The organism is Pseudomonas sp. G1002 (assembly GCF_013385455.1).
Lineage (GTDB): Bacteria > Pseudomonadota > Gammaproteobacteria > Pseudomonadales > Pseudomonadaceae > Aquipseudomonas.
The window spans coordinates 113,000-167,702 of the sequence record NZ_JACAPY010000019.1 but is presented as its reverse complement, the minus strand read 5'-3'; the positions used below and the strand labels follow the sequence as shown (position 1 = coordinate 167,702).

Here is a 54,703-nt window from a genome sequence, read left to right as displayed (position 1 = left end):
AGAGCTCAAGGTGACGGTCTCGCCGTCGGTGTTCTTGAGCTTGAAGGTACGGCCCATGATCTTGTCGCTCAGATCCTTGCCGTACTTGAAGTTCAGTTTCGGGCTGTTGTCACAGCCGGCCAGCAGGCCCAGGCCCAGCAATCCCATGCCGGAGAGGACTTTGCGGCGGGTGAATAACGTACTCATCAACTGTGCATCCTGTGAAGCGCCTGGGTACCACGAAGCGTTAAATCAGGCGAGGAGAGCGTGGCATTCTAACAACCCGGGCCTCTGGGCGTAATCTGCGACGTTCTGTCACAGGCCCTGCCGGGCAAGACCAAATGTGGGAGCTGTCGAGCTTGAGCGAGGCTGCGAAGGGATCGGCTCGGTATTCCTGCAAGACCGTGGCGCCTGCATCGCAGCCTCGCTAAAGCTCGACAGCTCCTACAGGGGGAATGGTAAAGTCGCCGCCATGAAACTCTCCCGCCCGGACCGTTCACTCATTGCCTGGACCCTGTATTTTTGCGTCCTGTTCAATGTGTTCGTCTGCGGTTTGGGCCATGGGCAGATGATGGGGCTTGAGCTCAATGGCCTGGGCAGTCAGTTCTGCTCAAGCCTGGGCACCAAGGCGCCGGCCTCGGATGCCGGCCTGGGCAATCCGACGGCCAGCAGTTGGTCGAACTTCTTCGCCTGCCCGGTGTGCTCCGCCGTGACCCTGGGCATCGTCTTCCTGTTTTGCCTGGCCTGGCTGTTGGGCCTCGGGCAAAAGCCGCGCCCGGCCCATGAGCGGCGCAACAAGGCCCCTCCACGGTATTCCTGGCCCTCGGCCAACCCTCGCGCTTCCCCTGCATTCTGACGTGTGCCCCGGGCTTCCTGATACCAGGAGGCGTTCTATCGTCACGAGTGTGAGTGCGTTCCATGAGCTCTATCCTGCCTTCCGGCGCTGCCCGCCTGGTCAGCAAGGCGTCGCGCCGTCCGTCCCGCGGCGACGTGTTGCTACCGTCTGTCGAATACCCGAGTAACGCCCGCTGTTTCGTCCACCTGGATGCACGGTTACTGCCGTACTGGCACACCTTGTTCGACATCTGCCCCGGTTTGCTCAAGCTTGACCCGCCGGAGGGCTTGAACCTGTTTCGCAGTTTCATGACTTGGGCTTACCGCAACCGTCCCTCCCTGGACTGGACCTACCATGTAAACGTGTGCCGTTGGCTGCTCGGTTCGGTGTATCGCACGCAGATCGATGAAGAGCCCATCGAAGCGTTCATGACAGCGGCCGCGGCCCGTTGGGTCAGCGATGACACCAGCCAGGTCCGGGGCGTGGTTGTGGCCTGGCAAGGCGCGCCGCTTCAGGTGGTGGACTGGAAGCCGGGCAGTGGCGTGGCGCTGCAAAGGCTGCCGCCGCTGCCCTGGGATTTCGCCTGGTGCACGTTGGACAGCCAGGGGCAGTTCAGCGGGTGGTTGCCGGTGCCTTGAGGTTCTGCTCAATCCATTGGGCAACGCTGGTCACGGCGATCTGTTGTTGCCCATTGAAGGTAATGGCAGGGTCCCAGGCCACGCCGTTGCCTTGGGCGAAGGCCACCCGGTATTTCATCAGGTTGTCCTCGGGTGCAGCGGCCAGTTCCGCTTCCAGGTAGCGCACCGACCAGCGTTCGCGTTTGAGGGTGAGCCCCAGTTGCGCATCCACGGTATCGGCCAGCTCGCCGTAGGTCAGGGTGTCGCCGGCGGTGTACACCACCTGATTGGTGATCGGCGGCGTGCTGAACAGGATGCGTGCCGTCAGCAGGCCGATGTCCTCAGGCGTGGTGACGGTGACAGCGGTGTCCCAATCTCCCAATGCATGCACGGTATTCTGCGCCAGGTCGACGACGCCGAAGGACGGTTCAAACAGGAAGCTGGTGAACATCCCGGTGGAGACAATCACCCATTGCGTGCCTTGCTGGGAGCGCAGCAAGTCGCGCACGTCAAGCTGTTCATCCCAGAGGTCCTGGGCCGAACCGCGGCCGATCACGTCGTAGTCCACACCGAACTGCCACGGTACATAACGTTTCACGCCGCCTGCGATGACCGCGCGGGTCAGCTTGCGCTGAGTGGCGGGGCCTGCGGCAAAGCCGATGCAACTGATCACGGTGTGATAGTCGGCGAACACCGTTGCCAGCTCGGCCTCGGAGCCATTGGCCAGGTCACCCGCCAGCAGCTCAATGCCCAAGGCGCGCAGTTCGATGATTTCCTGCTGTTTGGCCGGGTCGGGGGAGTTCAGTGTGGCGGGGCGCAGCAACACCGTCACAGACACATTTTGCGGTGCAGCCAGGCGGGACAGTTGGCGCAGTACCGCCAGGCCCAGTTCGCCGGCGCCCAGTACAAGGATCGAAGCAGTCATAGGGGTCTCGGTTCAGGTGAAAGTCATGCCATGCTTGCAGAGTTGCCGACCGCGCATAAGAAGGCACACCAGTGATACCGGGAGTAGAAGGTGGATAACGACGAGATCATCAGGCGCTCACAAGCCGCCTGTGAAGCCCTTAGCGCCGATGAAGACGGGCTCAAACGGCAGGTGCTGACCCATGCGGGAAACCGCTGGTCGTTGGGCATCGTGCACCTGTTGGGCGTGAACGGCCGGCTGCGCCACGCCGAGATCGGCCGACGCATGGAGGGCGTCACCCAGCGCATGCTCACGCGGACCTTGCGCCAGCTGGAGCGCGATGGCCTGGTGCTGCGCCATGACTTCCAGGAGGTGCCGCCCAAGGTCGAATACCAGCTATCGGAGTTGGGCAAACAGCTGCTGGTGCACATGATTCCGTTGTGGACGTGGGTGGTGGAAAATGCCGACGGATTCAGGCGATCCCGGGAGCAGTTCGACGCTGATCAGGCGCTGTGATCAAGACGTGGGCCGGCAGTCTGCACGTTTGCTCGCAGGCCCATCCTCGGGAAACAGGTGCGCATGCAGGTAGTCGATAAACACCCGCAGCTTGGGCGTTGGATGGCGGCCCGAAGGCCACATGATCCGGAAGTTCTCTGCTTCCGAACACGCCTCCAGCACCGGCACCAATTGTCCGCTGTCGAGCCATTCACGAATGGCGAAATCCGCCAGGTAGGCGATGCCGATACCTTGCACGGCAAAGCAGATGCGCGCTTCCAGGTTGTTGCAGACCATCGCGGCGGGCAGTGGGAAATCAGCTTCCACCCCGTCCTGGCGCAGGGGCCAGCGCTGCATTTTGCCGGTGTTGGGGTAGCGGAACTTGATGCATGCATGCTGAGCCAGGTCTTCCGGCCGTTGCGGCGTGCCGCGCTCGGCGAGGTAAGCCGGTGATGCTACCAGCAGCATCCGGTAGCCGCCGATCAGGCGCGATGTGAGGCGCGAGTCGGGCGCTTCACCGCTGCGCAGCACGGCGTCGTAACCTTCTTCCACCACGTCCACGCGGCGGTCGGTAAAGCTCAGGTCCAGCTGCACCTCGGGGTAGGCTTTCTTGAATTGCGCGAGCACCTGCAAGAACGGATGGCCCACCAGCGGCAGGCTGACCTTGAGCCGGCCACGAGGCGCCGACACGGTTTGCGAAAGCTCGGCTTCGGCTTCGTCGATCTCCATCAGGATGCGCCGGCTGCGCTCCAGAAACAGCTCGCCCTCGGCAGTCAGCGTGACGCTGCGGGTGCTGCGGTTGAACAGGCGCACACCCAGGCGTTCCTCCAGGCGTACCACGCTCTTGCCGACTGCCGAGGCCGTTACGCCCAGCACGCGCCCGGCGGCGACAAAGCTGCGGGTTTCGGCGACCTGCACAAAAACATTCAGGGTGTTGAGGCTGTCCATCGAGGCTCCGGTTTGGCTGAGGCGAGGCCTGGCTACCTTATCCCGATTGCGGAACAAAAGCTCCGTAGACAGTGGAGCCGGCGCCCCCTTAATCCCGTGAGGACAGGCCCATATCCTTGTGGCATTGCCCATTCACGAGGAATACCAAGATGACCGACACCATGAAACGCTGGGAAACACCTGCATTGGGACTGCACACACTGCGCCTTGCCGACGTGCCACGCCCCATCGCGAAGGCCGGGGAGGTATTGGTGCGCGTCGAGGCCGTCTCGCTCAATTACCGCGACGGTGAAGTGGTCGAAAACAGCATGGGTGCCGACCTCACATTCCCATTCACGCCGGCCTCCGACATGGCGGGCACGGTGGTCGCCGTGGGCGAGGGCGTTACGCGTTTCAAGGTGGGCGACAAGCTGCTGTCGACGTTTTTTGCCGGATGGGTCGATGGCGCTCCGCTGTCCTGGAGTGAAGCGCCGCCTCAGGGTGGCCCGCTCCCCGGCATGCTCGCCGAGTACGTGGCAACACCTGCCGAATGGTGCGTGCATGCGCCCCTCAGCCTCACCGCAGGGCAGGCCAGCACCTTGCCAGTGGCCGCCTTGACGGCGTGGATGGCGCTGTTCGAACTGGGCCACCTGCACGCCGGCCATACCGTGGTGGTGCAGGGCACCGGTGGCGTCTCGTTGTTTGCGGTGCAACTGGCTGCGGCCAATGGTGCCCGCGTTATCATCACCAGTAGCAGCGATGAAAAGATCGCGCGTGCCATAGAGCTGGGTGCCACCCATGGCATCAACCGCAGCCGGGTACCGGAATGGCACACGGCGGTGCAAGCGCTGACCGATGGGCGTGGCGCCGAACATATCCTGGAAATGGCCGGCGGTGACAACCTCACGCGTTCCCTGCACGCGGTAGCCAACGGTGGGCGCATCTCGGTGATCGGCCTGCTGGAGAGTGACCAATTGAATGCTCCGGTCATGGCCTTGCTGGGCAAGCGGGCCTCCATCATCGGCATCTCCGTGGGGCCGCGCCGCGCATTGGAAGATCTGATTGCCATGATCGACCGCCACGGCATCGAGCCGGTAATCGATCACACCTACGGCTTCGAGCAAGTGCCCGAAGCCTTCGCTCATCTCGGGCGCGGTGCCTTTGGCAAGATCGTGATCGAGGTCGGCCGGTGATCTACATCATTCTGGGTCTTTTCGGCCTGTACACCCTGGAGTTTGGTGTGGTCGGTATTTTACCGATGATCGTCGAACGTTTCGGCATCAGCGTGTCTCAGGCCGGGTTATTGATGGGCTTGTTTGCGCTGATCGTGGCGGTGCTGGGGCCTTTCCTGGTGCTGATGGCGTCGCGCCTGGCGCGCAAGAAAATCCTGGTGGGCGCGCTCTTTGGTTTTTCCGTGTGCAGCGTGCTGTCGGCGTTTGCGCCGAACTTCGAAACCTTGATGGCGTTGCGGGTAATTCCGGCGATGCTGCACCCGGTGTTTTTTGCCGCTGCGTTTTCCACCGCGGTGTCCTTGTACCCCAAGGACCGCGCGGCGCATGCCACGGCCCTGGCCGTGGTGGGCACAACCTTGGGCCTGGTGCTTGGGGTGCCGCTGACCACATGGGTGGGCGCGAGTATTTCCTATGAGGCATCGTTCTTCTTCTGCGCTTTGGCAACGGGGTTGGCAGGTGTCGGACTGCTGTTGAAACTGCCCCATCATGAACGCCCGATGCCGCTGAGTTTCGGCAAGCAACTGGCGGTGCTGCGCAGCCTGTCGGTGTGGCTGGCGATCATCGCGACGGTGCTGGTGTTCACCACGATGTTTTCGGTCTACAGCTATGCCGCCGAGTACCTCAGGACCCAGACCGGCATGGATGGCCAGGCCATCAGCATCATGCTGGTGATCTTCGGCGTGGGCGGTGTCACGGGCAACCTGTTGGTGGGCCGGTTATTGGGCAAAAGCATGGTGGCGACGGTGGTGCTGTACCCCATTGTGCTGGCGGCGGCGTACGTGGTCTTGTACGCGTTCGGCAGCCCGTCGTGGTGGTCGATGAGCTTGATTGTGCTGCTGTGGGGCGCTGCGCATACCTGCGGGCTGGTGGTCACGCAAGTCTGGCTGACCTCGTCGGCGCCCGAGGCGCATGAGTTCGCAACCAGCCTGTATGTGTCCTCGGCGAATGCCGGCGTGGTGATCGGGGCGTCCGTGGGCGGGCTGTTTATCAATGCATTCGGCACCACCGGAGTGATCGGCTGCGGCTTGATATTTGCCGCACTGTCATTGCTTGTGATTGGGTGGAAGGCCTTGGCGTTCGGAGGCGCCAAGGCATTGCCCGCAGACCTGTGCGCTGCGCATTAGGCCTGCGGGGCCATGGTCAACGCAGGGTGTAGCCGCCGTCGACCACCCAGTCTTGGCCAAACACACTGCGTGCGCCCTGGCTCAACTGGAACAGGATCACATCGGCAATAGCGCCCGGCTCTAGGAATTGCCCATTGAGCAGGCGCTGATTGACTGTGGTGGCAACGCCGCCCAACGCTTCGTCACTGAGCCCCAAGGTGCTCCAGATCGGCGTGGCGGTGGGGCCGGGCGATACCATGTTCAGACGAATGCCATGGGGCGCCAGCTCCACCGCCAGGGTGCGCATTTGCGCCCGCAAGGCGGCCTTCGAAGCAATATACGCGGCGAGCCCAGGGAAGGTCGCCAGCTCCAGGAATGTACCGATAAATACCACCGACGCCTGGGCGGCCATTTGCTCGCGTAGGCTGCCGAGGGTGTTGAGAGCCGCGGCTCCATTGACGGCCCATTGCCGGTCAAAGGCGGCCAGGTCCAGGCCATCGGCCAGTTGTGCGATCCCGGCATTGGGCACGAGGTAATCCACCGGTCCGATGGACGCCGTCAACTGCGCCAGGCGTGCCTGGTCGGCAGCCTGGGTGACATCCCCCGCCAGCCAGTAGAGCTGCTCGCCAAAACGCTCCGCCAATGCGCCCAATTCGCCAATCTGTCGCGACATGGCGACCACTTGCGCACCTTGTTCAAGCAGCTTGCAGGTGACAGCCAGGCCGATGCCTGAACTGGCACCGGTCACTACGGCAAGGCGGTGGTTGAAGTCATTGTTCATGGGGTTCTCTTTATAGATTGCCAAAGGGGCGCGCAGCACTGATCAGGATTCATGCCATATGAAAAGTTCCTATAAATCAGTTGGATATATTTTTTGTAGTCGATATGACACGAGTGTTATGTAGTCCTTATGACGTGCTGTAGTCGTTATGACCAAGGCCCGTTTTCGAGCTGATCGAAGGCTTGGCTTTTTTGCGATAGTTGTTGGCGTTATCGCGATGACGGCGCTGGCACTTTCCTTGGTTAATGGCGGCTGTTTTCTCTACGTCAGGCTCATTACGTCATGTCGCTTATTCCGCGCAAAAAAGTCATTCGCCAGCTGATCGCCACCCGTCAACGCTTGCAAGCCATCAGCGTGCTGGGCGCTACCGGTTCGGTGGGCGTCAACGTATTGGACGTTATCGCGCGTCACCCCGAGCGCTATAAAGTCTTCGCCCTCAGCGGGTTCACCCAACTGGAGCTGTTGAAAAAACAATGCTTGTTGCACCGTCCGGACTACGCCGTGGTGCCCACGCCGCAAGCCGTGGCGACGCTGCAGAAGCAACTGTTGGAGGAGGGCTCTCAGACTCAGGTAGTGGGCGGCGAAAGCGGTCTGAAATTCGTCGCCGGTCACCGGGATGTGGACACGGTGGTGGCCGCTATCGTCGGTGCGGCGGGCTTGAATGCAACGATGGCCGCCGTCGAGGCCGGCAAGAAAATCCTCCTGGCCAACAAAGAGGCACTGGTGATGTCCGGTGCGTTGTTCATGCAGGCGGTGCGCAGCAGTGGGGCGGTGCTGTTACCGCTGGACAGCGAGCACAACGCAATCTTTCAGTGCCTGCCGTCCCATGCTCAACACGGCCTGGCCCACGCGGGCGTGCGGCGCATTCTGTTGACTGGCTCCGGCGGGCCGTTTCGCCAAACGCCGATGGCGCAACTGCACAACGTAACGCCGGACCAAGCCTGCGCTCACCCGAAATGGTCCATGGGCCGCAAGATTTCGGTGGACTCGGCAACCCTGATGAACAAGGGACTCGAACTGATCGAGGCCTGTTGGTTATTCGGCGCCAGGCCGTCCCAGGTCGAGGTAGTGATCCATCCGCAAAGCGTCGTCCATTCGCTGGTGGATTACGTCGACGGCTCAATGCTCGCGCAGTTGGGGAACCCGGACATGCGCACGCCCATCAGCCATGCCCTGGCCTGGCCGCAACGGATCGATTCAGGGGTTGAACCACTGGATTTGTTCAAGGTGGCCCGGCTGGATTTCGAAGTACCGGACGAGAAGCGCTTTCCTTGCCTGGCCCTGGCGCGCGAGGTGGCGGATGTGGGCGGCACGGCACCGGCGTCGCTCAATGCGGCCAATGAAGTCGCGGTGCAGGCCTTTCTGGACGGACGCATCGGCTTCATGCAGATCGCCGAGTGCATCCGGCATGTGCTGGACAAGGAGCCGGTGGTGGCGGTGACGGACCTGTATGGCGTCATGGAGGCCGACGCCAGTGCCCGCCGGTGGGCACTCGGATGGCTGAATCAGCACTATCAGCGATGATCAGCCGTAGCTGACCCGGTCGCGAATCTTCAGCACAGCCTTATGGTCGGCCAGCACTTCCGGGAGTGAACTGCGCAGGTACTCCACCCAGGTTTTGATTTTTGCATCCAGGTAGTGCCGGGAAGGGTAGATGGCGTACAGGCTCAGTTCTTCCAGGCGGTACTCGGGCAGGACTCGCACCAGAGTGCCGCTGCGCAGCCCCTTGATTGCCGCATGCACCGGCAGGATGCCCACGCCCATGTCGTTGCTGATGGCGGTCTTCATGGCGTCGACCGAGTCCACCAGGAACGGCGAGCTGCTGATGGTGACGCTCTCCTGGCCACGGGGGCCGTCGAACGTCCAGTCTTCCAGCGGGATCACCGGGCTGACCAGCCGCAGGCAGGCGTGGCTGAGCAGGTCTTGCGGCGTTTGCGCGGCACCATGGTTTTTTATGTAGGACGGTGAGGCGCAGACGATGCTGTAGGTCGTGCCCAGTTTCTGTGAAACGTGGCTAGAATCGGGCAGGTCAATGGCCAACACAATCGACACGTCGAACCCTTCGTTGACCAGGTTCGGCGTGCGGTTGCTCATGCTCAGGTTGAACGTCACGTCGGGGTAGTTCTTGCGGTAGCGTGCGATGGCGTCCACCACGTAGTGCTGGCCGATGCCTGTCATCGAGTGCACTTTCAACTGGCCGGTAGGGCGTGTGTGGGCGTCGCCGGCTTCCAGCTCCGCTTCCTCGACGGAGCGCAGGATTTGCTCGCAACGCAACAGGTAGCGTTTGCCGGATTCGGTCAGTGCGGTACGGCGTGTGGTGCGGTTGAACAGGCGGGTTCGCAGGTGGGTTTCAAGGTTGGAAATGGAACGCGAAATATGGGTGGTGTTGCTATTCAACTGCACTGCCGCGCCAGTAAAACTGCCGACTTCGGCAACGCAGCGGAAGATGCGCATGTTCTGCAGGATGTCCATCGATGCTCTCCAGGTGGAACGTTTTTTAGTGTGGCATGAACTCATCCACGGCTGTAAACGCTATTTATTGTGGATTTTTACGTAACAGTCATTCACGTTTCTGATGACTTACCGGGGCGCATGGAAGCCCCTAGAGTCGCCGCCCCATTTCCCGTCAGCCGGAAGGTCGCGTGCCTCGACTCACTGTTCGTCGTTTCAATATCGCCGGTAGAGCGGGCCGCTGGCTGGTGTCGCTGCCCTGGCGCCGGGGCTTCATGGAGTGGGCCCGCAGCGATGGGGTGATGTGGATCTACCTGGGCAAGGTATTGATCGCCTCGTACCTGACCCTGTGGCTGGCGATGCGCCTGGAACTGCCACAACCGAGCACCGCGATCACCACTGTGTTTATCGTGATGCAGCCCCACAGCGGGCACGTCCTCGCCAAGAGTATCTATCGCTTCATCGGCACGTTGGTGGGCTCATCGTTCATGGTGCTGTTGATGGCCCTGTTTGCCCAGAGCACCGAGCTGTTTCTCGCGGGCCTGGCATTGTGGGTGGGGTTGTGTTCCGGTGGTGCCGCGCGCAATCGCAACTTCCGCGCCTATGGATTTGTGCTCGCCGGCTACACGGCGGTGATGGTCGGGCTTCCCGTGGTGGGCCATCCGCAGCAGGTATTCATGGCGGCCGTCTGGCGAGTGCTGGAGATCACCTTGGGGATCGTCTGCGCGACGCTGATCAGCGCCACCGTATTGCCTAAAACCTCCAGCGTGGCGATGCGCAACACGTTGTACCAACGCTTTGGCCGCTTTGCCGGATTTGTGCGGCAGCGCCTGCGTGATACCGGTGACCAGGCGGCCTTCGAGAGCGCCAACCTGGGGTTTATCGCCGAGGCCGTTGGCCTGGAAGTAATGCGCAGCGTCAGCGTGTTCGAAGACCCTTACATGCGCCAGCGCAATGGGCGAATCAACCGCCTCAACAGCGAGTTCATGGCGATCACCACGCGTTTCAACGCGCTGCATCAACTGCTTGAACGGGTTCGCCTGCGCGGTGGCGTGGAGGTGGTCCAGGCCGTCGATCCGGGGTTGATCGCGTTGGCCGAGCTGCTCAAACCCTTCGCCGGGCACCCATTGACGGACCGTGACGCGGCCGTGCTGTCCACCGAACTGAAAGTCTACAAAGCCGGCTTGCCAGACCGGGTCCGGCGCCTGCGTGCGGCGTTGCAACATACCGCTCCCGTAGCCGATGACCTGCTGGACTTTCACACCGCGTATGAACTGCTCTACCGCTTTGTCGACGAGCTGCACAGCTACGCCCAGACGCATGCGTCCCTCGCCGATCACAACCATGTGCGAGAGCAATGGAACGAACCGTTTCAACCTCGGACCAACTGGCTGGCGACCCTTGCGGCCGGGTTGCGCGCCGCGGTGGTGTTACTGGTGCTCAGTACGTTGTGGATTGCCACCAGTTGGCCCAGCGGCGCGGCCATGACCCTGGTGTCGGCGCTGACCGTAGGCCTGTCGGCGTTCTCTGCCAACCCCAGGCGCATGTCGTTTCAAATCGCCTGCGGTACGCTACTGGCAGCGGTGATTGGCATTTTCGAAGTGTTTTTCGTGTACCCGATGATCGACGGTTTTCCGTTGCTGTGCGTGGTCATGGCGCCGGTGATCGTACTGGGTTCGTTCTGGCTGGCGAGGCCGCAATTGGCCGGCTATGGCCTGGGCATGCTGGTGTTTTTCGGCACCAGCTCAGTGCCTGCCAACCTGACGCTGTACAACCCCTACGGGCTGATCAATGACTATCTCGCCATGGTGTTTGGCATGTTGGTGTGCGCCGCGGCGGGGGCGATTATCCTGCCACCCAACAGCCCTTGGCTGTGGCGCCGGCTGGAACAGGATCTGCGCCGCCAGGTGGTGGTTGCCATCAGCGCGCCGTTGCCGGCGCTGGGCTCCGGTTTCGAAAGCGGCACCCGCGACCTGCTCAACCAGGCCTACAACTTTGCGGCGGGCAGGGCATCGGTGCAGCATCGCCTGCTGCGCTGGACGTTCGTGGTACTGGACGTGGGGCACGCGATCATCGAGTTGCGCCGCGAGCAGGCCCGGTTGCCGGCGCAGGCCTGTTGCGCCGAGAGCATGCCCTGGCGCCTCGCCATCCGGGCAATGGGTCGCGCACTGGTGCGGTTGTTCGTCAAGCCTGGGCCCGGTTATTTGCAGCGCGCGCTGGAGGCTGTCGAGCACGCCATTGAGTGCGTGCAACAGACCGATGAGCCATTCGCCGGGAACTTTGAGACTTCAGCCCTGAGACGGGTGGAAAGCTACCTGCACTTCATCCGCACCTCGCTGCTCGACCCGCAATCGCCGCTGGTCCACTACAACCAGCCGGGAGAAAAAGTGGCGCAATCGAGCGACTAGTTGGCGGGCCGGAAGGAGTCTGGGTGAGCATAAATCTCCATACTCGAGGGGCATGATCTTTCAGGAGTGGCCCATGTACGCCGGTCTTTGCAATCACGCCTGGGTCGCCTCGATCATCGATGGCATTCGTGAACAACGTAGCGCGATCCGCGACCACCTGGAGGCCCAGTACCTGCTGGAAGTCGAAACCGCCCGACTCGCTGCGCGCCGTCGCACCCTGGAGGATATCCGCCGGTTGTGGCACGCCCTGGCGCGGCGTGGCGAATATAACCTCGGGGATCAACTCGACGATTTCGTCGACCGCGACCAGGCCTTGCACGGTGCGGTGGCCGTGGCTTCCCACAACGTGGTCTTGCAGTCGATGTACCGCGCATTCAGCTCTTCGTTCCACAGCCAGTATCTGGCGATTTTTGCCGACAACGAGTTGTATGAGCCGGGGCTTGAAGCCCATGCGCAAGTCGTCCAGGCGATTATCTTTGGCGATGAAGACGCGGCAGTCGAGGCGGTACGCGCGATGTTCGATCCCATGCTGGAAAAGCTCCGCTGGCTGTCGGAGCGAGACGGCACTGCAGCGTGAGTCGTTGTACTCGCAGTTGACTTAAGACCCTCGAGGAAAGCCCGTTCCAGACGCCTGCGCGTCGTCCTCATTGTTACAAAAACTGGAAAAGTGAATGCCCGTTTTGGCGGCTGTTTTCACAACCGCCAGGCCTATATCGTGCGCGCCTCCCGTCGAATGAAAACACTGCAACACACAATAAAAAACGGCTGCCATCACTGGGTCGACGGGACAGTCGTGTTCACTGTTCGGAGCCTTCATGAACCACAAGACTTACCTGGCCCTGGCCGTTTCTTTCGGCGTTGTACAGCAGGCGGCTGCATCGGGTTTTATCGACGACAGTAAAGCGACCCTGGACCTGCGCAACTTCTATCTCAACCAGGACACGCGCAATGCCAAGGGGGCCTCGGACCGGGAATGGGGCCAGGCCTTCATGTTCAATTATCAGTCCGGTTTCACCGAGGGGGTGGTGGGCCTGGGGTTGGATCTGCAAGAGCTGTACGGCGTACGGCTGGATGCGTCAGGGCGTGCCGGCAAGGTGGGGGAGGACAACACACCCGGTAGCGTCTTCCCGCTGTCTGATGGCAAGGCTGCCAATGATTTCAGCAAGACCGGGGTCACCGGCAAAGTGCGCATCTCCCAGACCCAACTGAAAGTGGGCACGCTGATGCCCCGGGTGCCGGTACTGATGTATGAAGACGGCCGGTTGTTGCCCCAGACTTTTCGTGGCTACCAGGTGGACTCCAAGGACCTGAAAGACTTCAACCTCGTCGCCGGCAAAATCGAGCAGGTGCTTGACCGTAACTCCAGCAACGGCCAGGGCTTGTCCATCGCTGGCGCAAACGATCCGGTCAAGGGCACGTCCAGCAATCAGTTTTACTACGGTGGTGTGGATTACGCCGTAAGCAAGCAGATGCAGTTGCAGTATTACTACGCGAATCTTGAAAACTTTTACCAGCAACACTTCTTCGGCCTGGTGCACAACTGGCGGTTGCCGGTGGGCCAGTTCAAGAGTGACCTGCGCTACTTCCACAGTACCTCGGACGGTAAGAACTCCAGTGCGGCGGGGCGTGCCGAGGGCTACGTCAGCTCGGGTTACTACGGGCCGGGCGTCAACAATGGCAAGGTCGACAATAACCTGTGGAGTGCCTTGTTTACTTATTCGCTGCAAGGCCATTCGGTGAGCCTGGGGTATCAGAAAACCACGGGCGAAAGTGACTTCCCCCATATCAACCAGGGGCAGGGCCGCTCGGTGTATTTGATCACCAACTCCCAGTCGTTGAAGTTCGTCAACGCCGGGGAACAGGCCACGGTGGCCAGCTATGCCTATGATTTTGCGAACCTGGGCGTGGCGGGGCTGAAGACCAGCGTCACCTACATACATGGCAGCCACATCCGCACGGCAGGTCGTGACAATACCGAGTGGGAGCGGGACGTGCGGGTTGACTATGTGATTCCTGCCGGCACCTTCAAGGGGCTTGGGTTCATGTGGCGTGGTGCGGTGCTGCGGGGTAATGACAGCGCTGACAAAGACGAAGCCCGGTTGATGGTCAGCTACAGCATTCCCTTGCTGTAGGCCGGCTCAACGCTGGGCGAAATACCTGGCCGGGCTGCAACCGAACACCGAGCGGAACACGGCGATAAAGCTGCTGGAGCTTTCGTAGCCAATCGCGGCGGCGGTGCTGCTGACGCTTTCCCCCGCCGCGAGGTTTTCCAGGGCCACCATCATCCGCAAGCGTTGGCGCCAGGCGCCGAAGCCCATGCGGGTCTGGGCAGCAAACAGCCGCTCCAGGGTGCGTGCACTGGCGCCTACCTCGAAGGCGATTTCCTTGAGCGGCCGAGTGTCGTTGGGGTTTTGCTTGATCAGGTTGGCGGCGCGCACCGCGCGTTTATCCGAGGGTTCAGGCAGGTAAAAGGCGTCTTGCTCAAGCAATGCCAGGTGGTCCAGCAGCACGGTGCCCAGGCGGCTTTCGCGGCTGTGCTCGGGGTACTCGCCTGGCAGTTGCGCGCAGGCCAGGATCAGCTCGCGCACCAGCGTCCCGACATTTAACACTGCGCAGCGGGCCCACGGTGGAATGCTGGCCGCGCCCTGACGCACATATACGGTACGCATCGACACCTGACGCGAATGCTTGAAGGTGTGGCTGACACCTGGCGGAATCCAGAGCGCCCGCTGCGGTGGCAGAACCCAGATGCCTTCGGCCGTCAGTACCGTCATCGAACCTTTGATGGCGTACATGATTTGCGCGTGTTCCGGGTGAACGTGAGGTTCACGCAAGCCGGGCAAATACTCCCGGACCAAACCTTGCACGGGGGCCGCGCCAAACTTAATCGATGGGTGTTCAAGCATGGCGCGATCCCGATATTTTCTAGATAAGGAGGGATTTTGTGCCAGATCAAAAGGGCTGTAAAGCCGCAGTTTGGCCTACCGAAAAACCGTCGGATTGGCTAGGGCGCTTGGGTTTGCGGTTGGGTACCGTCGATGCTTTTGGCGTGCGCCCTTCAAGGAAACCTCACCGATGTCCATCGGAAAAAACTTCGCCGGCGTCATCGCCTTCATGAAAGTCGCGGCCAGCGAAAGCTTCAGCGAGGCAGCACGCGACCTGGGCATTTCAGTGCCTTCGGTGAGTCGCAGCATTACCCGCCTGGAAACCCAACTGGCGATCAAGCTGCTGGAACGCACGACCCACAGCGTAGCGGTCACGCAGGAAGGGCGCCGGTTTTTTCAAGAGTGCCTGCCCAGTGTCGAGCATCTGTTGCGCACGACCGAAGCGCTGAAACACGCTACCCAGTCGCCGTCCGGCGTAGTGCGCGTAAGCTCTACCGTGGGTTTTGGGCGCAAGTGCATTGCGCCGCTGTTGCCTGGGTTCTGTAAGTCCCACCCGGACATCACCCTCGAATTTGATCTGAATGATCGCCATGTGGATTTCGCCGAAGGTCGCGTGGATGTCGCGATTCGCAACGGGCGGCTGGAGGACGCCGATGTGATCGCCAGGCAACTGGCGCCGATGAGTTTCGTCACCTGCGCCGCGCCTGAGTACCTGCACTCAGCCGGCTACCCGCAGACCCTGGAAGACCTTGCGGCGCACAAGACTATCGCCTTTCGCCTGGCGCAGTCGGGCAAGCCGCATGTGTGGGAGTTTGAAGTCGACGGGCAGTTCATACGGCTGCCGTTGCCTTACAGCCAGTTGTTCAATGACCCGGAGCTAGTGGCGCTCGCGGCCGTAGCCGGCGGTGGTGTGGCACAGCTGGCCGGCTATCAGGCGCAGCACTGGATCGCGCAACAGCGTTTGATCGTTTTGCTGCCGGGTTATGCGGCGCAGGCGCGGGGCAGGGGGCATTACATCTGCTATCGGCAGCGCGACAAGATACCGCTGCGAGTCAAGCTGTTCGTCGACTACATGGTGCAAGCCTTCCAGGCATGACCATTGGGTAAAAGGCTTTTGCCTGGGTGCCTAATTGTCGCGGGTGGCGATGGCTGGGCACTATCCGGGTGATATTTATCACCGGGAAATCAATATGTTAAGCAAAGCTATCAAACCCTGGCTGGAATGGCTGTGGCTGCTGCCTTTCGCCGCGGCGCTGTATTATCCGTGGGCGCTGGCGTGGAGTAACCAGGCGCATGTGGCAGGCGCCGGCACCCCGGTCGTCCTGGCGCTGATCCTGAGTGCCTATGCGGTGCCGCTGTTGGCGTTTGCCTGTGTGTATGTCACCGGTGTTCAACCGGTCATGAGCGCACGCCTGGTCCTGGCGCGACGCTTGTCGTGCCTGGCGGTGGCTGCGCCTCCTGCGTACACGCTTATGGGCGTCTTGCTGTACCTGATGAAAATCGAGGGCCACGACATCGCGGTATGGAGCGGGCTGTGGCTGGCGCTGGCGGGCTTTTTTGCGATGGTGTCGTCAACGGGCCCGAGCATCAGCTTGGTGACCTTGGACAAGACCTATATCAAGCTGCGTGTCGCCCACGGCATCGCCTCGGTGGCGATCCTGTTGGTGTTTCTCGCGCCGCACCTGTTCAACCACCTCCTGGGTGTACTGGGTACCGATGTGCATAAGTCGGTGATGGACGTGCTGCGACGGGTGTATCGCAATGGCTGGCTGGAGCCGGTGATCATTGTCACGTTTTTCTTTCAGATTCTCAGCGGGCTGGTGTTGATTCGCCCGAAGACCGTCACGCGTGCCGACCTGCTGGACGCGTTACAAACCGCCTCCGGCGCCTATCTCTCGCTGTTTATCGCGTCCCATATCAACTCGGTGTTTACCCTGGCGCGTTACTTCGGCACCGACACCGATTACGCCTGGGCCGTGGCCGAGCCCGTAGGGTTATTGGCGGATCCATGGAGCATCCGGCTGCTGCCGCATTACTCGCTGGCGGTGTTCCTGCTGATTGGGCATCTGGGTTGTGGTTTGCGAGGTGTATTGCGTAATCACAATGTCAGCGAGTCACGCAGTTCGCTGTTGACCTGGCTGGTGATCGGCATGGGCGCCATAGTCACGATCATCATTACCAGCGGCATGCTGGGGGTCAGGGTTTAGGCTGTTTACGGCACCGTAAAAAGTATTGGCTTGTGTAATTCAAAGCGCTCAACGTATTATCCAAGAACTCTCTTGGTTATATGATTGGTGGGCATTGCGCCACTACACCGGAATCTGTCCTTCCTGCAATGGGCTTGAGTACGGCGTGAGGCTTAGGCTGCGATGGACTGCGCAGCGGTCGTGAATCCTGAACCGTTGGTGTATCCGGGACACTGCGGCGCTGGAATTGCGGTTGCTGCGCAGCCCATCGCAGCCTCTTTCTTACAGGCGGCGGGGCTGGATGCTGTAGGCGCAGCGCCGGTCCCCGGAAATCAAATGCTCGCGCCGCTCCACCACATTCTCATCGCCCAGGGCTGCCTGGAAGATCTGCAGTTCCGAGCGGCAGAACCCCTGGCATTTACGGGCGGCGACGCAGATCGGGCAGTGGTTCTCCACCAGCAGCCAGCCATCGTCCAGCGGCTCCATCTGCGCCATGTACCCGGCGCGTTCGCGAATCTGTACCAGGATCTCGACTTTCTCCCGCAAGGTCGACGCGGCGGAGCAGGCCTGGGTGTATTCGTGCCTGGCCGTCGCTTCCATGCTGGCGATGACTTTTTCCACGCCTTCGCTGCCAAAAATTCCTTCAATGGACTCGATCAGGTGCAACGTCAGTACGCTGTGGGAATCGGGGAATTTGCTTTGGGCGGTTTCGGTCAATGTCCACTTCAACGAGGGCCGGCCGGCACCCGAGATGGGGGCCGATACACCGACGATCAACTGCGCGACCTGCAACTTCTGGATTTGCTGGCGGGCGGCTTCGGAGGTGATTTCCAGCAGTGCAGCCAGGTCCGTGGTTTTCAGCGGGCCACGGGTCTTGAGCAGGAACAGAATGCGGTCCCCGGTGGATGCCTGGCTGTCGTCGGTGGGTGTGGCGTTCATAGATCGGGAATAACCATGGAAGTGACCGGCTCATTTGACCACAGCACGCATGTTGAGGCACCCCTTGATGCGCCTGAAGGTACGGTTCCAGTTGATTTGTATCGAAAGCATTCTGCTGGCCCATTACGCATTTTTCCCTCGCTACTATCGGCCGCCTGCCCAACCCACGAGGGAAAAGGAATGAGTGAGACCCCCGATAGCCTGAACACACCACCCGAGGGATACAGCGACTGGCTGACTGATCTCAAGAGTCGAATCCACTGCGCCCAGCAACGCGCCACCCTGGCGGTAAACCGCGAGCTGGTGTTGCTGTACTGGCAAATCGGCCAGGATATTCTGACCCGGCAAGCGCGGCAGGGCTGGGGGAGCAAGGTGATTGAGCGGCTGGCGCAGGATTTGCGTTCGGCGTTTCCGGAAATGAAGGGTTTCTCGCCGCGTAACCTGAAGTACATGCGCGCATTTGCGGAGGCGTGGCCGGACTCCGAATTTGTGCAACAGGCTGCTGCACAATTGCCCTGGGGCCATAACCTGGTGTTGCTGGACAGGCTGCCCGGGCCCGAAACCCGTCGCTGGTACATTGCCCAGGCCATCGAGCACAACTGGTCGCGCAACATCCTGGTGATGCAAATCGAAGGTCGCCTGCTGGAACGCAGCGGCAACGCGGTCAGCAACTTTGACGGACTGCTGCCCAAGGCGCAATCCGACCTGGCTCGCGAATCACTTAAAGATCCTTACCGTTTCGACTTCCTGGGCCTGTCCCTTGACGCGCAGGAGCGTGAAATCGAAAACGCCCTGGTCAAACATGTCACCGATTTTCTGCTGGAGCTGGGCGCCGGTTTTGCCTTCGTGGGACGGCAAGTATTGCTGGACGTAGGGGGCGAGGAGTTTTTCGTCGACCTGCTGTTTTATCACCTCAAGCTGAGGTGCTACGTGGTGATCGAACTCAAGGCCGGTAAATTCAAACCCGACCATCTGGGGCAGTTGGGCTTTTACCTCGCTGCGGTAGACGCCCAGCTCAAGCACCCGCAGGACAGCCCCACCATCGGCCTGCTGCTGTGCAAGAGCAAGAACGAAGTAGTGGCCGAATACGCTCTGCGTGACAGCTCCCGTCCTATTGGGGTTGCCGAGTATCAGCTGGTGGAATCCCTGCCGGCAGAGCTGCAAACCAGCCTGCCCAGCATCGAACAGATTGAACGTGAACTGGCAAGTGATCGCCCCTCCATGGCCAGTGCTTCGTAGTACTGTGCCGACAGGCTGGACATTGGCAATCGCGTCGGCACAATGAGCGCCTTGAAAGGAACTCACCCAAGGAAAGCCATGGCCCGCCGTATTCATTCTGCCTACCCAATGTTGTTGCTCACTGGCGTGCTGATGGGCGCGGGGATGCCTGCCAGTGGCGCGTCCTTTGATTGTAAAAAGGCCTCCACCACGGTGGAAAAGGCTATTTGCGCCAGCCCTGAATTAAGCGAACTCGACACTACGCTGGGCCTGTACTACAGCCAGGCAATGGCCAAACTGGCACCCGACCAGCGCGACGAATTGCGCCGTGGCCAGCGCACGTGGTTGCAGATTCGCAACGCATGTGCCGGTACCCCCGAACAATTGCCCGGCTGCCTGCAATCCCAACTGAGCCAGAGAGTGGTCGAGGTGGGAACCATCACCCACAAAGACACCGCAGCCCTTGACGCAATCATTGCCAGTATTCCGTACCATCCGGCCCAGGCAGCTGACGGGCTTCGGCGCTACCCGATGAACGATCTGGCCGCCGCCTGGCTGGTCTACCTGCAGCGTTTTGAACCTGACAGTGGCGTTACGGAGAATGAGGCCGAGGAGAATCGCAAGCAGGTTCTCATAGCACTCAAGGAAGACAGTTTTCCCTGGTCGATCTGGCAGGACCTGCAGAATGATCCTGCTGTCAGCCGTGACCGGGTGATGTTGACCTTGCTGCGCATGATGATCGAGCGCCAACAGTATGAGATGTACGCCGACCAACGCCCGTATGTGCACTGTTTCGTTTTCAGCCGGCAGGGTGAGGTCGCGTATGAGTCGTTCGGGTCGTTGTACGGCTCCACCCGCGACAGCTTTGCGCCGATTTGTGCCCCTCAGGGTGATCTGTTTGCACAGCCGGCTTGGAAGCGGCTGGACGATTCGTTTACCGAGCCTTTGTCCACTGCATCGCAGAACGAAGGCACCATCCGCTTTGCCAGCTACGCCGACTGGAACACGCTTTCCCTCAAGGCCACCGCGTCGCCTCGGCTGTTTCTCCAGCCAGGCACCGCAGCGCAGGCGCAGGACCCGGAATCAACCCTGCGCAACTGGGGGGCGGATAAACAGTGGCCTGCCAGGCAACGCCAGCAAGCGCTGGCCGCCATTGAGCCCGCACGGCAAGCGACGAGTGACTGGCTGCAACGCGAGCGCGGCTTCTCTGCTGCTGATGCCAGGCAAGCAGCCCGGGAAATCGTTCGGCAGTGGATGAACCTGCGCCTGGACTTTATCGGCGGCCCCAGCGAGAACTAATCGGTCAACTGCCCGATTCAGGCACGGCCTTTTTGCCGGTCTTGGTACCGGGATGCTGGGTCGAGGTGCCTTTATGGCGCGTGCTCTTCACGGTTTTAGACGGTGCAGGTGCTTTCGTTTCAGCGTCCTTGTTGCCACTGCTGTCAGCCCCGGACGGGCTGCTGGGATAGGTGCCGGGCGGCAGTGCCGAGCCAGGAGCGCTGTTGCCGCTCAGGGCGGGCGCCTCGGGGGCAGTGTTGTCGCCGAAGGCCGCGTAGGCGGGTGCATACAGTACGAGCGCCAGGCTGACGACAAGTACGATCCTTTGGGAAATGCTGGTCTTCATGACTCAATCCCTCTTGGCGATGGGGACCGAAGCCCGGAGCACATCCAGGCTTCGGCGACGCCTCAATCAAGACTTCCTGGAGCCTGGGGCGTGGCTATGAGCCCCGCCTTTTTTGCCCGCTTCAGAAGCCTTCTCGCGGTCATTGGCGAAGTTGCCGCCTGAACCCTGGCCGCCGCTTTTACGGTTTGTGTCTTTCTGGTCTTTGTGACCAGCACCTGGGGTAGTTTTTCCACTATTAGCCATTTTGAAAACCCTCAATGATGAGCGAATCAATGGTGTTGCCTAATTGGGAATCCTCCAGCCAATTCAAAGTTTGAAATAGTTTCCAGGCATGCGACGAATGGACATCAAGCCGCCATTGGCTTCGCGCCGGGTGCTTTCTTGTGCGCGGCTTTCATCGCTTCCATCTCCGCGCCCAGCTCTTCCAGCAAGGCCTTGCCCAGCAGCTTCCTGGCCTGCGGGAACATCTCGCTTTCTTCTTCCTCGATGTGGTGTTCCAACAGTTCCTTGACGACTTTCACCCGGCCGGAAAACTCGGTGGTGGAGGGCGAAGTCTGCTTCAGGTCCGGAAGGACGAGGGAGTCGACAGTGCGATGTTCTTCCTTGGCCTCGTGGTACATGATTTCCTGATCCTTGCCGCCGGCCTTGCGAAAAGCCGGGTAGAGGATTTCTTCCTCAAGGCGGGTGTGGAGGCTGATTTCCATTTCCAGCTTGGCCAGGAGCTCAGTGCGCTTCTTTACGCCGCGCTCGGTTGATTCACTGAGTTGATTCAGGATGGCTTTGACGCGTTCGTGGTCGGCCTTGAGAAGATCAATGGCATTCATGGGTGACACCTCACGGGTAGCGAAAGGGCGGGTCGAATTGCCCGCCTGTGCAGACCTCTACAGCATGAGTTGTACCAAGTTGAACAAAATATTTATCTGCTTATAAAACAATAGGTTATGTTTGATAAAAAGCGGCTCTGGTCGTGCAGGTTGCACGGTCGAGTGGTGGCTTGCATGCATTAAACAATGCCTAGCCGCCGCTGACTTTCCAGTGCTTGATGTCGTCGGCAAACACGATCTGCTCGACCTCATGGGCAATCCCGTAGGCCAGCGACTCGTGGGCGGCGATGACTTTTTCCTCGGCCGAGAGGCACTTGAAAATATCCAGGTGGGTTTCGGCGCTGGCGGTTTCCAGTTCGTAGATTTTCACGTAGCGCGCCAGGTCGTTGTCCAGGCTCGACAGGTATTCCCGCAGGCGCTGGTGGTCTACCGAGTTCTGGTTGAAATACCAGTTCATCGGATGGATCAGGAAGCGCGAGTGTGGCGTGGTGATCCGGCGGTTTGCCGCCAGGAACATGATGATGCCCATGGACTCGATATTGCCCGCATTGATCGCACACAGCGGCACCGGCAGGGACTTGAGGAAGGTGTAGAGGGTAAAACCGAAATTGGTGCTGCCGCCGGTGGTCGACAGGTTCAACAGCAACGAACTGGCGCCTTGATCGATCGCGTCCAGGCAGCAATCACGAAAGCGCTCGGTGGTGCCCTGATCGATCTGGCAGTGAAAGTGGATGATGTGCTCGGTCATCCCGGGCCTCCGAGGGGTAAAAGGTAGTGTCCATTTGAGTCTAGAAGGTTACGGCCCGTGTGCCGCAACCGTTGGGCGAGAGCCATCCGTTGCAATTTTAATGAACCCTCGGGCGCGTTGCTTGACCTAACGCATACGACCTCAGGAGGATGAATCATGCAAATCGAATATGTCTGGATTGGCTTGGCGGTGATTCTGGTGCTGCTGGAACTGTGGGCGATCAACAGCGTTCTGCGCAGTGGCAGTGGCTGGGAGACCAAGGGTTTATGGCTGGTGGTACTGATCTTCATGCCGCTGTTGGGGCTGATCCTCTGGGCGCTGTTTGGACCCAAGGGTGTGAACCGGGCGACACATGCCACTGAGCATGGCAAAGGCTAAGACAGAATCGAAAAAAAACAGGCGCCCGAGGGCGCCTGTTTGCATTGGCGGGCGTCAGGCCGCCAGTGTCTTGGCAATGGCCTCGTTGAACGCCGGCAAATCGTCGGGCGTGCGCGAGGTTATCAGGGTCCAGCCATTGGCCGGGCATTCCTTCACCTGCGTATCCACCCAGTTTGCTGCGCCGGCATTGACCAGGTCAGTGCGCACGCTTTTGTAGGAGGTGAGGGTCTTGCCGCCGATCACGCCGGCATCAATCAGGGCCCAAGGGCCATGGCAGATGGCGGCTACGGTTTTCCCGGCCTTGACGAAGTCGTTGATCAGCCGCAGTGCATCGGCGTCCTGGCGCAAGGTGTCGGCATTGACGGTGCCCCCGGGGATGACCAGTGCATCGAAGTCACTGCCGTGCAAGTCCGAGAGCTTGGCGTCGGACTCTACCGTCCTGTCTTTCTCGGTGTCCTGGAGAAAGGTCTGGGTGCTGCCACCTTTGCTGGAGCCGTGGGTGACCGTGGCGCCAAAGCCACGCAGGGCTTCCAGCGGCTTGAGCAACTCGTCGCGCTCGATGCCAGTGTTGGAGGTGATGATCAGAATCTTCTTGCCGTGCAGTTGCGAACTCATGGTCGAGTGTCTCCTGAGTGGGTCAATGATTAATTGGCGTGCTGGGACTGCAACTCCTTGGCCATCTTCAGATGGGTTTCGAGAGTCGGCAGGGTCTTCTCGGCAAAAGCCTTCAGTTCGGCGTTATCCGAGGAGACGGCTTCTTTTTTGAACAGGGCCACGGTGTCTTCGTGGGCCTTTACCTGGTTGTCGGCGTAAGCCTTGTCAAAGGACTCTTCACGGATTTCCAGGATCATTTTCTTGGCCTTGTCGGTGAGGCTGGCATCGTCGGGCACCTTGATGTCGAGCTTCGTCGCCAGGGCCGTCAGCTCCTGGTTGGCCTTGGTGTGGTCGGTGATCATGTGCTGGGCAAACGCCTTGATATCAGCGGCACCGCTCTTTTCCAGCGCCAGTTTGCCGGCTTCTACTTCGGTGATGCCGCCCTGGGCTGCGGCGTCAACGAAGTCATTGGAAGTGGCGGCCATGGCCACACCCATCGAGCCCGCGGCCAGCGCGAAGGTCAGTCCCATTTGTTTCATCAGCAAGTGCTTCATGATGCTTCTCCTGAAGAGTGGCGCGATGCCGTTACCTGACTGTTGAGGGGGGGCCAGCGCAAAAGGTTTAAATTAATTTGCCCTATTTTTCGGTGCATGCACCCGAGGCAATTTCCTTGAACTATCGAAAAACCTTGGGCTCTGCTGCATAACGGCTCCGCGCTGGAGCCTGACCTTTTAACCGCAGGAGAATCCCCATGGGCACTGAAAAAACCGCCGACAAAACCCCTGATGCGATCAGCTCTGAACAGGCGCAAAAAGGTCGCCAGGCTGCCGATCAGGGCAGTTCTTTACAGCGTCCCAATCCCAAGACAGAAACCGTCGATAAGGTGATCACGCCGACGTCCATCAAGGACACACAACGGCAAACCGACCAGATCAACGAGCAAGCCGCCAAGGCCGAGCGCAAGCTGGGTCAGTGAAGAACGGAGGCAGTCATGGGGCGATCCATCAGCGCCGGGGAACTGGGTATTGAGCTCAAGCCCGGTGATGACAACGCACTGTTCAAGTGGTTTGTCGCCAGCTTCCTGATGGGCAAGCGCATTCAGGCGCAGATCGCGGCGCAGGCCTATCAGGTGATTGTGGTGAAGCATGGCCGGGACACCCCGCGCAAACTGCAACACTGCACCTCTCGCGAACTGGTGGCCATGCTCGGTGAGGCGCATTACGTGCGTTACGACGAAAGCACCGCGCAACGCCTGCTCGACCTCAGCAGCAAGTTGAATGCGGAGTACGCGGGCAGGATCAGCCATATCCACGATGCCAGTGCCGACCGTGGGGAGTTTGAAAAACGCTTGAATGCGTTCGAGGGCGTCGGGCCGAAGACGGTGGAGATTTTCATGAGGGATGCGGCGTCGGTGTTGTTCTGATGCCGATTTTTCTCGGTTGTGCCGGTTGGAGCCTGCCTCGTGAGCAATGGCCAAGATTTCCCCGGCAGGGCACTCATCTGCAACGTTATGCCGCGTGCTTGAATGCGGTTGAAATCAACAGCTCCTTCTACCGCCCCCATCGCCCGCAGACCTACGCACGATGGGCGCAGTCAGTGCCGTCGGGCTTTGGTTTTTCGGTCAAGGTGCCACGGCACATCACCCATGAATTACGTCTGCGTGACTGCGATACGGCATTGGATGAGTTCCTTGCACAGTGCCTGCAATTGGGCGACCGCCTGGGCTGCCTGCTGGTGCAATTGCCGCCTTCTTTAAGCTACGACCCGATCATTGCCGGCGGCTTTTTCACAGCCTTGCGTCAACGCTTCCCTGGGCCTGTGGTGCTTGAGCCACGGCACGCCAGCTGGGTGCAGGCCGACGGGCTTTTGCGGGATTACCAGATAGGACGGGTCGCCGCCGACCCGCCGGTGATCGCTGATGGGGATGCACCGAAAGGCTGGCAAGGTGTGCGTTATTGGCGCCTGCATGGTTCGCCGCGTATTTATCACAGCGCTTACGAAACCGAGCGTTTGTGCGCGCTGGCCGAGGTATTGAGAGCCTCCCTGGAGGAGGGCATTCCGACCTGGTGTATTTTCGATAATACGGCCAGCGGTCATGCGCTGGTCGATGCGCTTGCCCTTCAAGCGATGCTTGCCCCTCAGGCATCCACTTGCATCACCTCCAGCCCCAGGCATTCATAAGCCTCGACGCTGCCCGGCGGCACGTGCCACTCGGTAATCAGGGTATGAATGCGGCTGCACGGCGCCACCACAAATGGCTCCACGGCGCCCAGCTTGTCGGCCAGGGTGACGGCCACCACGTGGGAGGCGCTGTCGAGCATAGCCTGTTTTACCGCCACTTCCTCGAAGTGCAACGAGCTGATACCGACCTGTGGATGCAGTGCGCACACACCCGTGAACAGCAGGTCGGCCTTGATGCCCTGGATCAGCCGCAATGCTTCATGCCCGCTGGCGGCCATGGTCACCGGGTTGAGTTGGCCACCGGCAAGGATCACCGTCACATTGGGATGTTCGGACAACGCGATGGCAATCATCGGTGAGTGCGTGACGGCGGTCAGCTTGATGGAATGCGGTAGTGACTGGGCGATTTGCAGGGTGGTGGTACCGGAGTCGAACAGCACGATCTGGCCGTCCTCCACGCGATCGGCGGCGAGTTGCGCCAGGTGGCGTTTGGTCGCGGTGGTTTCGCCAAACCGGGTGAAGAAATCCTTGCCGGTGTCCTTGGGCCGTGGCAGCGCACCTCCATGCACGCGTTGCAGCAGACCGGCGGAGGCCAGTTCGCCAAGGTCGCGGCGAATGGTGTCCTGGGAAACGGCGAAATGCTCCACCAACTCCGAGGCAGTGACTTTACCGTCGCGCTCCAGCAGCAACAGGATTTTCTGTTTGCGCAGGGAGGGCAGGTCGATGGCAGCATGGGTGTTATGCATGTTTTTGCTCGTTGATGCGTGTTTATGCGAGATTAATCAGCATTAGGCGCAAACGCAATGGGTTGGGGTGTCGGTGATGCCCTGCCGAGTGAGCTGAGCACCATGGAAAAACCACACCCGGTCCGGTACCGAACCCCATGTTTCGATTCGCGAAGTGATGCAGGAGATTTTGCTGCCGCCAAGCTTTCCAGCAGGGCATTACCGAGCAAAATAATCGTAAAAAAGTAAAAAGAGTTGTCCACGAAAACCGTGGGTATCTCTGTGGATAACTTCGCTTGAGCCCGGCGGGTATGGCGATTTAACCTGCGGTTAATATTTGATCAGTCACTGTTTATGGCCAGTATGGGCAGGCTTTGCGCCTTGACAGGCACCGGCGAAACCGGTGCCGAAATGCAGATTTACGAGTCGTTTGGGCGCCCGGTGGAGGGCCCGGCAACCTGAGTGGCGCGCTTCGATTGCATCAGGCTGTCCAACGCCTGGCGATAACTGCTGCCGGCCAGTCGCATGCTGTCGTTATGAGTGGCACCGGGTACCAGCAACAGGTGTTTCGGCTGTTGGGCGGCGTCAAACAGTTGCTGGCTGAAGCGCGGTGGCACGAAGGCATCGGCGAGCCCGTGAACCACCAGCAGCGGCATGTGGATATCAGCGATCTTGTCAATGGAATCGAACTTCTGCGACAGCAGCCAGCGCACCGGCAATGACGTATTGGCTACTGCCGTGGCCACATCTGCCAGGGAGGTAAAGGTGGACTCGATGACCAGTCCGCGCACTGGCGGCGGCACCTGATTGTCCGCTGCCTGCTTGCCCAGTTCCACCGCGAGGTCGATGGCCACCGCGCCACCCAGGGAGTGCCCGTAGATGAGGCGCTTGGCAGGATCGGGTTGCAGCACCTGGAAGCGTTCCCAGGCAATGCGCGCGTCTTCGTACACGCTGGTTTCCGACGGCAGGTCGCCTCGACTCTGGCCGAAGCCGCGGTAGTCGATGGCCAGTACGGAAAAGCCCAGGGCCCGCAGCTGTTCGATGCGAAACAGTTGGCCAGTGAGGTTCCAGCGCACGCCGTGCAGGTAGAGAATTGCCGGCGCGTCCTTCTGTGCCGCTGGCCACCACCAGCCATGAATATTCTGCCCTGCCTTGAAACTCGCGGGTTTCAGGTCGAATTCCTGCACATCACGCGGCAACCCGCTGTACCAGCTGGCAGTGCCTGGCTCCACGCGAAACAGCAACTCGCGTTCCTTGTGTTGCAGCACGGCGCAACCCACGGGCAGGCCGATGATCAGGGCGGCCATGCACAGCAGGGGAAACCAGCGCAGGCCGAGACGGGACAGAAAACGTGAAGACATGAAGGTTCCAGGACACAGGCGAAGCACGGGTTTTAACAGATGCCCTGGCCGCGCAGGAAATATTCAGACGGTCGTTACCGGACATTGCTTGCAAAGTATTACATCGCCTCGTCCAGCAGAGAAAAGAAGTGCCCGGCCAAGGGGGAAGAATGGCTGGTGTTCCAGTTGAGGTAGAGCCCGATGCTGGAGGACGCGGCGGTGAGGGGCACAAACGCCACCTTGTCACGGGGCATCGAATGGGCAATGGACTGCGGCACCAGCGCCACACCAAACCCGCACGCCACCAGGCCAATCAGGGTGGGTAATTGATCGGCTTCCTGGACCACCCTTGGAGAGAAGCCCGCAGCCTCGCATAAAGCGATCAACTGGTGGTGATAGCCACTGCCCAATGCCTGGGGCGTGAACACAAAATCGGCGCCGGCAAAGTCCTTCAGCTCGATAGCGGCGTCATCCGCATTCGGATGGTCTGCGGGCAGCGCCAGCAGGATCGGTTCATCCAGCAGCAGCCGGGATTCGATGTTATCTGCCTGGCCTGGCAGGTAGCGCAAAAAAGCGATATCGGTATCACCACTCAACAAGGCCTTGGCCTGGTTGGCAGAGGGCATTTCCTTGATCACCAACTGAACCCTGGGGAACGCCAGGCGAAACTGCCTGAGGGTATCCAGCAACCACGGATAGCCGGTGATCGACACCGAGGTGATGGTGAGCGTGCCGGCGGTTCCCTGGGACACCTGACGGGCTTGCTCAATGCCTTGCTGCAATTGCCCGAGGACGGTGTAGGCCGTTTGAAGAAACGCCGCCCCGGCTGGCAGCAGCTTCACGCCACGGCGGTCACGCTGCAGCAGGGCAAACCCCAGCTTTGCCTCCAGGCGATTGATCGCCTGGCTCAACGCTGGCTGCGCCATATGCAGGCGCTCCGCGGCCTGGTGAAAGTGCAGCGCTTCGGCAACGGCAACGAACTGGCGCAACAGGCGGGTTTCGATCATCTGGGCTGTTCCTTCAGGTAGATGGCGGTGTGGGGCTTGATACGGCGCAGGTATCAATATCGCTGTTTTTCAGTATTAAACAGGACGGCCACGGGTTGTTAGGGTGGAGTGCCTATCAGGAGAACGCGACGATGGACTTTACAGGTAAAACCGCAATCGTGACCGGTGCCGCTCGTGGCTTGGGGTTCAGCTATGCGCGCGAGTTGGCGCGACTCGGCGCGCAGGTGGTAATCAGTGATATCGGTGCCGACACCCTCGGCGATGGGGCTGATCCCCAGGTGGTACAGGCGGCCGCGCTGGCGCTGCAGGGTGAAGGCCTGCGGGTGGTTGGCCACGCGGGTGACCTGTCCGGCGAAGCGGGGTGTCGAGCGCTGATCGAGTGCGCCATCACGCATTTCGGGCAGCTCGATATCCTGATCCACAATGCTGGCTGGGTCGGCTATCAGCCCATCGAGGCCGCCGACGAGGCTTTCATCCGGCGGGCCATGGGCGTCAATGTCTATGCACCGATCTGGCTGTGCAAACACGCGTGGCAGCACCTCACGCGATCTGCCGCACCCCGCATTGTGCTGACCACCTCCGACCGTGCGATGTATACGCGCTACGTCCAGCCGGGCCTGGCGGCCTACAGCGCGGGGAAGATGGCGCAACTGGGGATCATGAATGCCTTGAGCGGGGAAGGGGCGGAGGCCGGGATCCTGGTCAATGCCATCTCACCCGTGGCCAAGACCCGCATGTGGGGCGTGACCGGCGAGCCGCACAACCTCAAGCCGGAATGGGTCACGCCTGGGGTGATCTTCCTGGCTTCGGCAGCGTGCCAGGACAGCGGCTATATCCTGCGTGCCAGCAACGGCCAGTTCACCGCCACGCGGTTCGCGGAAAATCCGGGGGTCGAGTATCCGGTTGACCTGGCGCGGGTCAACGCCTCGGACGCTGTGCAAGTCGCCGCGTCATGGCAAGCCATCAAGGACTGTTGACGGTCACGCCAGGTAAAGCGTCAGGCCCTGAGCTTCATAGGGTTGCAGCAGGGCACGCGGCGTACTGGCCAATGCGACGATCGCGCTGACGTGTGCCAGCTCCACCACCTGGTAGGGCGATGCGGTGTTGAGCTTTTCCGAGGTGGCCAGCACGATGGTTTCTGCGGCCGCGTGACACAACGCGCGCTTGACCACTGCCTCTTCATAATCGCCGGTAGACAGGCCGGCATTCGGGTGCACGCTGCACACCCCCATGAAATACAGGTCGGCATTGACCCGGCCGATGGCCTCCAGCGTAGCCGCCCCCACCCCCACCAGTGAGTGGCGAAACAGCCGCCCGCCGAGCATGATCACTTCAATCTGCGGATGATCCACCAGGGCCATGGCAATCGACGGGCTGTGGGTGACCACGGTGGCATTCAGTTCCGCCGGCAAGTGATGGGCCAGTTGCAGGCACGTGGTACCGCCATCGATAAACACCACCTGGCCGGGCTGCACAAGTTGCGCAGCCGTCCGGCCAATGGCGATTTTTTCCTCCGGTACCAAGTGTTCCCGAACCGAAAAATCAGCCATCGCTGGGGATGCCGGCAAGGCGCCGCCGTGCACCCGCAGCAGCAAACCTTCCTTGGCCATTTCCCGCAGGTCACGCCGAATCGTGTCCTCGGAAACCTCCAGTGCCTGGCTCAACTCCTTGGCAATCAGCCGGCCGTCGCGGTGCAGCGTATCCAGCAGGTGTTGTTTACGTTGTTGGGTCAGCATCGGAAGCTTCCTGCACGTTTTTTCTTGACTGTGCACGATTTTGCACGACATGCTGAATAACACAAGACAAAAAGGTCCTGCCATGGAAAACAGTCCCGTCCGCATCCACGCCGAAGAACTGCTCTCGGATAATTGGTATGTGCTGAAAAAGTACACCTTTGACCTGCGCCGCCGCGACGGCAGTTGGCAGTCCCAGACCCGGGAGATCTATGACCGGGGCAATGGCGCGACGATCCTGCTGTACAACCGCGAGCGGCGCACGGTGTTGCTGATTCGCCAGTTCCGCATGCCTACCTACGTTAACGGCTACCACGGTTACCTGATCGAGTCTGCCGCCGGCCTGCTGGACAACGCCAGCCCCGAGGAACGCATTCGCCTGGAGGCGGAAGAAGAGACGGGTTACCGTGTGGGTCATGTAGAAAAGATCTATTCGGCCTTCATGAGCCCGGGCTCGGTGACCGAGCGCATTCACTTTTTCATCGGCGAATATCAGCCTGGCGACCGAGTCAGTGATGGCGGTGGGCTGGAGGATGAAGGTGAGGATATCGAAGTGCTGGAGTTGGGATTCGAGGAGGCCCTGGGTATGGTGGACAGTGCCGAGATCGTCGACGGCAAGACCATCATGTTGTTGCAGTACCTTGAATTGCGGATGTTGAAAGAGGGCTGGTGATGTCGCGTCGGTTATCGCTTGCGCTGGCGGTGTTGCTGGCGGGATGCAGTGGTGTGAGTGCTGCGCAAACGCCCGTCGGTGATGGTGGTGTTCCCGCGTTCTATACCTGGGCGGACAAGGTGCCCGCGTCACCCGGGCGGATGCTGCGCAGCGAGCCGTTGACCGAACAGCAAAGCCTGGCCGAGGCGGGGCAGAATATTCGCATCCTGTACACGTCCACCGACGGTCTCGATACCCATAAACGGATTGTCGTTTCCGGTGCGCTGTTCCTGCCCAAGGGCACACCGCCGCCGGGTGGCTGGCCGCTGATGGCGTGGGCCCACGGCACGGTGGGGAGTGCCGATATCTGCGCGCCGTCGTTCGCCGGTCGCAGCCCGCGGGATACGCGCTATCTCAATTATTGGCTGGCTCAGGGCTACGCGATTGTCGCTACCGATTACCAGGGGCTTGGGACGCCTGGCCTGCATCCGTATGGGCTGACCAGTCCGCTGGCCTATGGGGTGCTCGACAGCATTCGCGCGGTAGGGGCGGGTGGTTTCGAACTCTCCAAACGTGTGGTGGTGTTTGGGCAGTCACAGGGTGGCCGTGCTGCGTTTGCCACGGCGGTCTATGCGAAAGACTATGCGCCCGAGTTGGATATCGTGGGGGTGGTGGCGACCGGTACGCCTTACGCGGCCACCCATAAAACGGGAGACAGTGCAGAGTTGGAAAAGGCCCGCAGTTCGGTGGTGCCGACCTTTGCCTATAACTTGCTGCGGCTGAGTACTGTCACGTTGTTTGATCCTGGGTTTGTGGCTGCGGATTACTTGAGCGAGCGTGCAGTGCCTGCGTTTGAGAGCAGCCGGCGGGATTGTTTGCATGCCATTGAGCAGCGGGTGATGGCTGATGGGCTCAGCTTCAATGACAGTTTCAAGCGGTCGCCGAAAGAGGCGCTCGACAAGGTTTATCGTGAGTCGGCGTATCCGACGTTGAAGACGGATATTCCGGTTTTTGTCGGTACGGGGGGGCGGGATCAGGATGTGTTTGTGCCTGGGCAAAAGGCGCTGGTCAGGGATGCGTGCAAGGTCGGGGACCGGATTGAATGGCATTTTTATCCTGAGCTGGATCACTCCGCTACGGTCAATGGTTCGCTCGTGGACTCGACGCCGTTTGTGCGTAAGGCGTTTGCGGGGGAGGTGATTGGTGGGAATTGTGGGGGGTAGCTTTTTTGGGGGGTATATCCGTTATTTGGGTAACGGCGACTTATGGTTTCGCTCTTACAGCGAGTCACTTTGGAAAAGCCGGAATGCCGGCCCAGCCCAAAGTAAGTAAAGGGAGCTGCCTCCGCCGCTTTATGTGGGAGCGGGCTTGCTCGCGAAAAACCTGAGAGCGCCACGTTGAATCAGGATACCCACGTCATCGTTAACGACCTTCGCGAGCAAGCCCGCTCCCACATTTGGAGCGTGTCCGCCTTTGATTTTGCGGTTGCTTCACCCCACTCAAGTCGGCTGGTAGGCCGCTGTGAGAGCGCAACCCGATAGCGGCCATAACCGCAGCAACGGATATGCCCCCAACCCCATCACCCCAATTTCACATTCATGATAATCCGCGCGGTAAACACCAATTTCCCCTCCGCATCCAGCATCTCCACCGGCACCACCTTGTCACCCGCCGTTTGCCAGTCGATACCTTCGCCATTGGCCGTCGCCGTCACGCTGCTCTTGGCCTTGGCCAGATACTCCACCGTCATCCCCTTGGGAATCCACCGCGCACCCGCCGGCACGGAAACGTCCGTCATGGTACCCGCCGCCAACTCCGCCGCGTTGCACATGGCAATGGCATGCACCGTGCCCAGGTGGTTGGTGATGGCCTTGCTGAACGGCACTTCCACCGAGGCAAACCCCGGACGCAACTGGGTCATCAACGGATTGATGGTGCTGAAGTAGGGCGCCATCTGGCACGCCAGTTTGCTGAACGCTTCGGGGCCAACGCTGTTGAACATGCTCAGGGCCTGACTCATGGTGCTGCCTCGCTGATTAAATGAATTTTACGGAATATTGTTTCGTTACAGAATAATGTTCTGTAACGGAACAGTATTCTGCCCATGGGAAATCTGTCAAGCTGCCTGGGCTTATTCTTCTTCACTGACTGAGTTCCTGTTCAGCATGCAAACCCCGGATCTGCTTCAGCGTTGCTTCCCTGGCCGAAGGGCCGAATTGAAGCGCGATATCTTCAAGGCAGCCCTGGACCTGTTCAACGAGCAGGGCCTTGAAGCCACCACCATCGAGATGATCCGCGCGCGCTGCGATACCAGCGTCGGCGCCATTTATCATCACTTCGGCAACAAGGAAGGCCTGGTCGCCGCGCTGTTTTTTACCGCGCTGGAGGATCAGGCCGAATTGCGTGGGCGCTATCTTGAATCGGCCAAAACGGCGAAGGAGGGGGTGTACGCACTGGTCCACAGCTATGTCGATTGGGTAGACAGCGAACCGCAGTGGGCGCGCTTCCAGTACCACGCGCATTTCGCGGTGACCAAGGGCCCGTTCGCCGCTGAACTGGAAAGCCGCAACCAGGCGCGCAACGCGTTGCTGAAGGAATGGATGGTGCTGCCTGGACGGGGTGATCAGCTCAGCCAGGTGCCCGCCGAACTCTTGCCATCACTGATCATCGGCCAGGCCGACAGCTACTGCCGTGCCTGGCTGGCCGGGCGCTCGGCCAGCAGCCCTCGGGTGTACCGGGAAACCCTGGCCGAGGCAGCGTGGCGCTCGGTGGGCGGCGCTTAGGGCGTCGCGTGCATCACGCACAGGGTGCGGGCGTTATCGCCACCCGATAGCGCTCGTCAAAATCATCCGCCAACTGTGCCAGCGTCACCTCTCCCAAACGCTGCAGCAGCAACGCCTGGGCATCGTCAAACGCCTGGTTCAGCGCCGCATTGACGGCCTGTTCCACCAGGCATTGCGGATGATCGGTGGACAGGCCGACGGCAAAGATCGACGACGTGCCAAGGGCATTGTGGATGTCCAGCAGGGTGATTTCACTCAGCGGCTTGCCCAGCATCCAGCCGCCCTGATGGCCTTTTTCCGAACGCACATAACCTTTCTCCTTGAGCAGGCCCAGGGTGCGGCGTACCACCACCGCGTTGGTACCAAGCATCTGCGCGATGGTCTCCGAGGTGGCGCGTTCCTCGTGGCGGCCCATGTGGATCAGCACATGGAGCATGCGCGAAAGCCGGGTGTCGTTTCTCATCTGCAAGCCTCTGGAGTTCCTGCCCGAAAGTATCGTTCGTAACGATTGGAGTTGCGAGACACTTGACGAGGTATTTTTATGTAACTTATGGTGTGTCGTGAGTGCCCGGCAACCGATGCAAGGGCCACCAGAGAGGTCATCTTCATGGTTTACGACGTGATTATCGTGGGCGGCAGCTACGCCGGAATGTCTGCCGGGCTGCAACTGGCGCGGGCTCGGCGCAAGGTGCTGGTGATTGACGCCGGGCAGCGGCGCAACCGGTTTGCGGCCACGTCCCACGGTTTCCTCAGCCAGGATGGCCAGCCGCCGGAGCTGATCGCTGCCGAAGGGCGAGGGCAGTTGATGGAATATCCGACGGTGACCTGGGTGCAGGACACCGCCGTTGAAGCGACTCAAAACCAGGATGGCTTCGTGGTGCGAACCCGTTGCAAGGGTGAGTTCAACGCTAAACGCTTGATTCTCGCTACCGGCGTGGTGGATGAGTTACCCGAGGTCGAGGGGTTGAAGGAGCGCTGGGGCAAGCATGTGTTCCATTGCCCGTATTGCCACGGCTATGAACTGGATCAAGGCCGCATCGGCGTGCTGGCGACGTCGCCACTGGCCATGCATCACGCGATGCTGCTGCCGGACTGGGGCACCACCACGCTCTTTACCAACGGCGCATTTGTGCCGGATGCCGAGCAGCAGGCGCAACTGGATCGGCGCGGGGTCAGCGTCGAAAGCTCGGCGGTGCGGCGGATTGTCGGTGAGCGGGCGGATGTGGAATTGGCAGACGGGCGGATGATCGTGCTGGACGGTATTTTCACCCTGTCCCGTACGCGCATGGCCAGCCCATTGGCCGAGCAGTTGGGCTGTGAGTTTGTCGAAGGGCCGACCGGGCCCTATCTGCTGACCAACGAGATGCGCCAGACCACCGTGCCCGGTGTGTTTGCCTGCGGCGATGCCAACCTGGCCGGCGGCTCGGTGGCGCTGGCGGTCGGCGAGGGTGTGCGCGCCGGGGTGGGCGCGCACTTTTCGATGATCTTCAGCTGAGGTCAGCGCACCAGGCACGGCCGCTTGTTATCGAACGTCCAGCCCGGAATCATGAACTGCATCGCCACGCTGTCATTGCGCGCACCCAGGCCCATGCCTTTGTACAGTTCATGGGCGTGGGCCACGGCGTCCATGTCGATGTCCACGCCCAGGCCCGGTTTGGCCGGCACCTTGATGTGGCCGTCGACAATCTTCAGCGGAGCCTTGGTCAGCCGCTGGCCGTCCTGCCAGATCCAGTGGGTGTCGATGGCCGTGATTTCCCCCGGCGCGGCGGCGGCCACCTGGGTGAACATCGCCAGGGAAATGTCGAAGTGATTATTGGAGTGCGAGCCCCAGGTCAGGCCCCATTCGTGGCACATCTGCGCCACGCGCACCGAGCCCTGCATGGTCCAGAAGTGCGGGTCGGCCAGGGGAATATCCACGGACTGCAACTGGATCGCATGCCCCATTTCCCGCCAGTCGGTGGCGATCATGTTGGTGGCGGTGGGCAGCCCGGTGGCACGGCGGAATTCGGCCATGACTTCGCGCCCGGAGTAACCGTTTTCCGCGCCGCAAGGGTCTTCGGCATAGGCCAGCACATGATGCTGGTCGCGGCACAGGGCGATGGCTTCTTTCAGTGACCAGGCGCCGTTGGGGTCCAGGGTGATGCGCGCATCGGGGAAGCGTTCGGCCAGTGCAGTCACCGCCTCGATTTCGTCGCCGCCGCGCAGTACGCCGCCTTTGAGCTTGAAGTCATTGAAGCCGTATTGCGCCTTGGCCGCCTCTGCCAGACGCACGATGGCTTCGGGCGTCATCGCCTTTTCATGACGCAGGCGGAACCAGTCTTCGGCATCGTCTTCACTGCGATAGGCCAGGTCGGTCTGCTGGCGATCACCGATGTAGAACAGGTAGCCGAGCATCTTCACCGCGTCGCGCTGCTGGCCTTCGCCGAGAAGGGCCGCCACCGGGACTTCGAGGAATTGGCCGAGCAAATCCAGGAGTGCCGCTTCCATCGCCGTGACGGCATGGATGGTGATGCGCAAGTCAAACGTCTGCAAACCCCGGCCCGCCGAATCCCGCGCGGCGAAGGTCTGGCGCATGGCATTGAGAATGCTCTGGTACTGGCCGATGGGCTTGCCGATCACCAGGCTGCGGGCGTCTTCCAGGGTCTCGCGGATGCGTTCGCCGCCGGGTACCTCACCGACGCCGGTACGGCCGGCGCTGTCGGTAAGGATCACGATATTGCGCGTAAAAAACGGCCCGTGGGCACCGCTGAGGTTGAGCAGCATGCTGTCGTGGCCGGCCACCGGGATGACTTGCAGGCCGGTAACGACCGGGGCGCTGTTGGCGTGGTGCTGGTGTTCTGTGTTCATCGTGTAGTCCTTATTTGCTCAAGACGGGGGCGGGTTGCAGCACGCTGCTGGTGGTCGGGCCGGGCAGTGTCCTGGCGAAAAACACCAGGATGGCCGCAAGGATCGAAGTGCCCGCCAGGCCATACAAACCGCCCTGGATCGAGCCGGTGGTCTGTTCCAGGAAACCAAAGGTGGTGGGCGCGACAAACCCGCCGAGGTTGCCGATGGAGTTGATCAATGCGATCACCGCCGCGGCGATGCGTGCATCCAGGTAACCCTGGGGAATCGGCCAGAACAGCGAGGACGCCGACTTGAAGCCGATCGCCGCGAAGCAGATGGCGATAAAGGCAAAGATCGGCCCGCCGGTAGTGGAGAGGAACATGCCGACGGCGGCGATCAGCAGTGCCGCAGCGACCCATGCTTGCTGGAACTTGAATTTGCCCGCCAGTGCCGCGAAGGCGTACATCGCGATGATCGAGATCAACCACGGGATGGAGTTGTAGAAACCCACCTGGATGTCGCTCAGGTCGCCCATCTTTTTGATGATGCTCGGCAACCAGAAAGTGGCGGCATAGATCGTCAGCTGGATGCAGAAATACAGGGCGCAGAACAGCATGATCTGACGGTCCTTGAGCAACTTGCCCAGGGTCGGCTTGACCGTGGTGGCGGCGTCACGCTGGCGCTGTTCGCGGTCGATCTCGCCCACCAGCGCATCCTTTTCTTCAAGGCTGAGCCACTTGGCGTCATGGGGCTTGGAGTCCAGCCAGAACCACACGAAAAAGCACAGCAGCACCGACGCCATGCCTTCGATGATGTACATCCACTGCCAGCCATGCAGGCCCAGCCCGGTGATTTGCAGCAGCACGCCGGACAAGGGGCCGGAGATCAGCGAGGCGAGGGCCGAGCCGCTGAGGAAGATTGCAATCGCCTTGCCGCGTTCGACGCCGGGCAGCCAGCGGGTGAAGTAGTAGATCACCCCGGGAAAGAAGCCGGCTTCGGCCACGCCCAGCAGGAAGCGCAGGATGTAGAAGTGGGTTTCGTTCTGAATGAAGGCCATCAATGTGGCGGTGATGCCCCAGGTGAACATGATGCGGGTCAGCCAGATGCGCGCGCCGACTTTTTGCAGGAGCATGTTGGACGGCACTTCGAACAGCGCGTAGCCGATGAAAAACAACCCGGCACCGAAGCCGTAGGCGGCCGCACCAATGCCCAGGTCGTGCTCCATATGGGTACGCACAAAGCCGATGTTGACGCGGTCGATGTAGTTGACGATGAACATGATCACGAACAGTGGGAGCACATGGCTCTTCACCTTCTTGATCGCGCGGGCCAGGACCGGGTCGGTGGCAGGCGCAGCTGTCGCAGGGCTGGAACGGGTCACGAGGTCAAACTCCCACTGATTATTGTTGTGCGGGGACGTATTTGGGTTGCCAGAGATGTCAGACAACTTGATAGACATCATACAACTGCATTTTCAAAGATGGCAACCCTCTGTAGGAGCGAGCTTGCTCGCGAAAATCGTCAACGATTGCGCGGTTTTGTGCAATGTTTGCGCTGCGACGGGGTTTTTTCGCGGGCAGGTTCGCTCCTACAGGTATTTGTTTGTTGTCATACAAGTTGGCTCGTCTAAGAATGCTAGTATTGCCAAGCGCCCCAGAACGGAATTCCTGATGCAAAACCCCAGCTCGGCACCTCATCGCAAGCGCTCCCCGGGCCTTGCCCACGACATTGTCACCGCGCTGACCCAGCAGATTCTCCTGGGGCAGATGGCGCCGGGTGAAAAGCTGCCGTCGGAGTCGGCCATCGTGGGCGAGTACGGCGTCAGCCGCACGGTGGTGCGCGAAGCGCTTTCCAAATTGCAGGCCGCCGGGCTTGTGGAAACCCGCCACGGTGTCGGCACCTTTGTGCTGGAGCGCGACGAGCGCCACGGCCTGCACCTGACCCACGACACCGCCGCCAGCGTGCGCGGCATTCTTGAACTGCGCATGGGCCTGGAAACCCAGGCAGCCGCCCTGGCAGCCTTGCGCCGTACCGATGAACAACTGCAGCAGATGCGCCAGGCACTGGATGATTACCAGGACTCGCTGGCCAACAACGACAGTGCCGTTGAGCCTGACGTGCGCTTCCATCGCCTGATCGCCCAGGCCACTGGCAATACCTATTTTACCGACGTGATTTATCACCTGGGCCACTCGGTAATCCCACGCACCCGGATCAATGCCGAGGAACGCGGCGACGCGGACCTGATGGAGCTGGGGCGCCTGGCGAACCTTGAGCACGAGGCGATCCTGAAAGCCATCCGCCGCCAGGACCCGGACGCGGCCCGGGCCGCCATGCTGTTGCACTTGAGCAACAGCCTGGAGCGGATGACCGGAGAGTAGGCGGGGCTATTTGCTGTCCAGGAAGTCCAGCAGCGCGGCATTGAACAGCGTCGGGTCCTGCAGGAATGCGAAGTGGCTGGTGTTCGGCAGAATCAGCAGGCCCGCTCCCGGAATAGTCGCCGCGATGTATTCGGTGTGTTCACGCTTGATCGCCTCATCGTGGTCGCCGTCGACAATCAGGATCGGAGTCTTGATGGACGCCAGTTGCGCGTCGGTCCAGTTGGGTTGGCTGGCCCACATATGGCTGATCTGCTCGACGAAGGCGTCGTACTCTTTTGGCGTCGGCGAGTGCCTGGCGTACTCCTGGCCGGCGCGTTCGATGAAGGCGGCGAAGGTCGGGTTTTTCTCTACGCCATCCTTGACCCCGGAGGTCTGGGTGTTGGCGGCAAAGGCAAACACCTTGCCGATACGGTCGGGATGGCGCAGGGCAAGATCGATACCGATGATTGCGCCGTCGCTCCAGCCGACGATATCGGCGCGGGGGATTTTCAGGCTGTCGAGTACGGCGACCACATCATCGGCCATCAAGTCGTAACCGAAGGGGTTCTCGTCCCGGGAACTGCGCCCGTGGCCACGGCTGTCGAGGCTGATGACCGTGTGTTTGGCGGCCAGCGCCTTGACCTGGTTGCCCCAGTAATCGGAATTGGACAGGCCACCGTGCAGCAGGATGACCGGCGAACCATGCCCGGTCTTGGTGTAGTAGACCTTGATGCCATTGACGGCGGCATAGCCGGTCTTGGCCCCCGCAATCGGCGCCGGGGTGGGCGGAAGGGTTTCCCAGCGTTCCGCGGCCTGAACCCCGGAGAGGGACAGCAACAGGCAGGCAGCTGCCAATAAGCGACGTGACATGGCGATTCCTTTTTTGTGAGCAGGTTGAGGTCATCCGGCCAGATGTGCGCTCGACTCTAGCACCGTGCCTACCTTGGGAAACACGCATTTTTTCCTATCAAAAACGCCCTTTGGAAAGAGAAAAATACAGTTATATCAATGGAATAAATTTGTCTTTTGCAGCGGGTGGGCTAAGGGTTTCAACTGATGGTTTTTTCGGTCATTCCCGGCAGGGGCATTTTCTTCAATACCGCGATCCATCTTCTCCTTAAGGTTCAGCTCATACCCGCACAACAAAAAGGAATTGCAATGAGCTTGATCATTTCCATGGCCGCCTTCGCCCTGGCCACGTCCATCACCCCGGGACCGGTGAATGTGGTGGCCCTCAGTTCAGGCGCGCGCTTTGGGTTTGCCGCCAGCCAGAAGCATGTAGCCGGGGCCGCGCTGGGGTTCACCTTGCTGCTGGTGCTGATTGGCCTGGGGCTGCATGAGGTGCTGGTGCGCTGGCCGCTGCTGACGCAGTTGATTCAATGGGGCGGGGTGGCCTTCCTGTTGTACATGGCCTGGAAACTGGCCGTGGACAATGGGCGCCTGGACGCTGAAGGCACGGCCGCGGCGCCGTCGATGCTCTATGGGGCGATCATGCAATGGCTCAACCCCAAGGCCTGGCTGGCGTGTGTGGCAGGCATGGGGCTGTTTGTCGCCGATGGCGATGCGCAGCAAGTCTGGCTGTTTGCGACGATCTACCTGGTGATTTGCTACTTGTCGGTGGCGTGCTGGGCGTACGCCGGGACGTTCCTGCGCCGCTACCTGAGCAATCCCCAGGGCATGCGCCTGTTCAATCGCTCGATGGCCGCCTTGTTGGTGGCCAGCGTGGGGTATCTGCTGCTGGCCTGATTCAGCCGCGATATTGCCCGGGCGTCGCCGCCAGGTGCTGTTTGAACGTGCGCTGGAAATGCGCCTGATCAGAAAAGCCGGCCGCCAGTGCGACGTCGGCGATCAACTGGCCGCTGCGCAACTGGGTGCGGGCAAACTGAATACGGCGATTGACCAGGAATGCGTGGGGCGTCATGCCGTAATACTGCTTGAACGCACGAATCAGGTACGATGGCGACAGTTCAGCCGCCTGGCAAATGTCTTCGAGCTTCAGGGCCTCGGTGCAATGTTCGCGGATATAGTCGGCGGCGCGCTCCAGCTTGTGATTGACCTCGCGCACCGGAGTTGTCGACGGGTTGAGGCGTTGCTGCACCTCGGTGAAAAAACTCACCACCGCACTCTGCTTGTGCAGGTGTTCGGCGTGGTTGTCCACCAGCACCTCATACAGCTCGTTCAGCCCGCGGTACAACGCGACATCCGTGGTGTGGGTGGCGGTGAACGGACGAAAGTCCTGGTCCTTGCTGAAACCCAACTGGTGCTGCAGGTCGGTCAGCCAGGCCGTATCGATATACAGCATGTGATAGGACCAGGGCAGATCATCAATGGGGTTGCAGGCGTGGACATCCCCGGGATTCATCAAGACCACGGTGCCGGTGCTGATCTTGAAGGTCGATGCCCCATGGATGTACAGGCTCTGCCCGGCCGTGATCGCGCCGATGGAAAAGTGCTCGTGGGCGTGGCGGGTGTAGCAGACCTTCCGCCCGTCGGCGATGGTGCGAGCCTCAATGAACGGCAGGCGTTCGTCGCGCCAGAAGGAAGGGGCAGTCGGTTCGAGGGGCGATCGCATCACTACAAGTCTCACCGGGAAACAATGCAGTGAATGATTACACAGAAACCGGCCTGCAACGTTTCATTTCATGGTTTCGGGTTCCATTCTGCGCAGGAAGCCGATCCGCGGATCTACGCCGTTGATGGCGTCTGCCAGGGAAAGGGGTTGCTTCGCCGCCGCTCGCGCCTCATCGGCGCCTACCAGCAAGTGCTGGTCAATCACGATGCTGGCAATGGCCAGGCTGCGTGGCGAGGTGAAGGTGTTGGGTACCACAGGGCCCGGCCCATAGACGGCAGGCAGCTCGGCAAAACGTTGGGCAATGACCGTCGCGTGTTGCTGCCCGTTGGGAATGGTGCCGCGCGCGTACGCTGACCAATCGATCGGCAGCGGGCTGCCTTGGGTATTGCCGGTGCGCAGGGCCTGTTCGAATATTTGCAGGGTCAGGCCCGGTAATGGGGCAACCTTCAGTTGCTTTGGGAGAAATTCGTAGAAGCGCTTGTCGCCGGCGTACCTGCACAACACCAGCACCCCGAATCTCCCGATGCCCGATGTCTGCCCGCCAGCACTGGTGCGTGACGTTTGCAGGCGATGGAATTCCAGGCTGCCATATTCCATGCCTTTACGGCTAAGCAGGGGCAGTTGTGACATCCAATACACGATCGACTGTAGCAGCGCGGCGCGCACCGCCGTGTAGCGCTTCTCGAACTCGGCCGCGAAAGTGGAATGGATTGACCCCAACTCATCGAACCGTGACGCCATGCTGGCGAAATCAACGTCCTTGAGGGTCGAGCGCCATTGCGTTGTGCCTTTGGTCAGCTTGCCTGCCATGTGCAACTGAACCAGGGAAACGGCGGTATTGGCGGCGATATCCGGCTCCGAGCGGTTACCAGGCCTGGCCTGCCATTGTATGACCATTCGCTCCAGATCGGTGCTACCGGCAAACACCCGCTGAAGATCCTGCAAGGCTATCTCATACAGGCTGGTATGCCCGTTCTTCTTCAACTCGGAACTGATCTGCAACTGGTTGAGCTGCTCGTTCAACGCGGCAATGGCGCGATTCTTCTGCGTGGTACTGTGCCCATCAACGTTTTTGGCCAGTACTCCGTTGGCCACGGCCCAGTCGACGATCGGCAGACTGCCTCGGCGAACCCGGCGGGAGGGCATGATGAAGTAGATCACCGCCATGAAGTCGGTGAAGCGCATGGCCCGTGATGCACCCGGTGTTTCAGCTTCGATCAGGTCCACGTATTGCTTGAAATGTACCCAGGTATGGGAACTCATGTACGACACCTCATCAGGGATGTCCCGCACCAGGAATTCCGGGGCGATGCCCGCCAGCAACAGGTGCGCGGCCATGGGTACGGCGCTGGTGCGCAGGACCTTGAACTGGACCATGGCTTCTACGGCGTTACGGACTTCATGGAAGGTCAGGCCCCAGTTGTAGGAATCGGTCAGGTCATAGCCGGCGACAGTGGCCCGCTGCTTACCAGCATTCGCGTCCAGGCTGAGAATCAGTGCGGCAAACAACAGTGCGTTTCTGCTGGCACGGGTGTTTGCAGCGCTGGCGTGTTCACCGTACCAGCCCACGGTTTCCGATAGCCGCGCGGCCAGTGCCTGGGCCGGGGGCGATGCCAATAGTTGGTGCAGCAGCAGATCAGCCTCGGCGCGCACCTGGTCACGGTTTTTTTCGCCGACGATTGTTTCGCTCAGGTAGTCGAACAGTTTTACGTCCTGGTTGGGCAGGAAGGCGGCGACGGTCTGCAGCACCTGTTTGCGTTGCGCCGCCAGCAGTGGCATCACCTGCAATGCCCGCCAGTAGTTGCCGTGGCGTGGCTGTTTGGTTGTCGGGATGCGCAGGATGCGTGCCGTGGCATGGGCTTCGTCACGGGTAGCCGGTAGCGCCATCTGGTAGAGGTTGAGTAACTGGCGCAAGCTGACCTGGCCATTGGTGCTGATGCGCCCGCCGGATTGGCGGGCCAGTTCCAACAGGGGTTCGGCCATCGAGGTCAGGCTTGAAAGCGGTGTGTCCGCACGGGTGAGTACCTTGGGCGCATCGTCCAGCGCGTAACCACTGAGTTCGCCGTCCGCGTTCAGTACATACACCCGGGCAAGGTTGAATTGGCGGGTGGCGCTCACGCGTTGAAAGGCCGATTCCTGGCGCAAACCTGCGAGCAGTTGCGCCCCTTTGTCCACCAGAGTGGCAAAGGGCGAGTCAGCCGCCAGGTTGAACGTCATGTCCAGGGTGCTAGTGAGCTGCGTATCGAGGGTGATCGACTTGAGTGCTGCTTGCATGGTGTAACGGTCATTGAGGACTGCGATATGGCGCATGTGTTTGCTGACGGCCACCAACGAGTGGGCGGCCGAGCTGACATAGGGAAACGTCGCTGCGCTGGTGGCGCGCAGTTGTTCCACCAGGACCTGAACGTCCCCTGCACTGGCAGGACGGGGTAGCCGATACACCGTCATCAGCGCGGCCAGGCTGAGGCTGGCGTCCGGCAATATGTCGGTATGGGCGAGATTGGCCAGGCGCTCCAGCTCATCCCATTGCTGATTCAGCGCTGAGTTGTTGGAGCGATCCAGAGGTGAGGTATTGGCCTCGCGGCCGTCGGTCACGGCGATCACTACTTTTTGGTCGACGGAATAGCGGTAAGTGGGGGCAGCGCCTTGACTGGCAGGGTTGAGGCTCGCGAACTCTTCTCCCTGCGTCACGGCGTAAAGCAGCTGTGCCGCGTACTTTAAGGTGCTCGACAACATTGAGTCCGAGTCCAGCGTGCATCGTTGCAGGTAGAGCTGCAGCCAATCGAAAGGCGGGCTGCCGTTTGTACTTTGTTCCAGGAGCGTCTGCAGCGCATCGGCCAGTTGTTGGTAATCCCGCTGCTCCTCGGTCAAGCGCTTGCGCAGGGTGGATTTGAGCCGCCCGCTTTCATCGACACCGGGCAGCGTGTCGAGGGTATGGATCTCTTCGAGAATCACCTGAGCCTGCAAATGATTGGTCGGTACCGGGTAGCCATAGAAGGGCAATACCAGGTTCAGAGGCAGTGTCCTCGAATGAGGTTCGACGAGGTTTTCCATGAATGGCAAGCCGGCGTTGACCGTATCGATAATCTGCACCACCTCCAGGATCGGATTCGCGACGCGCCACCAATCAGAGTCTTTGTCCAGGGTGAAGGTGTACGGTGTTTTGACCGTGCCTTCCAGGATCGTGGCCTGCAGATCGCCGCCCCGAAACACCAGGCTCGCCAGTTCCAGGTCATGGCGTGAGGCCCACTCACGGAAGGCCGGGCGGCCGATGGCGTCACAGAAGAGCCGCACCCAGCGACCGAGCATGGTATTTTCCGGCACGCTGATCAAGATGGGTTCGGTTGCCGGGGTGGTGCCTTGGGCAACCAGTCTGATCAAACCGGCGATCAGTTCGGCGATCAGCACTTGATCGTCCTTGAGGCGCAATGCCTGGTGCTTGATCAGGTCCAGGGCGGAGGGAGAAATATTCTTCAACAGGTGGGACAGAAAGGGTAAGTCATCCATGGCGTTCAGGCTCTGTGCAAGGTCGCCCACGTGCTATGGGCGACCGGAGCCTGCATCGTCGGATGGGCCGGGCCAGAACAAAAGACGTACCTTCCTGACGGGATGTAGCCCGAGTCGACTGCCGTTGCAAGCGCTACGGCAGTCTGGCGTTTGGGCTCAAAAATCCCAGCGGGTCGCCAATTGCAGGCTGCGCGGCTCGCCGTAGAAACCGGTACCGAAGTTGCCCAGGCCGGTGTAGTACTTTTTGTCGAACAGGTTCTTCACGTTCAACGTGGTGCTCAGGTGCTCGTTGAAGCGGTAGCGCGCCATCACGTCCACCAGGAAGTAGCTGTCCTGGGTAATGCGTGAGTTGTGGCCGAAATTCACCGAGTCGTTGGGATCGGGCTGGAACACATTGCCGAAGAACTCGCTCTGCCAATTCACGCCGCCGCCCACGGTCAGGTTCTCCAGGGCGCCGGGCAGGCGATAGGTGTTGAACAACCGCACCACTTGCTGGGGCGTGGTGGTTTGCAGCACGGAGCCATAGACGTAATCGCCGTTGGCGTCACGGCTGTGCTGGTAGGTGTAGCCCGCCGAGACGTTCCAGCCGTCCAGCACTTCACCGGCCAGTTCGACTTCAAAGCCCTTGGTGGTGGCGCCGGCAATCGGGCGATACACCGAGTCGGTCTCAAACCCGGAAACGTACTGCGCAACGTTGTCCTGTTCGATGCGAAATGCGGCGAAGCTGGCGTTCAGGCGGCCGTCGAAAAATGCTGCCTTGAGCCCGGCTTCGTAGGTGTCGCCTTCAATCGGATCGAGCAACTTGCGGTCGGCGTCCTTGCTGTTTTGCGGTTTGTAGATCTTGGTGTAGCTGGTGTACACCGACCAGATGTCATTCAGGTCGTAGACGATACCGGCATAGGGCGTGACGACGCCGGTCTGGCGGTAGGTGAAACGGTTGTCGGCCTTGGTCGGGTCGTAGAAGTCGGTGTTGTCGGTGCCGCTGAAGTTGCTGACGCGGGTGCCCAGGATCACCGACAGGTCATCGGTGGGTTTCAAGCGCGTGGCCAGGTACGCGCCGGTCTGGCGTTGCACGATGTCGTTCTGGCCGCTGCGGGGAATGTCAGGCTTCGGGTATTCGCCGCGCCAGTCGTAAATGCTGCCGCCCACGGGCGGGTAGATCGAGCCGTACACCGGCACGTCCTGTTTCGAGCGGGTGGCCATGAAGCCCATGATCAACTCATGCTCGCGCCCGAACAGGCTGAAGGGGCCATTGAGGTTGATGTCCAGGGTGTTTTGCACCTGGTCACCCTTGTATTTGCCCATGAACATGTACATCCCGTCACCCGTGACCGGGTCCGGGTTGCCGCCGCTGGCGGAGGCGAGCAGGGTATCGTGCTGGCTGCGCTTGCGGTCAAGGCTGACTTTCAGCGACCAGTCGTTCGCGAGCTTTTGTTGCACCGAGGCAAACAGGGTCTGGTTCTGGAAGTCGCGGCGGCTCCAGTCGGCGGCCGGGTTGAAGGACCGCGAGAAGTCGGTGCGTGAACCGTTGCTGAAGTACATCGGGAAGCCGGTCCAGCTGGCGCCACGGGAGCGGGTGTCCTGCTGGTCGATGCCGAAGGTCAGCAGGGTGTCCGGCGTCAGGTCGGCTTCGAGGATGCCGTAGGCAATGTCCTTGGTGTTCTGGTAGTGGTCCAGGTACGACTGACGATCCTGATACACGCCGACGAAGCGCCCGCGCACATTGCCGGAGTCGGTCAGTGGCCCGGAAATATCGCCTTCGGTGCGGTAGTTGTCCCACGAGCCGAAGGTCTGTGTGACGGAAGCCTTGAAGTCCCGGGTGGGCTTTTTGCGAATCAGGTTGACCGTGGCCGAAGGATCGCCGGAGCCGGACATCAGGCCGGCTGAGCCCTTGATGATTTCCAGGCGGTCATACACCGCCATGTCGGTGCTGGTGGTGCCGTAGTCATACACGCCGTCGTAGGTGGAGTTGACCCCGTCGTACTGGAAATTGGTGATCGGCAGGCCGCGGCTGGAAAACTCCCAGCGTTCGCTGTCGTAATTCTGCACGCTCACACCGGGCGCACGGCGCAGGGTGTCGGCGATGCTGGTAGAGCCTTGGTCGTCCATTTGTTGGCGGGTGATCACTGTTACCGACTGCGGCGTCTCGCGCATCGACAGCGCCAGGCCGGTGGCCGAAGCCATGGCGCCGGTGGTGTAGGAGTGCGTATCTTCGGTGGTGGCGCCCAGGCCTTCGCCGGAGATGGTGGTGGCGCCCAGTTCCAGGGCGCCGGTGTTGGCCGGGACCAACTCCAGTACGTAGCCGTTGTTGCCCTGGGGCACGGCCTGCAAGCCGCTGCCTTGCAACAGCCGTTGCAAACCGCTGGCTGGGGTGTAGCTGCCGTTGAGGCCCGGGCTGGTTTTTCCGCTGGCCAGGCTGTTGTGGCCGGCGAAAAAGATCCCGGACTGCTCGGCGAAGCTGTTCAGCACGTTGACCAACGAACCCGCGGCGATGGTGTAGTGGCGGGCCGTTTCCTGAGTCGACGGCGACTCGGCGGCTTGCGCGTCGAGCGCGCCCAGGCACAACAGGGTAGCAGTAACGGCCAGCGCCAGCGGGCGCAAAGTGAAGCGAACGGGTTGCGACATGAACATTCCCTTTGGATCAAATCGATCGGCGAATTGAAAGCATCTGCAGGGTTAACCGAACGAGTTTTGGAAAAGGGAACTGACGGCTGAAAGTTTTTATGTGCCTGGGTGTTTGGGCCTGACCGTGACCCACCAGGGCATGAGCGTGTCGACCTGAATCGGCAGCGCGGCCTGTAGCAGGCGCAGTGCGTGGTCGCTGTCTTTGAGGGGGAACGAACCCATTACCGGCAATTGCGCCACGGCTGGATCACAGCCCAGGTGGCCGGGGCGAAAACGGTTGAGCTCGGCGACCAGTTGGCCAAGCGGCAGGTTGTCGGCCAGCAGTACGCCACGGCTCCAGGCCTCACGGGTGGCGGATGCGGGTGAATGGAGATTGAACCCATCGCGGGTGAACGCCACTTGTTGCCCGGCCTCGATGATTCGTTGTTGCTGGCTGGCGGCGGTGCGCAGTTCGACCCGGCCTTCAAACACATTGAGCACGGTGCTGTCGCCGTCCTGCAACACGCTGAAACGGGTGCCGAGTGCCCGCAGGCGACCCTGCTCAGTCTCCACCAGAAACGGGCGGTTCGGGTCCTTGGCGGTCTCGATCAGCACTTCGCCGAAACGCAGGTGCAGCAAGCGCTGGACCCGGTCAAAACGTACATCCAGGGCGCTCAAGGCGTTCAACCACAGGCGACTGCCATCGTCCAGCAGCGCTTCGCGGGTTTCACCTCCGGCGGTTGCGTAATCCGCACTCCAGCCTCCCACCAACCGGGGCAGGGCGGTGTTGCGCCAGGTGCCCCAGGCCAACGTTGAACCGGCACACAGCACCAGCAGGGTCTTGAGCGTCTGGCGCCGAGAGCTGCGCAACGCACGGCTGGCGCTGTGGGATTGCTCGGCCAACGGCGCAAAGCGTTGGCTGACCCGTTCTACATAACCCCAGGCGGCCTGGTGTTCCGGACTTTGCCCGAGCCATGCCTGCCAGTGCTGGGCAGCCTCTGGCTGATCCTGCAGGCGTACGTACCATTGGGCCGCTTGCTCAAGGCTGGCATGGCTGAGCTTTCCGGGACTGTTCACTCCACGAGCATCCCGTCCAGTTCCGCTTCCAGTACCGCGCAATGCAGCAGCGCCTGGGCCAGGTATTTTTTCACCATCCGTTCGCCTACCCCGAGCTGTTCGCCGATCTGCTTGTAGGGCAGGCCGTGCAACTGCGCCAGCAGGAACGCTTCGCGCACCTTGTGGGGCAGCCGCGCGAGCATGGCGTCCACTTCGTACAGGGTTTCGACAATGATTGCCCGCTGCTCCGGCGACGGTTGCAGGGCTTGCGGCCGGTCCGCGAGGCTTTGCAGCCACGCTTGTTCCAGTTGGCGCCGACGCCAGTGATCAATGCACAACCCCCGGGCGATGGTGGCCAGGTAGGAGCGCTCCCGCGTCTCATCGGCGCCGGCCGGCGGGCGCTTGAGTACCCGGATGAAGGTGTCATGGGCCAGGTCCGCCGCATCCCAGCGATTGCTCAGGCGCCGGCGCAGCAGCCCCAGCAGCCAGGAATGGTGATTGCCGTAGAGGTCGCTGAACGAGGTGGACGGGGTCGACACAGTATCCATGTGGCGCAGAAGCCTTGGCGTAAATAAGAATTGGTCGCGATTAAACCAAAGGGCCGGGCACTGCGCAAATGATATTGGTTTGCTTTTGCGGCGTTGTCAGAGCCCACGCTTTTCGGCAATCCATGCGGTGGCCAGGTCGATAAAGGCCCGCAGTTTCGGTTGGCTCTGGGTTCGGGCGGGGAAATACAGGTACAGCCCGCTGCTTGGCGGTACGAAAGATTGCAGCACGGGCTCCAGTGCGCCTGAAGCCAGGTCCTCCATGACCTCGAAATCACTCACGTACGCCAGGCCCTGGCCGGCCCGCGCGGCGGCGATCATCAGGTTGCGGTCATTGACGATCAACCCGCCTTGAACGCCGACCGTAAATTCCCGGCCCGCCCGCTCGAATTCCCAGCGGTGTGCCATGCCCGAGGTCAGGAAGCGATAACCGATGGTTTGATGGGCCGTGAGCGCTTCCGGCGTTGTCGGCTTGCCGGCCTTGGCAAAGTAGGCGGGAGAGCCCACTACCGACCAGTTCAGGTCCGGGGTCAGGCGCACGGCAACCATGTCTTTGTCGATGGATTCCCCCAGGCGAATACCGGCGTCGAAGCCCTCGGTCACCAGGTCCACCGTGGCATCATCGAGGGAAATATCCAGCACCACATCGGGAAAGGCCTCGCGAAAGCGCGGGATCAACGGCTCGATCAGCAACTTGCCCGACAACCTTGGCACCGTCAGCCGCAGAGTGCCCATGGGCCGGTCGCGGTAGCCACTGAGGGCCGCCAGCGCATCGTCAATCTCCCCGGCGGCGGGGCGCAGGCGGCTGTAAAGCGTCATGCCGGCCTCGGTCAGCGCTACCCGGCGCGTGGTGCGCTGGAACAGCACCACACCCGTGCGCTTCTCCAGGGTCTTCACCGCATGGCTGACCGCCGTCGGTGTTACGCCGAGGCGTGCAGCGGCCTGGGTGAAGCTCTTCAGTTCGGCCACGGCGAGAAATTCGGTCAAGCCATTGAAGGGATCAAGGTTCATCAGTCAGCCATTATGAAATTCTGTTTCAGAGTGCTTGTAGCACGAGACGGTTTTTCAGGCTAATGCCTCAGCGTACCTTGGCTCCACATTCACTCCATCAGGTACGGATCATGACAACGGCACATTCCTTCAAGCGTGTTTGGCTGGTAACCGGGGCTTCCCGGGGCATCGGCGCGAAAATCGTCGCGGCAGCTCTGGCCCACGGTGATGCGGTGGTGGCGACGGCCCGCAACGCCCATACCGTTACCGAACGCTTCGGTGAGCAACCCGGGCTGCTGGCGGTGCAACTGGACGTGACCGACGAATCCCAGGCTGCCGACGTTGCCCGTGCCGCCATTGAGCACTTCGGGCGCATTGATGTGTTGGTCAACAATGCCGGTTTTGGCCTGCTGGGCGCGGTGGAGGAGGCGTCTGCCGATGAGGTTCGCCGCTTGTATGAAACCAACGTGTTCGGGCTGCTCAATGTCACCCGCGGTGTATTGCCGTTCATGCGCCAGGCGCGCAGTGGGCACGTGATCAATATTTCGTCGGTGGGCGGCTTCCGTTCGGGGGCGGGATTCGGCACGTATTGCTCGACCAAGTTTGCCGTTGAAGGGTTGAGCGAGGCGCTGCACGCAGAGCTGGCACCCTTGGGCGTCAAGGTGACGGTGGTGGAGCCGGGTTATTTCCGCACCGACTTCCTGGATGGCAACTCCCTGGTGGAGTCGCCCTTGATCATCGACGACTACGCCGCCACGTCCGGCGAGGTGCGCAAGCTGGCCAAGGTCTACAACCAGCAGCAACCGGGTAACCCGGAGCTGCTGGCAGTGGCCATGATCAAGCTGGTGGAAGCGCCGCATCCGCCGATGCGCCTGGCCCTGGGCACCGATACGTTGCAGGCGATTGAGGACAAGCTGGCTTACGTCAAGGAAGAGACCGCCGCCTGGCGTGAACTGTCGGCCTCAACCGATTTCTGACACCCAATGGCGTAGCAGCTGTCGAGCCGCAGCCTCGCTGGGGCTCGACAGCTGCTACGGTGGTTCTACTGCTAGGGGCCGGGCACCAAAAACGCCGCCTCCAGCAGTTGCCGGGTGTAGGCATGCTGGGGGTTGGCGAAGATCGCGGGTGCATCTCCCTGTTCAACCGCCTGCCCGTGTTTTACCACCATCAGTTGGTGACTCAAGGCCTTGACCACCGCCAGGTCGTGGCTGATGAACAGGTAGGTCAGGTTGTACTTGGCCTGCAGGTTGCGCAGCAGTTCCACCACCTGGCGCTGCACGGTACGGTCGAGGGCCGAGGTCGGCTCGTCCAGCAGAATCAGCCGGGGCTTGAGCACCAGTGCGCGGGCAATAGCGATGCGCTGGCGTTGGCCGCCGGAAAATTCGTGGGGGTAGCGATTGCGGGTTTCCGGGTCCAGGCCCACTTCCTTCAGCGCGGCGATAATCGCCGCTTCCTGCTCGGCGGCAGTGCCCATCTTGTGAATACGCAGGCCTTCGCCGACGATCTCGCTCACGCACATGCGCGGGCTCAGGCTGCCAAACGGATCCTGGAACACCACCTGCATTTCCCGGCGCAGCGGGCGCACCTGTTGCTGGCTGAGCTTGTCCATCTGATGGCCTTCGAAGCGGATGCCGCCATTGCTCGCAATCAGCCGCAAAATTGCCAGGCCCAGGGTGGATTTGCCCGAGCCGCTTTCACCAACGATGCCCAGCGTCTGGCCCTGGGGCAGGCTGAAGTTGATGCCATCCACCGCCTTGACGTAATCGACGGTATTGCGCAGGAAGCCTTTCTTGATCGGGAACCAGACCTTCAGGTCATCGACTTCCAGCAACGGCGGGCCGACTTCATTGGTGGCGGGGCCGCCGCTGGGTTCCGCTGCCAGCAGCTCCTGGGTGTAAGGGTGCTGCGGCGCCTGGAACAGGCTTTCGCATTCGGCCTGCTCGACGATGCAGCCTTTTTGCATCACGCATACCCGGTGGGCAATGCGCCTTACCAGGTTCAAGTCGTGGCTGATCAACAGCAACGCCATGCCCAGGCGCGCCTGCAGTTCCTTGAGCAGCTCCAGGATCTTCAGCTGCACGGTGACGTCGAGTGCCGTGGTCGGCTCGTCCGCAATCAGCAACTCCGGCTCATTGGCCAGGGCCATGGCGATCATCACCCGCTGGCGCTGGCCGCCGGACAGCTCGTGGGGCAGCGCCTTGAGGCGTTTATAGGGCTCGGGGATGCCCACCAGTTCCAGCAGCTCCAGGGTGCGTTTGGTGGCCACCTTGCCGGTAAGCCCCTTGTGCAGGCCGAGCACTTCGTTGATCTGCTTCTCGATGGAGTGCAGCGGGTTCAGCGAAGTCATCGGCTCCTGGAAAATCATCGCAATCCGGTTGCCGCGGATATGCCGGATGGTCTTTTCTTTCAGGGTCAGCAAATCGTGGTTGGCGTACTGGATCGTCCCCGACGGGTGACGCGCCAGCGGGTAGGGCAGCAGGCGCAAAATCGAGTGCGCCGTGACCGACTTGCCCGAGCCGCTTTCGCCCACCAGTGCCAGGGTTTCGCCGCGCTTGATATCGAAGCTGACGTTGTTCACCACCCGCTGGTGGCTGTTGCCTACGACGAACTCGACGGAGAGGTCGCGGACTTCGATCAGATTGTCCTGATTCATCTCATTTCCTCGGGTCGAATGCATCGCGAGCGGACTCGCCGATAAACACCAGCAGACTCAACATGATCGCCAGCACGGCAAACGCACTCATGCCCAGCCACGGCGCCTGCAGGTTGGATTTGCCCTGGGCCACCAGTTCACCCAGGGACGGCGAGCCGGCCGGCAGGCCAAAACCCAGGAAGTCCAGCGCGGTGAGGGTGCCGATCGCCCCGGTCAGGATGAACGGCATGAAGGTCATGGTGGAGACCATGGCGTTGGGCAGGATATGGCGGAACATGATCGCGCCGTTCTGCATCCCCAGCGCCCGCGCCGCCCGCACATATTCCAGGTTACGCCCGCGCAGGAACTCGGCGCGCACCACGTCCACCAGGCTCATCCAGGAAAACAGCAGCATGATCCCCAGCAGCCACCAGAAGTTGGGTTGCACGAAGCTGGCGAGGATGATCAACAGGTACAGCACCGGCAAGCCGGACCAGATCTCCAGGAAACGCTGGCCGGCCAGGTCGACCCAACCGCCGTAGAAACCCTGCAAGGCCCCGGCGATCACGCCGATGATCGAACTGAGTACGGTCAGCGTCAGGGCAAACAGCACGGAAATCCTGAAGCCGTAGATCACCCGCGCCAGCACATCGCGGCCCTGGTCATCGGTGCCCAGCAGGTTGTCCCGTGACGGCGGGGCCGGTGCCGGAACTTTCAGGTCGTAGTTGATGCTCTGGTAGCTGTACGGAATCGGCGCCCACAAGGTCCAGGCATTCTTGGCCTTGAGCAGCTCCTGGATATACGGGCTCTTGTAGTTGGCTTCCAGCGGGAATTCGCCGCCGAAGGTGGTCTCGGGGTAGCGCTTGAGCGCCGGGAAATACCAGTCGCCGTCGTAGTGCACCGCCAGCGGCTTGTCGTTGGCGATCAGCTCGGCGCCCAGGCTCAGGCCGAACAGGATCAAAAACAGCCACAGCGACCACCAGCCACGCTTGTTGGCCTTGAAACGCTCGAACCGGCGACGATTGAGGGGGGATAGATTCATCTCAATGCTCCCGGCTGGCGAAGTCGATGCGCGGATCGACCAGGGTGTAGGTGAGGTCGCCGATCAGCTTCACCACCAATCCCAGCAGGGTGAAGATAAACAGGGTGCCGAACACCACCGGGTAGTCGCGGTTGATCGCCGCTTCAAAGCTCATCAGGCCCAGGCCGTCGAGGGAGAAGATCACTTCCACCAGCAACGAGCCGGTGAAGAATATGCCGATAAAGGCCGACGGGAAGCCGGCAATCACCAGCAGCATCGCGTTGCGAAACACATGGCCGTACAGCACGCGGTGGTTGGTCAGGCCCTTGGCCTTGGCGGTGACCACGTACTGCTTGTTGATCTCGTCGAGGAAGCTGTTTTTGGTCAGCAGCGTCATGGTGGCGAAGTTGCCGATCACCAGGGCGGTCACCGGCAGGGCAAGGTGCCAGAAGTAATCGAGGACCTTGCCGCCCCAGCTCAACTCATCAAAGTTGTTGGACGTGAGCCCGCGTAACGGAAACCAGTCGAAGTAACTGCCGCCGGCGAACACCACGATCAGCAGGATCGCAAACAGGAACGCCGGGATCGCGTAGCCGACGATAATCGCCGAGCTGGTCCACACGTCGAAGTGGCTGCCGTGCCGCGTAGCCTTAGCGATCCCCAGGGGGATCGACACCAGGTACATGATCAGGGTGCTCCACAACCCGAGGGAGATGGACACCGGCATCTTTTCCTTGATCAGGTCGATGACCTTCGCATCGCGAAAGAAGCTGTCGCCAAAATCCAGCCGGGCGTAGTTCTTGACCATGATCCACAAGCGTTCCGGCGCCGACTTGTCGAAGCCGTACATCTTCTCGATTTCCTTCACCAGCGCCGGGTCCAGGCCCTGGGCGCCGCGGTAGCTGGAACCGGCCACCGAGACTTCGGCACCGCCCCCGGCAATCCGGCTGGTGGCGCCTTCAAAGCCTTCGAGCTTGGCGATCATCTGCTCCACCGGGCCACCCGGGGCGGCCTGGATGATCACAAAGTTGATCAGCAAAA

The 54,703-nt window shown here is 60.9% G+C and carries 55 protein-coding genes and 1 pseudogene (2 of these 56 cut by a window edge); 25 read left to right on the top strand and 31 right to left on the bottom strand.

The features are described 5' to 3' along the window. Nucleotides 1-186: the start of an SCO family protein gene (locus tag HX801_RS09945; protein WP_003207358.1), read on the bottom strand. The gene continues 420 nt to the left of window position 1, outside the view; only the first 186 of its 606 coding nucleotides appear in the window; its start codon is at nt 184-186; its stop codon lies off the left edge, out of view. Between the two features lie 265 nt (nt 187-451). Here HX801_RS09945 and HX801_RS09940 point away from each other — a divergent pair, with 265 nt between their 5' ends. Together HX801_RS09940 and HX801_RS09935 are read left to right on the top strand one after the other, a co-directional pair. Continuing rightward, nucleotides 452-835, top strand: a complete 384-nt coding sequence (locus HX801_RS09940) for a DUF2946 domain-containing protein (protein ID WP_177021989.1) — start codon at nt 452-454, stop codon at nt 833-835. A gap of 62 nt (nt 836-897) precedes the next feature. Further along, nucleotides 898-1,452 (top strand): putative natural product biosynthesis protein, encoded by a 555-nt coding sequence (locus tag HX801_RS09935; RefSeq protein WP_003207361.1) that lies wholly within the window; start codon nt 898-900, stop codon nt 1,450-1,452. On the opposite strand, the gene HX801_RS09930 is transcribed toward HX801_RS09935, so the two are convergent. After that, nucleotides 1,427-2,356 (bottom strand): aromatic alcohol reductase, encoded by a 930-nt coding sequence (locus HX801_RS09930; RefSeq protein WP_003207363.1) that lies wholly within the window; start codon nt 2,354-2,356, stop codon nt 1,427-1,429. The genes HX801_RS09935 and HX801_RS09930 overlap by 26 nt on opposite strands. A gap of 90 nt (nt 2,357-2,446) precedes the next feature. On the opposite strand from HX801_RS09930, the gene HX801_RS09925 reads away from it, so the two are divergent. Beyond that, nucleotides 2,447-2,851 (top strand): helix-turn-helix domain-containing protein, encoded by a 405-nt coding sequence (locus HX801_RS09925; protein ID WP_003207365.1) that lies wholly within the window; start codon nt 2,447-2,449, stop codon nt 2,849-2,851. Here the strand turns inward: HX801_RS09925 and HX801_RS09920 are convergent, their stop codons facing one another. Then, nucleotides 2,852-3,778, bottom strand: coding sequence for a LysR family transcriptional regulator (locus HX801_RS09920; protein WP_003207367.1), 927 nt, complete (start codon nt 3,776-3,778; stop codon nt 2,852-2,854). It lies immediately after the preceding gene. 149 nt (nt 3,779-3,927) lie between these two features. Between HX801_RS09920 and HX801_RS09915 the strand changes: the two genes are divergently transcribed. Both HX801_RS09915 and HX801_RS09910 read left to right on the top strand, forming a co-directional pair. Beyond that, entirely contained in the window at nt 3,928-4,950 is a 1,023-nt protein-coding gene (locus HX801_RS09915) for an NAD(P)-dependent alcohol dehydrogenase (RefSeq protein ID WP_003207368.1), read from the top strand. Further along, nucleotides 4,947-6,113 (top strand): MFS transporter, encoded by a 1,167-nt coding sequence (locus HX801_RS09910; protein WP_003207370.1) that lies wholly within the window; start codon nt 4,947-4,949, stop codon nt 6,111-6,113. Before HX801_RS09915 ends, HX801_RS09910 begins: the two co-directional genes overlap by 4 nt. A gap of 16 nt (nt 6,114-6,129) precedes the next feature. Here HX801_RS09910 and HX801_RS09905 read toward each other — a convergent pair whose 3' ends face one another. Further along, complete coding sequence (locus HX801_RS09905; protein WP_003207372.1) at nt 6,130-6,873, bottom strand: SDR family NAD(P)-dependent oxidoreductase; 744 nt, start codon at nt 6,871-6,873, stop codon at nt 6,130-6,132. Between the two features lie 282 nt (nt 6,874-7,155). On the opposite strand from HX801_RS09905, the gene ispC reads away from it, so the two are divergent. After that, on the top strand, nt 7,156-8,397 hold the full coding sequence (gene ispC, locus HX801_RS09900; RefSeq protein ID WP_177021988.1) for a 1-deoxy-D-xylulose-5-phosphate reductoisomerase: 1,242 nt from the start codon (nt 7,156-7,158) through the stop codon (nt 8,395-8,397). On the opposite strand, the gene HX801_RS09895 is transcribed toward ispC, so the two are convergent. Next, complete coding sequence (locus HX801_RS09895) at nt 8,398-9,345, bottom strand: LysR family transcriptional regulator (RefSeq protein WP_003207376.1); 948 nt, start codon at nt 9,343-9,345, stop codon at nt 8,398-8,400. A 254-nt stretch (nt 9,346-9,599) separates the two neighbouring features. On the opposite strand from HX801_RS09895, the gene HX801_RS09890 reads away from it, so the two are divergent. The 3 genes from HX801_RS09890 to HX801_RS09880 all read left to right on the top strand — a co-directional run bounded on the left by HX801_RS09890 (nt 9,600) and on the right by HX801_RS09880 (nt 13,864). Continuing rightward, nucleotides 9,600-11,732, top strand: coding sequence for an FUSC family protein (locus tag HX801_RS09890; RefSeq protein ID WP_177022030.1), 2,133 nt, complete (start codon nt 9,600-9,602; stop codon nt 11,730-11,732). A 73-nt stretch (nt 11,733-11,805) separates the two neighbouring features. Then, nucleotides 11,806-12,309 (top strand): FadR/GntR family transcriptional regulator, encoded by a 504-nt coding sequence (locus HX801_RS09885; RefSeq protein ID WP_003207381.1) that lies wholly within the window; start codon nt 11,806-11,808, stop codon nt 12,307-12,309. 238 nt (nt 12,310-12,547) lie between these two features. Then, nucleotides 12,548-13,864: an OprD family outer membrane porin gene (locus HX801_RS09880; protein ID WP_177008592.1), complete on the top strand. Its 1,317-nt coding sequence runs from the start codon at nt 12,548-12,550 to the stop codon at nt 13,862-13,864. A gap of 6 nt (nt 13,865-13,870) precedes the next feature. Here HX801_RS09880 and HX801_RS09875 read toward each other — a convergent pair whose 3' ends face one another. Then, a complete protein-coding gene (locus tag HX801_RS09875) occupies nt 13,871-14,599 on the bottom strand; it encodes a helix-turn-helix transcriptional regulator (RefSeq protein WP_158213527.1) in 729 nt (242 codons plus the stop codon). 208 nt (nt 14,600-14,807) lie between these two features. On the opposite strand from HX801_RS09875, the gene HX801_RS09870 reads away from it, so the two are divergent. Together HX801_RS09870 and HX801_RS09865 are read left to right on the top strand one after the other, a co-directional pair. Further along, complete coding sequence (locus HX801_RS09870) at nt 14,808-15,713, top strand: LysR family transcriptional regulator (protein ID WP_003207388.1); 906 nt, start codon at nt 14,808-14,810, stop codon at nt 15,711-15,713. Between the two features lie 94 nt (nt 15,714-15,807). Beyond that, a complete protein-coding gene (locus tag HX801_RS09865; RefSeq protein WP_177008590.1) occupies nt 15,808-16,824 on the top strand; it encodes a hypothetical protein in 1,017 nt (338 codons plus the stop codon). Nucleotides 16,825-17,085: 261 nt separating this feature from the next. On the opposite strand, the gene HX801_RS09860 is transcribed toward HX801_RS09865, so the two are convergent. Then, nucleotides 17,086-17,742, bottom strand: a complete 657-nt coding sequence (locus HX801_RS09860) for a metalloregulator ArsR/SmtB family transcription factor (protein WP_003207391.1) — start codon at nt 17,740-17,742, stop codon at nt 17,086-17,088. A gap of 180 nt (nt 17,743-17,922) precedes the next feature. Here HX801_RS09860 and HX801_RS09855 point away from each other — a divergent pair, with 180 nt between their 5' ends. Together HX801_RS09855 and HX801_RS09850 are read left to right on the top strand one after the other, a co-directional pair. After that, nucleotides 17,923-18,981, top strand: coding sequence for a YhcG family protein (locus HX801_RS09855; protein WP_177021987.1), 1,059 nt, complete (start codon nt 17,923-17,925; stop codon nt 18,979-18,981). A 78-nt stretch (nt 18,982-19,059) separates the two neighbouring features. After that, nucleotides 19,060-20,259, top strand: coding sequence for a lysozyme inhibitor LprI family protein (locus HX801_RS09850; RefSeq protein WP_177021986.1), 1,200 nt, complete (start codon nt 19,060-19,062; stop codon nt 20,257-20,259). Between the two features lie 4 nt (nt 20,260-20,263). Here the strand turns inward: HX801_RS09850 and HX801_RS09845 are convergent, their stop codons facing one another. From HX801_RS09845 to HX801_RS09830, 4 genes and pseudogenes are all read right to left on the bottom strand, one after another. Then, nucleotides 20,264-20,584 carry a hypothetical protein gene (locus HX801_RS09845; protein WP_087692413.1) on the bottom strand — a complete coding sequence of 107 codons (321 nt, stop codon included), beginning with the start codon at nt 20,582-20,584 and terminating at the stop codon, nt 20,264-20,266. A gap of 66 nt (nt 20,585-20,650) precedes the next feature. Next, a pseudogene (locus tag HX801_RS31995) lies at nt 20,651-20,764 on the bottom strand (general stress protein); the annotation flags it as partial. A gap of 167 nt (nt 20,765-20,931) precedes the next feature. Beyond that, nucleotides 20,932-21,408: a hemerythrin domain-containing protein gene (locus HX801_RS09835; RefSeq protein WP_008435010.1), complete on the bottom strand. Its 477-nt coding sequence runs from the start codon at nt 21,406-21,408 to the stop codon at nt 20,932-20,934. A 190-nt stretch (nt 21,409-21,598) separates the two neighbouring features. Continuing rightward, nucleotides 21,599-22,156 carry an ATP-dependent Clp protease proteolytic subunit gene (locus HX801_RS09830; RefSeq protein ID WP_008435011.1) on the bottom strand — a complete coding sequence of 186 codons (558 nt, stop codon included), beginning with the start codon at nt 22,154-22,156 and terminating at the stop codon, nt 21,599-21,601. 156 nt (nt 22,157-22,312) lie between these two features. On the opposite strand from HX801_RS09830, the gene HX801_RS09825 reads away from it, so the two are divergent. Then, a complete protein-coding gene (locus tag HX801_RS09825) occupies nt 22,313-22,534 on the top strand; it encodes a PLD nuclease N-terminal domain-containing protein (RefSeq protein ID WP_003207401.1) in 222 nt (73 codons plus the stop codon). A 54-nt stretch (nt 22,535-22,588) separates the two neighbouring features. Here HX801_RS09825 and HX801_RS09820 read toward each other — a convergent pair whose 3' ends face one another. Continuing rightward, the gene (locus tag HX801_RS09820; protein WP_177021985.1) at nt 22,589-23,149 is read right to left on the bottom strand and encodes a type 1 glutamine amidotransferase domain-containing protein; all 561 of its coding nucleotides are present in this window, start codon (nt 23,147-23,149) and stop codon (nt 22,589-22,591) included. Nucleotides 23,150-23,178: 29 nt separating this feature from the next. Continuing rightward, nucleotides 23,179-23,682 carry a DUF4142 domain-containing protein gene (locus tag HX801_RS09815; RefSeq protein ID WP_177021984.1) on the bottom strand — a complete coding sequence of 168 codons (504 nt, stop codon included), beginning with the start codon at nt 23,680-23,682 and terminating at the stop codon, nt 23,179-23,181. 197 nt (nt 23,683-23,879) lie between these two features. Between HX801_RS09815 and HX801_RS09810 the strand changes: the two genes are divergently transcribed. From HX801_RS09810 to HX801_RS09800, 3 genes are read left to right on the top strand one after another with little or no spacing between them, the layout of a single operon-like run. Next, nucleotides 23,880-24,104, top strand: coding sequence for a hypothetical protein (locus tag HX801_RS09810; RefSeq protein ID WP_177021983.1), 225 nt, complete (start codon nt 23,880-23,882; stop codon nt 24,102-24,104). A gap of 15 nt (nt 24,105-24,119) precedes the next feature. Beyond that, a complete protein-coding gene (locus HX801_RS09805; RefSeq protein WP_003207407.1) occupies nt 24,120-24,551 on the top strand; it encodes a hypothetical protein in 432 nt (143 codons plus the stop codon). Next, nucleotides 24,551-25,309: a DUF72 domain-containing protein gene (locus tag HX801_RS09800; protein ID WP_032899350.1), complete on the top strand. Its 759-nt coding sequence runs from the start codon at nt 24,551-24,553 to the stop codon at nt 25,307-25,309. The genes HX801_RS09805 and HX801_RS09800 overlap by 1 nt, the downstream gene beginning before the upstream one ends. Here HX801_RS09800 and HX801_RS09795 read toward each other — a convergent pair. The 3 genes from HX801_RS09795 to HX801_RS09785 form a co-directional block, all read right to left on the bottom strand. Next, a complete protein-coding gene (locus HX801_RS09795; protein ID WP_003207411.1) occupies nt 25,267-26,055 on the bottom strand; it encodes a DeoR/GlpR family DNA-binding transcription regulator in 789 nt (262 codons plus the stop codon). The two genes, HX801_RS09800 and HX801_RS09795, sit on opposite strands and share 43 nt — an antisense overlap. Nucleotides 26,056-26,453: 398 nt before the next feature. Continuing rightward, nucleotides 26,454-27,395: an alpha/beta hydrolase gene (locus tag HX801_RS09790; protein ID WP_177008586.1), complete on the bottom strand. Its 942-nt coding sequence runs from the start codon at nt 27,393-27,395 to the stop codon at nt 26,454-26,456. 98 nt (nt 27,396-27,493) lie between these two features. Continuing rightward, nucleotides 27,494-28,381, bottom strand: a complete 888-nt coding sequence (locus HX801_RS09785) for a LysR family transcriptional regulator (protein WP_177021982.1) — start codon at nt 28,379-28,381, stop codon at nt 27,494-27,496. Between the two features lie 131 nt (nt 28,382-28,512). On the opposite strand from HX801_RS09785, the gene HX801_RS09780 reads away from it, so the two are divergent. Then, nucleotides 28,513-29,358: an SDR family NAD(P)-dependent oxidoreductase gene (locus HX801_RS09780; RefSeq protein ID WP_177021981.1), complete on the top strand. Its 846-nt coding sequence runs from the start codon at nt 28,513-28,515 to the stop codon at nt 29,356-29,358. A 3-nt stretch (nt 29,359-29,361) separates the two neighbouring features. Here the strand turns inward: HX801_RS09780 and HX801_RS09775 are convergent, their stop codons facing one another. After that, on the bottom strand, nt 29,362-30,117 hold the full coding sequence (locus HX801_RS09775; protein ID WP_177021980.1) for a DeoR/GlpR family DNA-binding transcription regulator: 756 nt from the start codon (nt 30,115-30,117) through the stop codon (nt 29,362-29,364). 82 nt (nt 30,118-30,199) lie between these two features. Between HX801_RS09775 and nudK the strand changes: the two genes are divergently transcribed. Then, entirely contained in the window at nt 30,200-30,787 is a 588-nt protein-coding gene (nudK, locus tag HX801_RS09770) for a GDP-mannose pyrophosphatase NudK (protein ID WP_003207421.1), read from the top strand. Further along, nucleotides 30,787-31,989, top strand: a complete 1,203-nt coding sequence (locus tag HX801_RS09765; RefSeq protein ID WP_177021979.1) for a lipase family protein — start codon at nt 30,787-30,789, stop codon at nt 31,987-31,989. The genes nudK and HX801_RS09765 overlap by 1 nt, the downstream gene beginning before the upstream one ends. A gap of 356 nt (nt 31,990-32,345) precedes the next feature. On the opposite strand, the gene HX801_RS09760 is transcribed toward HX801_RS09765, so the two are convergent. After that, nucleotides 32,346-32,786 carry a hotdog fold domain-containing protein gene (locus HX801_RS09760; protein ID WP_008435232.1) on the bottom strand — a complete coding sequence of 147 codons (441 nt, stop codon included), beginning with the start codon at nt 32,784-32,786 and terminating at the stop codon, nt 32,346-32,348. Nucleotides 32,787-32,931: 145 nt separating this feature from the next. Between HX801_RS09760 and HX801_RS09755 the strand changes: the two genes are divergently transcribed. Beyond that, nucleotides 32,932-33,549 carry a TetR/AcrR family transcriptional regulator gene (locus HX801_RS09755; protein ID WP_032899370.1) on the top strand — a complete coding sequence of 206 codons (618 nt, stop codon included), beginning with the start codon at nt 32,932-32,934 and terminating at the stop codon, nt 33,547-33,549. 13 nt (nt 33,550-33,562) lie between these two features. Here the strand turns inward: HX801_RS09755 and HX801_RS09750 are convergent, their stop codons facing one another. Next, nucleotides 33,563-34,012: an Rrf2 family transcriptional regulator gene (locus HX801_RS09750; protein WP_008435227.1), complete on the bottom strand. Its 450-nt coding sequence runs from the start codon at nt 34,010-34,012 to the stop codon at nt 33,563-33,565. A gap of 144 nt (nt 34,013-34,156) precedes the next feature. On the opposite strand from HX801_RS09750, the gene HX801_RS09745 reads away from it, so the two are divergent. Beyond that, nucleotides 34,157-35,044 carry an NAD(P)/FAD-dependent oxidoreductase gene (locus tag HX801_RS09745; protein ID WP_177021978.1) on the top strand — a complete coding sequence of 296 codons (888 nt, stop codon included), beginning with the start codon at nt 34,157-34,159 and terminating at the stop codon, nt 35,042-35,044. Between the two features lie 2 nt (nt 35,045-35,046). Here the strand turns inward: HX801_RS09745 and gudD are convergent, their stop codons facing one another. Both gudD and HX801_RS09735 read right to left on the bottom strand, forming a co-directional pair. Next, on the bottom strand, nt 35,047-36,396 hold the full coding sequence (gene gudD / locus HX801_RS09740) for a glucarate dehydratase (RefSeq protein WP_177021977.1): 1,350 nt from the start codon (nt 36,394-36,396) through the stop codon (nt 35,047-35,049). Nucleotides 36,397-36,406: 10 nt separating this feature from the next. After that, nucleotides 36,407-37,756: an MFS transporter gene (locus HX801_RS09735; protein WP_177021976.1), complete on the bottom strand. Its 1,350-nt coding sequence runs from the start codon at nt 37,754-37,756 to the stop codon at nt 36,407-36,409. 289 nt (nt 37,757-38,045) lie between these two features. On the opposite strand from HX801_RS09735, the gene HX801_RS09730 reads away from it, so the two are divergent. Then, entirely contained in the window at nt 38,046-38,756 is a 711-nt protein-coding gene (locus HX801_RS09730; RefSeq protein WP_008435219.1) for a FadR/GntR family transcriptional regulator, read from the top strand. 6 nt (nt 38,757-38,762) lie between these two features. On the opposite strand, the gene HX801_RS09725 is transcribed toward HX801_RS09730, so the two are convergent. Next, a complete protein-coding gene (locus HX801_RS09725) occupies nt 38,763-39,605 on the bottom strand; it encodes an alpha/beta fold hydrolase (protein ID WP_134326405.1) in 843 nt (280 codons plus the stop codon). 288 nt (nt 39,606-39,893) lie between these two features. On the opposite strand from HX801_RS09725, the gene HX801_RS09720 reads away from it, so the two are divergent. Continuing rightward, on the top strand, nt 39,894-40,481 hold the full coding sequence (locus HX801_RS09720; RefSeq protein ID WP_177021975.1) for a LysE family translocator: 588 nt from the start codon (nt 39,894-39,896) through the stop codon (nt 40,479-40,481). Nucleotide 40,482: 1 nt separating this feature from the next. Here HX801_RS09720 and HX801_RS09715 read toward each other — a convergent pair whose 3' ends face one another. The 6 genes from HX801_RS09715 to HX801_RS09690 form a co-directional block, all read right to left on the bottom strand. Then, nucleotides 40,483-41,307, bottom strand: coding sequence for an AraC family transcriptional regulator (locus HX801_RS09715; protein ID WP_087692401.1), 825 nt, complete (start codon nt 41,305-41,307; stop codon nt 40,483-40,485). Between the two features lie 63 nt (nt 41,308-41,370). Next, nucleotides 41,371-44,814 (bottom strand): hypothetical protein, encoded by a 3,444-nt coding sequence (locus tag HX801_RS09710; RefSeq protein WP_177019982.1) that lies wholly within the window; start codon nt 44,812-44,814, stop codon nt 41,371-41,373. A 156-nt stretch (nt 44,815-44,970) separates the two neighbouring features. Next, entirely contained in the window at nt 44,971-47,439 is a 2,469-nt protein-coding gene (locus HX801_RS09705) for a TonB-dependent siderophore receptor (protein ID WP_371316560.1), read from the bottom strand. Nucleotides 47,440-47,535: 96 nt separating this feature from the next. Further along, nucleotides 47,536-48,495, bottom strand: a complete 960-nt coding sequence (locus tag HX801_RS09700) for a FecR domain-containing protein (protein ID WP_177021973.1) — start codon at nt 48,493-48,495, stop codon at nt 47,536-47,538. Further along, nucleotides 48,492-49,022: a sigma-70 family RNA polymerase sigma factor gene (locus HX801_RS09695; protein ID WP_177019984.1), complete on the bottom strand. Its 531-nt coding sequence runs from the start codon at nt 49,020-49,022 to the stop codon at nt 48,492-48,494. Before HX801_RS09695 ends, HX801_RS09700 begins: the two co-directional genes overlap by 4 nt. A 96-nt stretch (nt 49,023-49,118) precedes the next feature. Beyond that, nucleotides 49,119-50,030, bottom strand: coding sequence for a LysR family transcriptional regulator (locus HX801_RS09690; RefSeq protein WP_177021972.1), 912 nt, complete (start codon nt 50,028-50,030; stop codon nt 49,119-49,121). 110 nt (nt 50,031-50,140) lie between these two features. Here HX801_RS09690 and HX801_RS09685 point away from each other — a divergent pair, with 110 nt between their 5' ends. After that, complete coding sequence (locus HX801_RS09685) at nt 50,141-50,986, top strand: oxidoreductase (protein ID WP_008435212.1); 846 nt, start codon at nt 50,141-50,143, stop codon at nt 50,984-50,986. Between the two features lie 71 nt (nt 50,987-51,057). Here HX801_RS09685 and HX801_RS09680 read toward each other — a convergent pair whose 3' ends face one another. The 3 genes in view from HX801_RS09680 to HX801_RS09670 are tightly spaced (at most 1 nt apart) and all read right to left on the bottom strand, a layout consistent with a single transcriptional unit that may run on beyond the window. Next, complete coding sequence (locus tag HX801_RS09680) at nt 51,058-52,662, bottom strand: ABC transporter ATP-binding protein (protein ID WP_177021971.1); 1,605 nt, start codon at nt 52,660-52,662, stop codon at nt 51,058-51,060. Between the two features lies 1 nt (nt 52,663). Beyond that, complete coding sequence (locus HX801_RS09675) at nt 52,664-53,683, bottom strand: ABC transporter permease (RefSeq protein WP_003207460.1); 1,020 nt, start codon at nt 53,681-53,683, stop codon at nt 52,664-52,666. Between the two features lies 1 nt (nt 53,684). Further along, a protein-coding gene (locus tag HX801_RS09670) for a microcin C ABC transporter permease YejB (protein WP_008435207.1) crosses the window boundary here: on the bottom strand, nt 53,685-54,703 show its 3' portion. Its footprint extends 55 nt past the window's final position; 1,019 of the gene's 1,074 nt are visible here — the last part of the coding sequence; the start codon falls outside the window, past its right edge — the gene reads right to left on this strand; its stop codon occupies nt 53,685-53,687.

Excerpts from the sequence above, each read along its gene's own strand:
- HX801_RS09860 (WP_003207391.1), bottom strand. The coding sequence starts at position 17,742 with ATGAACGCCACACCCACCGACGACAGCCAGGCATCCACCGGGGACCGC.
- ispC (WP_177021988.1), top strand. The coding sequence starts at position 7,156 with ATGTCGCTTATTCCGCGCAAAAAAGTCATTCGCCAGCTGATCGCCACC.
- HX801_RS09750 (WP_008435227.1), bottom strand. The coding sequence starts at position 34,012 with ATGAGAAACGACACCCGGCTTTCGCGCATGCTCCATGTGCTGATCCAC.
- HX801_RS09775 (WP_177021980.1), bottom strand. The coding sequence starts at position 30,117 with ATGCTGACCCAACAACGTAAACAACACCTGCTGGATACGCTGCACCGC.
- HX801_RS09820 (WP_177021985.1), bottom strand. The coding sequence starts at position 23,149 with ATGAGTTCGCAACTGCACGGCAAGAAGATTCTGATCATCACCTCCAAC.
- nudK (WP_003207421.1), top strand. The coding sequence starts at position 30,200 with ATGGAAAACAGTCCCGTCCGCATCCACGCCGAAGAACTGCTCTCGGAT.
- HX801_RS09800 (WP_032899350.1), top strand. The coding sequence starts at position 24,551 with ATGCCGATTTTTCTCGGTTGTGCCGGTTGGAGCCTGCCTCGTGAGCAA.
- HX801_RS09730 (WP_008435219.1), top strand. The coding sequence starts at position 38,046 with ATGCAAAACCCCAGCTCGGCACCTCATCGCAAGCGCTCCCCGGGCCTT.
- HX801_RS09865 (WP_177008590.1), top strand. The coding sequence starts at position 15,808 with ATGTTAAGCAAAGCTATCAAACCCTGGCTGGAATGGCTGTGGCTGCTG.
- HX801_RS09780 (WP_177021981.1), top strand. The coding sequence starts at position 28,513 with ATGGACTTTACAGGTAAAACCGCAATCGTGACCGGTGCCGCTCGTGGC.
- HX801_RS09725 (WP_134326405.1), bottom strand. The coding sequence starts at position 39,605 with ATGTCACGTCGCTTATTGGCAGCTGCCTGCCTGTTGCTGTCCCTCTCC.
- HX801_RS09705 (WP_371316560.1), bottom strand. The coding sequence starts at position 47,439 with ATGTCGCAACCCGTTCGCTTCACTTTGCGCCCGCTGGCGCTGGCCGTT.
- HX801_RS09850 (WP_177021986.1), top strand. The coding sequence starts at position 19,060 with ATGGCCCGCCGTATTCATTCTGCCTACCCAATGTTGTTGCTCACTGGC.
- HX801_RS09835 (WP_008435010.1), bottom strand. The coding sequence starts at position 21,408 with ATGAATGCCATTGATCTTCTCAAGGCCGACCACGAACGCGTCAAAGCC.
- HX801_RS09855 (WP_177021987.1), top strand. The coding sequence starts at position 17,923 with ATGAGTGAGACCCCCGATAGCCTGAACACACCACCCGAGGGATACAGC.
- HX801_RS09810 (WP_177021983.1), top strand. The coding sequence starts at position 23,880 with ATGGGCACTGAAAAAACCGCCGACAAAACCCCTGATGCGATCAGCTCT.
- HX801_RS09880 (WP_177008592.1), top strand. The coding sequence starts at position 12,548 with ATGAACCACAAGACTTACCTGGCCCTGGCCGTTTCTTTCGGCGTTGTA.
- HX801_RS09830 (WP_008435011.1), bottom strand. The coding sequence starts at position 22,156 with ATGACCGAGCACATCATCCACTTTCACTGCCAGATCGATCAGGGCACC.
- HX801_RS09805 (WP_003207407.1), top strand. The coding sequence starts at position 24,120 with ATGGGGCGATCCATCAGCGCCGGGGAACTGGGTATTGAGCTCAAGCCC.
- HX801_RS09715 (WP_087692401.1), bottom strand. The coding sequence starts at position 41,307 with ATGCGATCGCCCCTCGAACCGACTGCCCCTTCCTTCTGGCGCGACGAA.
- HX801_RS09720 (WP_177021975.1), top strand. The coding sequence starts at position 39,894 with ATGAGCTTGATCATTTCCATGGCCGCCTTCGCCCTGGCCACGTCCATC.
- HX801_RS09935 (WP_003207361.1), top strand. The coding sequence starts at position 898 with ATGAGCTCTATCCTGCCTTCCGGCGCTGCCCGCCTGGTCAGCAAGGCG.
- HX801_RS09790 (WP_177008586.1), bottom strand. The coding sequence starts at position 27,395 with ATGTCTTCACGTTTTCTGTCCCGTCTCGGCCTGCGCTGGTTTCCCCTG.
- HX801_RS09890 (WP_177022030.1), top strand. The coding sequence starts at position 9,600 with ATGGAGTGGGCCCGCAGCGATGGGGTGATGTGGATCTACCTGGGCAAG.
- HX801_RS09760 (WP_008435232.1), bottom strand. The coding sequence starts at position 32,786 with ATGAGTCAGGCCCTGAGCATGTTCAACAGCGTTGGCCCCGAAGCGTTC.
- HX801_RS09940 (WP_177021989.1), top strand. The coding sequence starts at position 452 with ATGAAACTCTCCCGCCCGGACCGTTCACTCATTGCCTGGACCCTGTAT.
- HX801_RS09930 (WP_003207363.1), bottom strand. The coding sequence starts at position 2,356 with ATGACTGCTTCGATCCTTGTACTGGGCGCCGGCGAACTGGGCCTGGCG.
- HX801_RS09745 (WP_177021978.1), top strand. The coding sequence starts at position 34,157 with ATGGTTTACGACGTGATTATCGTGGGCGGCAGCTACGCCGGAATGTCT.
- HX801_RS09755 (WP_032899370.1), top strand. The coding sequence starts at position 32,932 with ATGCAAACCCCGGATCTGCTTCAGCGTTGCTTCCCTGGCCGAAGGGCC.
- HX801_RS09690 (WP_177021972.1), bottom strand. The coding sequence starts at position 50,030 with ATGAACCTTGATCCCTTCAATGGCTTGACCGAATTTCTCGCCGTGGCC.
- HX801_RS09895 (WP_003207376.1), bottom strand. The coding sequence starts at position 9,345 with ATGGACATCCTGCAGAACATGCGCATCTTCCGCTGCGTTGCCGAAGTC.
- HX801_RS09710 (WP_177019982.1), bottom strand. The coding sequence starts at position 44,814 with ATGGATGACTTACCCTTTCTGTCCCACCTGTTGAAGAATATTTCTCCC.
- HX801_RS09815 (WP_177021984.1), bottom strand. The coding sequence starts at position 23,682 with ATGAAGCACTTGCTGATGAAACAAATGGGACTGACCTTCGCGCTGGCC.
- HX801_RS09915 (WP_003207368.1), top strand. The coding sequence starts at position 3,928 with ATGACCGACACCATGAAACGCTGGGAAACACCTGCATTGGGACTGCAC.
- HX801_RS09825 (WP_003207401.1), top strand. The coding sequence starts at position 22,313 with ATGCAAATCGAATATGTCTGGATTGGCTTGGCGGTGATTCTGGTGCTG.
- HX801_RS09685 (WP_008435212.1), top strand. The coding sequence starts at position 50,141 with ATGACAACGGCACATTCCTTCAAGCGTGTTTGGCTGGTAACCGGGGCT.
- HX801_RS09920 (WP_003207367.1), bottom strand. The coding sequence starts at position 3,778 with ATGGACAGCCTCAACACCCTGAATGTTTTTGTGCAGGTCGCCGAAACC.
- HX801_RS09870 (WP_003207388.1), top strand. The coding sequence starts at position 14,808 with ATGTCCATCGGAAAAAACTTCGCCGGCGTCATCGCCTTCATGAAAGTC.
- HX801_RS09675 (WP_003207460.1), bottom strand. The coding sequence starts at position 53,683 with ATGAATCTATCCCCCCTCAATCGTCGCCGGTTCGAGCGTTTCAAGGCC.
- HX801_RS09905 (WP_003207372.1), bottom strand. The coding sequence starts at position 6,873 with ATGAACAATGACTTCAACCACCGCCTTGCCGTAGTGACCGGTGCCAGT.
- HX801_RS09695 (WP_177019984.1), bottom strand. The coding sequence starts at position 49,022 with ATGGATACTGTGTCGACCCCGTCCACCTCGTTCAGCGACCTCTACGGC.
- HX801_RS09885 (WP_003207381.1), top strand. The coding sequence starts at position 11,806 with ATGTACGCCGGTCTTTGCAATCACGCCTGGGTCGCCTCGATCATCGAT.
- HX801_RS09680 (WP_177021971.1), bottom strand. The coding sequence starts at position 52,662 with ATGAATCAGGACAATCTGATCGAAGTCCGCGACCTCTCCGTCGAGTTC.
- HX801_RS09765 (WP_177021979.1), top strand. The coding sequence starts at position 30,787 with ATGTCGCGTCGGTTATCGCTTGCGCTGGCGGTGTTGCTGGCGGGATGC.
- HX801_RS09795 (WP_003207411.1), bottom strand. The coding sequence starts at position 26,055 with ATGCATAACACCCATGCTGCCATCGACCTGCCCTCCCTGCGCAAACAG.
- HX801_RS09785 (WP_177021982.1), bottom strand. The coding sequence starts at position 28,381 with ATGATCGAAACCCGCCTGTTGCGCCAGTTCGTTGCCGTTGCCGAAGCG.
- HX801_RS09845 (WP_087692413.1), bottom strand. The coding sequence starts at position 20,584 with ATGAAGACCAGCATTTCCCAAAGGATCGTACTTGTCGTCAGCCTGGCG.
- gudD (WP_177021977.1), bottom strand. The coding sequence starts at position 36,396 with ATGAACACAGAACACCAGCACCACGCCAACAGCGCCCCGGTCGTTACC.